This window comes from Tersicoccus solisilvae, from assembly GCF_014643255.1.
GTDB lineage: Bacteria > Actinomycetota > Actinomycetes > Actinomycetales > Micrococcaceae > Tersicoccus > Tersicoccus solisilvae.
On sequence record NZ_BMJI01000002.1, the window covers coordinates 1 to 55,841 of the forward strand.

Consider the following 55,841-nt stretch of genomic DNA (forward strand, 5'->3'; position numbering starts at 1 on the left):
CGGCAGCGACCCTGCTCGGTGGCGATGAGCCGGGCTGGCTCGGGGAGTTCGGTCCGATTCCGGCGGTCGACGCGCGTGAGCTGGCGTCGCGGGCGAGGTCGTTCCTGCTCGCCGTGGTTGCCGACCCCGGCGACCCGCCGCCCGACGGCACCGACCCGCCGCCCGGCGGCACGGATCGACCGCCCGGCGGTATGGCTCGCCCGCCTGAGGGCACCGATCGACCGCCCGGCGGTATGGCTCGCCCGCCTGAGGGCACCGATCGACCGCCCGGCGGCACGGCTCGCCCGCCGGATCGCGGGGCGTGGTCGCCGGGGTCGGGGGACCGCCTGCTCGGGGTCGCGACCGGGGAACGTGGGCCGGGTGAGGAGCCGGCGTGGGTGGTGCCGGTGGCGTTGACGACGGGGTTGTCGTACCGGTTGCCGGCGGCGTTGCGTCGGGCGTTGGTGGTGCGGGACGGGACCTGCCGGTTCCCGGGGTGCCGCCGGTCGGCGGTGGCGTGCGACGTGGACCATGTGAGCGCGTGGGCCGAGGGTGGCACCACCGTGCCGGGCAACCTGGCGCACCTGTGCCGGAAGCACCACGTGCTCAAGCACCATTCGGGGTGGTCGGTCACGACGGTGATCGACGAGGAGGCGGCGGACCGGGCGACACCGGACGGGCCGGCCGACGGGGGCATGCCGGACGGGCCGGCCGACGGGGGCGTACCGGACGGGCCGGCCGACCGGGGCATGCCGGACGGAATCGGTGGCGAGGGAGGGATCGGCAGCCAGCTGCGGTGGACCTCGCCCGCGGGCCGGGTCTACCTCACCGACCCCGAGCCCCCACCCTTCTGAGCTGGTCGAGCCCTTCTGAGCCGGTCGAGCCCCGGCGGCCCGCGTGGCCAAGGGCCGGTCGGCCGTGACGGACCTCCCCGACATGACGGCGGATGACCCGGCGTGACCTCGCGGGTCGCCGACCCGAGACGTGAGCCGGTCGGGGCCTCCAGCGTTCCCGGAGAGCCGTGTTCTCGGGGAGCCGCACAGCACCCTCATCGCCAGCGGTCAGGCGTCGTCGTCGGCACCCTGTTCGGCATCCTCGTCCCGGTGCTGCGCCGCCGCGGGATCCTGCGCCGCGAGTACGGCGACGTCGGTGTGGCGAGGAATCTGCGGGACTTCTGAGTCCCGGGACGAGGTCAACCCCCGATGCCCTCCAGCTCGACCAGGTCCTCCTCGGAGAGTCCCAGCTCGGCGGCGGCGACGTTGGCCCGCAGATGCTCGATGGACGACGTCCCCGGGATGAGCAGGATGTTCGGCGCGCGCTGCAGCAGCCACGCCAGCGCCACGGACATCGCCGGCGCCCCGAGCCGCTCCGCCACGGCGTCGAGCGTGCGGGACTGCAGCGGGGAGAACCCGCCCAGCGGGAAGAACGGCGTGTAGGCGATGCCCTCCTCGGTCAACCGGTCGATCAGGGCGTCGTCGTCCCGGTGGGCCAGGTTGTAGAAGTTCTGCACGCACACGACCGGCGCGATGGCACGGGCCTCGTCGACCTGGTCCGCGGTGACGTTGCTGACCCCGAGGTGGCGGATCAGCCCCTGCTGTCGCAGCTCCGCCAGCGTCTCGAACGGCTCGGCCAGCGAGCCCTCGCTCGGAGCGCTGACCCCGCCGACGCGCAGGTTGACGACGTCCATCGCCTCCAGCCCGAGGTGGTCGAGATTCTCGTGCACCGCCTGACGCAGCTCGTCCGGCGCCAGCGCGGAGGGCCACCCGCCCTTCTCGTCGCGGCGCGCGCCCACCTTGGTGACCAGGTGCAGGTCCTCAGGGTACGGGTGCAGCGCCTCCCGGATGAGCTCGTTCGTCACGTGAGGGCCGTAGTAGTCGCTCGTGTCGATGTGCCGGATGCCGAGCTCGACGGCGGTGCGCAGCACGTCGATCGCCGCATGCCGGTCCGCCGGGGGTCCGGACACCCCGGGGCCGGCCAGCTGCATCGCCCCGTAGCCCATCCGGGAGACGGTGAGGTCGCCGAGGGTGAACGCCCCGCCGGGCAGAGTCGCTGGCATGGCGTTCACCAGGCCGCGGTGACGTCGCGGTGGGTCGCCAGCAGGGGCGCGATGGCGTCCTCCGGGGCGCGGCCCATGCCGCACTCGGTGGCCACCCCGAACGCGGGCACGGATCGGAGCGCCGCCGCGATCCGGCGGGTGGCGCCCTCGACGCCGTCCTCCCGGTGCACGAGCCCGAGGTACAGCTCGGTGCCCGCCGGTAGCCGCAGGTCCGCCAGCGGAGCGGTGTACGCCTCGTCGTCCCGCTCGATCGGCACGGGCAGGTGCAGCCAGGTGACGGGCCGGGGCGCCCGGGCGAGGAGTTCGGTGGCGAAGCGGGCGAGGTGGGCCGTGTCGGTGGGCTCGACGAAGTGCTTCTCCCCGGCGTCCCCGTAGCAGAGGTGGTAGCCGAGCTCGACGTCCTCGGGAACCAGCGAGGCCTGCCGCACGGCCCGTTCGATCACCCCGGCCCACACCTCCCCGAACCAGGAGCGGAACGCGCCGCCGTAACGGTCCTCGTACCCGCCGCTCTCGATCAGGCCGAACTCCACGGCGGTGTCCCACTGGATCGCCAACGAATCGTGCGGGATCGCCGCGAGGATCTGCTCCAGCTCGCCGACCAGCGCCCGCTCGTACACCGGCTCGAACGCCGCGCGGTCCGCCGGCACGACGAACGCCCCGACGACGGCGGCCGGCGTCGGCAGCGAGACCTGGAAGCGCGTCCCGGCGGGGATCACGCCGTCGTCCCGCAGGCGCCGGAACACGCCCCACGAGTCGAGCGCGGCCTCGGCGTAGCCGAGCGGGGGCAGGAGCAGCGTGGCGGGGTCGACGCCGTCGGCGATGCGCAGCGGCCGGACGTCCAGGTGCTTGACGCGCACCGGTTCGTCGCCGACCCGTTCCAGACCCTCGGCGCTTCCCAGCCGATCGGGCTGGAAGGCGATCCAGTGGAACCGGTCGCCCACCTCGCCGTCGGGGATCCGCCGCAGCCGGTCGCCGAGATACTCGGCGGCCGCCCGGAAGGTGGACTCCGCGTCCGGCAGGGTGATGCTGCCGACCAGGTGGGCGCCCCGGGGCTGGGGAACCGGCGGCTGGGAATCGGTCATGCGTCAGTCTTCCCACCGCCGTGCCGCGCGATCAAGGGGAACCGGGCAGAATGACGTCGGACGACGGTCCACGGATCCGGAGGTCGGCATGCTCGTCATCGGTCTGGTGCTCGCGGTGCTCGCGGCGCTGCTCCACGTCTACATCTTCGTGCTCGAGTCGCTGGCCTGGACGGGGGAGCGGGCGCGGGCGACGTTCGGCATCGCCTCGGCCGAGGAGGCGGCCACGACGCGGCAGCTCGCCTTCAACCAGGGGTTCTACAACCTGTTCCTGGCCGTGGTGACGCTGCTCGGGGTGCTCGTCATCGCGCTCGGGTCGACGCCCGTGGGCACCACGCTGGTGCTCACGGGCGTCGGGTCGATGACGGCGGCCGCCCTCGTGCTGTTGCTGTCCTCGCCGCAGCACCGCGCGGCCGCGCTGAAGCAGGGGACGGTGCCGTTGCTCGCGGCGATCGCCGTCGTGGTCGGTCTGGCCGTCTGAACCGGGCAGATCAGAACCGCGGAGATCAGAACCGGACAGATCTCAGGCGGCGACCAGCAGGCCGTCCATCTGGCCGACGGCCTCCCGCAGACCCTCATCCATGCCCATCGCGATCAGCTGGTCCATCTGGGCGCGGTCCTCGAAGCGGGTGGTCAGCGTCATCCGGGTGCCGCCGCCGCGCTCGACGAGTTCCATCCGGGTGTCGCTGAGCGGCATGTCGTCGTTCGGGCGGCCGTTCTCGTCGGCGAACCCGTCGGTGAAGGCCAGGCTGGACGGCGCCCGCACCGCCCCCACCCGCCAGTAGCCGTGGTAGGTCGCCCCGTCCGGGCCGGTCATGTAGTAGGTGACCGTCCCGCCCTCCGTGAGGTCGTGCTGCTCGAACGTCGCCGGGTACGTCGGCGGCCCCCACCACCGCTCGAGCTGCCGTGGGTCTGCCCACAGCTGCCACACCCGGTCGACGGGCGAGTCGAAGTCGGCGATCAGGGTCAGGGTGAGGTGCTCGAGGTCCTTGTCGATGCTGGTGACGCTCATCGTTCCTGTCCTTCCGGTGTGCTGGGTGGTGGAGAAGCACTGCTGGCGGGGCCGTCGGGGCGGAGTTCGTCGTCGGGATCGGCGAGCAGATCGGCCATCCGGTCGATCCGGCCCCGCCAGGTGGCGGCGAGGTCGTCGAGGGCGTGGTGGGCTCGGGCCACGGCATCGGGATCCGATCGCACGAGCTGCTCCCGTCCCCGGCGCTCCTTGGCCACCAGGCCGGCCCGTTCCAGCACGGCGACGTGCTTCTGCACCGCGGCGAAGCTCATCGGGTACAGCCGCGCCAGCTGCGACACGGACAGCTCGCCTCGGCGGGAACGCCGGACGATGTCGCGACGCGTCGCGTCGGCCAGTGCGTGGAACAGTCGGTCCACGTCCTCGTCGGACCCCGTTGCTACAACCATTTGGTTGTAGATTAGGTCTCGCTCAGGACGGCGTCAAGCGGTCGACTCAGCGGGCGCCGACGGGCCGGGGGTCGGCCGGGGGCGTCGGCGCGGACGGGATCGCCGGCGGATCCTGGTCGAGGATGTCGGGCCGGTCGGCGGGGCAGCCCTCGCGAGCCAGCGGGACGTTCATCACGGTGGCGATCACGAGGGACGTGTCGTCCGGTCGGAACACCGCACCGTCCGCCTTCTTCGTCGGGGACGGCTTGGGCGCCGGCGAGGCCTTCTTCGACGGAGACGGAGACGGCGAGGGCGACGGCGACGGCTTCTTCGACGGCGACGGCGACGGCTTCGGTTGGGGCGCCTCGCATCGCTTCACCTCGGCCGCGTAGTCGGACGCGGCCTTCGCCTTGCGCGCGAGGAAGTCGGCCCGCGCGGCCACCGCGCCCTCGTAGGCGGCGAGGTCGGTGCGGTACCGCGCCCACTGCCCGTCGATCGCGGCCCAGGCGGCGTTGACCGAGTCCACCGCGTTCCGGTACGCGAGGTAGCCGGGAACCGCCTTCTCGTAGGCGGCGTAGTCCGTCCAGTACCGGGTGACCTCGGTCTGCCACGCACGGGAGGCGGCCTGCAGCCGGGCGCGGCCGGCGTTCTCCGCGCGGGTGCGGGCGGCCGCGAGGCCGGCGGCGTCCGCGGCCGGGGCCTTCATGCCGGTGAACGCCCAACCGCAACCCGGGCCGGTGGTGTCCGCGGCCGGGACTCGCACCTCCGCCGAGGTCGGCGGTGACGCGGAGGGCGCCTGGGGCGGGGCCGGCTCGGCCACCGGCGCGGGCATCGGGGGCCACACGGGGTAGTCGCGCGGGCCCGAGGGCGCCGCCGAACGGTCGATGAGGTTCGGCGCCGGCAGGGAGCGGCTCGTCCCGGTGCCCGGGCTCGGCGTGGCCACGGCGGGGATCCGCACGGTGCTGGCGACGGTGTACGGCAAATAGCCCGGTCGATAGGGCGACCGTGCGGCGTCCGCCGTCGTGGCGTCCTGGTCGGCGCAGACCGGCCCGAGACGCGGGCCGAGGACCCCGTCGAGGTCGCGGGCGTATCGCGGCAGGTCCTGGGTGGGGGTGCCGGCGAGGAACACCAGCACGTCCCCGCGACGCCACGAGAGGACGGCGCTGTCCACCCCGGAGCGGGAGGCCGTGGCCAGGCGGGGGCTCTCGCCGGGTCCGGTGTCCCCGAGTTCCTGCACGGCCGCGCCGCCGGCGCAGCTGCCGGCGGCGGCCGCCAGCGTGTCCTGGACCTTCGCGCCCTGTCCCGCGGTGAACGCCTGCGCCGTCACGCTCACGGGGGCGCCGTCGACGGTGTAGGCGGCGCTGAGCGAGACCGCCGGCGAGGTGCCCTCCGCGGGGCACGAGTAGGGTGCGGGAGCGCCGGCGCCGTGGCCGAGCTCACCGCTGCGGGCCCAGCCCCCGGACGGGGCGGAGAGCGTGGCCGTGAGTACCTGGTCGGCCGGGGTGTCCGTCCAGGTGGCCGTGCGCGCCGTCGGGGCGGGCGTCGTCGCGGCGACCGCCGGCGGTGCCGACGGCGGGGAGACGAGGAGGCCGGCCAGGGCCACCAGGGCGGAGCCGATCAGGCCGATGGCCACCAGGACGGCGGTGGCCACCAGCACGGTGCGGCGCGGGTCGTCCCTGACCCGCTGGGAGATCAGCATGCGGCTCACCGGTCCCGCTCCGGTGGCCGGAGGCTGGTGTCGCTGCCCGCCGAGAGGGTCAGCCGGATCTGCTGGCGATGGCCGGTGACGGCGCCCGCGGCGGGCGTCTGCGCCGTGACGATGCCGGGCCCGATCGGCGGCCGCGCCGGGGCGGTCTGCTTCTCGATCACCGGGTCCAGGTCGTTCGCCAGCAGCTGGCTCATGGCGGCCTCGACGGACAGTCCCCGCACGTCGGGCACGTACCGTGTGGTCGACGAGGAGGTGGCGGCGTCGTCCGCCCGCGGCATGGGCACCGGCTTGACGCCCTTGAGCAGGCCGGTCATCGTCTCCTTCCACACCGGGGCGGCGACCTCGGCGCCGGTGAGGTCGGTGAACTGGCGGCCATAGGCGGTCAGCTCGGTGAGCGGGTGCGCCGCCCCGCCGCGCGGGTCCCCGAGCCACACCGCCGTCGAGGCCTGAGGCGTCACTCCGACGATCCAGTTGGCCTGGTAGTCGTTCGTCGTGCCGGTCTTGGCGCCGGACTCCCGGCCGTCCAGCGCGCCATACGGCCCGATCGTCCCGCCCGGGCTGAAGGTCTGCTTGAGGGCGTCCCCGACCGTGTTCGCGACGGCGGGGGCGATGGCCTGGTGGCAGTCGGCGTCGGGCACCGGCAGCGTCGCACCGGTGTCCGAGCGGGTCGCGGCGACGATCGTGTGCGGGCGGCACTCGGTTCCCCCGGCCACGAAGGTCGCGTACGCGTTGGCCATCTGCACCGGGGAGACCTCGTATGCGCCCAGCGTCAGATAGGCCTCGTTGCCCGTCATCGCCCGCGGCCCGGTCCGGGGCAGGGAGGTGATGCCGAGCCGAGCCGCCATGTCGGCGACGGGCAGCACCCCGGTCTTCTCGATCAGCTGGATGAAGTAGGTGTTCGACGAGACCTTGATCGCGCCACGCGCGTCGACCCAGCCGAAGTCCTGCAGCCCGTAGTTGGAGTAGCCGCCCTCCGGCGCGGCGAGGGCCGCCGGCGTGTAGAACGGCATGGCGTGCAGCCGGGTGGTGGCCGGGATGCCCTGCTCGAGTGCGGTCGCCAGCGTGATCGGCTTCATCGTCGAGCCGGGCTGGAAGGTGCTGGTGGCGTAGGTGATCTCCGTCCGGCCCGGCCCGGAGCCCCAGCCGCGGTTCTGGGCGACGGCGGTGACCTTGCCGGTGCCGGGGGTGACGACGGCGAGGCCGAGGGCACCGCGGTTGGTGTCCTCCAGGGCGCGGTGCACCGCGGTGTTCGCCGACGTCATCGCCTTGCGGTCCAGGGCGGTGGTCAGGGTCATGCCGCCGCGGGAGAGCCGGTCCTCCCGTTCCTCGGCGGTCGCCCCGAAGGCCGGGTCGGTGAGGATCTCCTGCCGCACCAGCGAGCAGTACCACGGGTAGGTCGAGGTGCCGCACCCGTTGGGCAGCGACCCGCGGGCGACGGCGAGGGGAGCCGCGACGGCCGTCGCGAGCCGACCGGCGTCCAGCGCGCCGACCGCGTGCATCCGCCCGAGCACGACGTCGCGCCGGGCCCGGGCACTGTCGGGATGGGTGAACGGGTCGTACACCGTCGGCCCGCGCAGCAGCCCCACCAGGGTGGCCGCCTGCGGCACGGTCAGATTCTTCGCGCTCGTGCTGAAGTAGGTGCGGGCCGCCGCCTCGACCCCGTAGGCGCCGTTGCCGAAGTAGACGGTGTTCGCGTACCGGGTGAGGATCTCGTCCTTGGAGAGCTCCTTCTCCAGCGTGACCGCGTACTTGATCTCGCGGATCTTGTCGTTCGGCGTGGTGCCGTGGGCGACCCGCTGTTCGGTCTCGTCCCGCGCCGAGTTGATCAGCATGTTCTGCACGAGCTGCTGCGTGATGGTGGAGGCGCCCTGCCGGCCGCCGGACCCGGTGTTGTGCAGGGCGGCGCGCACGATGCCCAGGGGGTCGGCGCCGTGGTGCTCGTAGAAGCGGGCGTCCTCGGTGGCGATCAGCGCGTCGACGAAGTTCGCGGAGATGTCCTCGCGCTTCACGTCGACCCGGTTCTCGCTGTAGAAGCGAGCGAACTCCTTGCCGTCCGCATCGAGCAGGACGGTGTGCTGGGGCAGGGACTTCTCCAGCGGCAGCTGCGAGGGCAACGATTTCCAGTAGGCGGCGATGTCGTCGCCCGTCACCGCGGCCGCGACCCCGAGGGGGGCGGTCAGGGCGCCGACCCCGAGACCGACGGCGAGCACCGCGCCGAGCCAGGCGCCCACACGCGTCCGCCGTCGCTCGGCCGGAGCCTCGACCAGGGTCGCCTCGACGGCGTTGAGGTCCAGGCCCGCGCGATCGGTGTCGCGCCCGGGGGCGCGGAAGAACTTCTGCTTCATGGGACTCCTGCATCTTGCCATGCGGGAGGGGGCCGGTCGATACGGTGACGCGGCGCGGCCCAGGGCGAACGCGAACGAGCCGCCCCCGGGAATCCCGGGGGCGGCTCGCGAGTGCGGTGAGAGCTCAGAGAGCGCGGATGTTCTCGGCCTGGAGGCCCTTCGCGCCGCGCGTCGTCTCGAACTCGACCTTCTGGTTCTCCTCGAGGTTGCGGTAGCCGTCGCCCGCGATCGCGCTGAAGTGCGCGAAGACGTCGGCGGAGCCGTCGTCCGGAGCGATGAAGCCGAAGCCCTTTTCGGAGTTGAACCACTTGACGGTGCCAGTTGCCATGATGCTGTTTTCCTTTTTCCTTTGTTGCTGGCCACCACGAGGGCGACCTGACCTCGCCGGAGGCGAGGACATCGGGGGTGTGCTCAGGCTCGCCGCAGTTGGGCGATGACCGGGCACTCGAACGGGTCCCGGGCCGCCAGGCCCACCCGGTTCAGGTGGGCGATGACGATCCCGTAGGACCGGAACAGGGAGGTCTCCGTGTAGGGGACCTGGGCGGTGGTGCAGTAGGCGCGAACGATGCGCCGAGCCGCGGCCAGGTGGGGGCGCGGCATGTTCGGGAACAGGTGGTGCTCGACCTGGTAGTTCAGGCCGCCCATCAGCGCCGACGCCCACCAGCCGCCGGAGATGTTGCGGGACGTGCGCACCTGCTTGCTGAAGAAGTCCAGCTTGAGGTCGCGGGGCACGACGGGCATGCCCTTGTGGTTCGGGGCGAACGAGGCCCCCATGTAGACGCCGAACACGGCCAGCTGCACGCCGAGGAAGGCGAACGCCATGCCCAGCGGCAGGAGGGCGAAGAGCACCCCGAGATAGAGGGCGAAGCGGGCGATGATGGACCCGATCTCGATCCACCGGCCCTTGACGGCGTCCCGGGAGGCGAGCGCGGCGAACGAGCGGTAGTGCAGGTTCAGTCCCTCGAGCGTGAGCAGCGGGAAGAACAGGTACCCCTGCACCCGGGTCAACCGGCCCATCAATCCCCGGCGCTTGGCCGCGTCCTGCGGCAGGAAGGAGATCGTGTCCACCTCGATGTCGGGGTCCTTGCCGACGCGGTTCGGATTCGCGTGGTGCCGGGTGTGCTTGGTCATCCACCAGGCGTAGCTCATGCCGACGCCGACGGTCGCGAGCACCCGGCCGAGCCGGTCGTTCGCGGGACCGGAGCCGAGCACCTGCCGGTGAGAGGCTTCATGAGCGACGAAGGCGATCTGCGTGAAGATCAGGCCCAGCGCCGCCGCGATCAGCAGCTGGAACCAGCTCTCCCCCAGCAGGACGAAACCTGCGACCGCGCCGGCCAGGGCCACGCCGAGGACGACGGCGACGATGAGGTAGAAACCGCGGGTGCGTTCCAGGAGACCGCCCGACCGGACGGCAGCAGCCACCGCCGTGTAGTGCTGGGGGAGGGGTGCGGGACGTGTCGCGGTGCCGGCCGCTCGGGACGCGGCACCCGTCCGCCCGAGGGCGGGAAGCGTTGCTGAGGAGATGGAGTTCCGCTCGTCGGCAGCCGTGGTCTCGCGCGATGCGCGCCACCGGACTGCGCCGGGGCGACGGGAAGAACGCCCGTCACTGACCACGACGCTACCCGGTCGGGGCGCGAAAAGACAGCGCACGAGGCGAGGAACACATCGGCGGGCTTGCCCGGCACCGGACGCGCCGAGAAGATGAGGGCGTCGGCACGCCGTCGACGATCCACCCTCGACCAGCGCCAGGAGGCCGTCGTGCCCGCACGGGAAGAGATGCCCTCGACCATCGCCCGATCGCCGAAGCACGCGCAGGAGGTATGGTCCGCTGCCCACGACTCCGCGGTCGACAGCTACGGCGAGGGGGAGCGCGCGCATCGAACCGCCTTCGCGGCGCTCAAGCACCAGTACGAGAAGGTCGGGGATCACTGGGAGAAGAAGGCCGAGTCCGGTCCGTCGGATGAAAAGGCCGCGGGCACCGTCGGGTCGCCGGGAACGACGGCCGGCGGCGTCGACGCCAACGCGACCAAGGACCACCTGATGGACGTGGCGAAGCGCCTGGACGTCGCCGGTCGATCGTCGATGACGAAGGACGAACTCGTCGAGGCGATCGGCAAGGCCAACGACCGTGCGACGGCGAAGGCGCGGGAGAAGAGCTGACCGAGGGCCGGCGCGGTGTGACAGCATGACCGGATGAGCGGCCTGATCGCCGCGGCTCGGGCCGCGGAGGAAGAGATCCTCATCGACGTCGTGGACCTGGTGGGCGTCGAGAGTCACAGCTACGACCGGGCCGCGCTCGACGCATGCCGCCGGCACGTGCAGACCCTCGCGGTGCGACTGCTGGGACCGCCGGACCGCGAGGACATCCTCGACGGCGGGGAACGCGGCGACACCCTGCTGCTGACCTGGCGCGGGACGGGCGCGGGGCGCGTGCTCGTCGTCGGGCACTACGACACGGTGTGGCCGACCGGCACCCTCGCGGAGTGGCCGGTGCGGGCCGACGTGCGGGACGGCACCGAGGTGCTCACCGGTCCGGGGATCTTCGACATGAAGACCGGCCTGGTGCAGAGCCTGTGGGCGTTGACGTTGCTGCGCGAGAACCAGGACGGCGGCCGGCTGCCCACGGTCACCTTCCTGTTCAACGGCGACGAGGAGGTCGGCTCGCTCAGCTCCCGGCCCGCCATCGAGGACGCGGCCCGTGAGGTCGACGCCGCGCTCGTCTTCGAGCCGACGCTCGGCGGGGCGGTCAAGACCGGGCGGAAGGGCATCGGCCTGTTCGAGTTCCACGTCACCGGCGTGGAGGCGCACGCGGGGCTGGATCCGACCGCCGGGGCCAGCGCCATCCACGCCCTCGCGGAGGCGATCACCGCGGCCACGACGATCGCCGACCTCGCCGCCGGCACCTCCGTCAACGTCGGGCTGATCAGCGGCGGCACCGGCACCAACGTCGCCGCCGGGCGTGCGTGGGCGCGGATCGACATCCGGGTCAGCGACGAGGCCGAGAAGGCCCGCGTGGACGCCGCGTTCGACGCCATCACGCCGTCCGACCCGCGGGTGACCCTGCGCGTGGACCACCGCTGGAACCGGCCGGTGATGGCGCTGGACGACACGATGCGACCCCTGCTCGACGTCGTCGTCGCCGCCGGTGCCGACCTCGGGCTCGACCTGGACCACGTCAGCGTCGGCGGCGGTTCGGACGCCAACTTCATCGCCGGCATCGGGGTGCCCGTGATCTGCGGGCTCGGCGCCGTCGGCGCGGGCCCGCACTCCCGGGACGAGTACATCGTGCCCGGTCACATCCCCGTCTACACCGCGCTCGGCGCCCGGGTGCTGCAGCGCCTGGCCGACGGGCTGCCCCGGTGACGACCCCAACGCCGCTGCCCCCGCTGGTCGAGGCCGGGGAGCCGCTGACCGTCGAGGAGCGCGAGCGCTACGCCCGGCAGCTGATCCTGCCCGGCATCGGCGTCGAGGGGCAGCGGCGGCTGAAGAACGCCCGGGTGCTCGTCGTCGGCGCCGGTGGTCTCGGTTCCCCCGTGCTGCTGTACCTGGCCGCCGCCGGGGTCGGCACGATCGGGGTCGTGGACGACGACGTGGTCGACACGTCGAATCTGCAGCGGCAGGTGATCCACCGGGTGCCCGACGTGGGTCGGGCCAAGGTCGACTCGGCGGTCGACGCGATCACCGCGCTGAACCCGCTGGTCACCGTCGTGGCGCACCGCCGCCGGCTCACCGCCGACACCGCGGCCGCCCTGCTCGCCGGGTACGACCTGGTGGTCGACGGGGCGGACAACTTCGCCACCCGCTACCTGGTCAGCGACGCCGCTGAACTGGCGGGGCTGCCGGTCGTGTGGGGATCCCTGCTCCGGTTCGACGGGCAGGTCGCCGTGTTCTGGGGCCGGCACGGGCCGACCTACCGTGACCTGTTCCCGGTGCCGCCCGCGCCGGGCTCGGTGCCGGACTGCGCGACGGCCGGGGTGTTCGGCGCGCTGTGCGCGGCCATCGGGTCGATGATGGCGACCGAGGCGATCAAGCTCGTCACCGGGGCCGGCACCACGCTGCTCGGCCGGGTGCTGGTCCTGGACGCACTGGGTTCGGTCTGGCGGGAACTGCCGCTGGCGGCCGACCCGGGCCGGGCACCGGTCACCACGCTGACGGCCGGGTCAGCCGAGTCCGGCGACGGGCCGGCGGCGCCCGTCATCACCGCCACCGACCTCGCCGCGCTGCTGGCCGACCGGGCGGCCGGCCGCGCCGACGTCGACCTGATCGACGTCCGGGAGGCACACGAGGCCGCCGTCGTCGCCATCGACGGGGCGCGGCTGGTGCCGATGGAGGAGCTGCTCTCGGACCGGGTGCGCGTGGATCCGGGGCGGCCAGTGGTGCTGCACTGCCAGGGCGGGACCCGGTCCGCCGTGGTCGCCCGTCACCTCATCGCGGCCGGCCACCGGAACGTGCGCCACCTCGAGGGCGGCATCCTCGCCTGGGTCCGGGACGGTGCTGCGGACGGGAACACCGCGGCACCGTCGGTGGTTGCCCGAGGGAGCGCGAAGGCAGCACCCGACCAGCAGGAGGCACCGTGCACATCGATCTGACCGGGCGGACCGCCCTCGTCACCGGCTCCACCCAGGGCATCGGCTACGCCATCGCCCGCGGGCTCGCCGCCGCCGGCGCGACCGTCGCGATCAACGGCCGCAGCGAGGGCTCCGTCGACCGGGCCGTCGCCGCCCTCACCACCGATCTCGCCGCGGAGCTGGGACCGGACCGGGCGCCGGACCTGATCGGTGTCGCCGCCGACCTCGCGGACGAGCACGAGGCCGCGGGCCTGGTGGACACGCTGCCCGCCGTGGACATCCTGATCAACAATCTCGGCATCTTCGAGGCCGTGCCGGCCCTGCAGATCTCCGACGAGCAGTGGCGCCGCTACTTCGACGTCAACGTGCTCAGCGCGGTCCGGCTGATCCGCGCCTATCTGCCCGGCATGACCGAGCGGGGCTGGGGACGGGTGCAGAACGTCGCGAGCGACTCCGCCGTCGTCATTCCCGCCGAGATGATCCACTACGGCACGACCAAGACGGCGCTGCTCGCGGTCTCGCGGGGCTTCGCCAAGGAGGCCGCGGGCACCGGGGTCACCGTCAACTCCGTGATCGCCGGACCGACCCACACCGGCGGGGTGGAGGACTTCGTGCGCTCCCTCGTCGGCGACGAGGCGCCGTGGGACGAGGCGCAGCGCACCTTCATGCGCGAGCACCGGCCGCAGTCCCTGCTGCAGCGGCTGATCGAGCCCGAGGAGATCGCCAACCTCGTCGTCTACCTCGCCTCCCCGTTCGCCTCCGCGACGACGGGCGGCGCGGTGCGGGTCGACGGCGGGTACGTGGACGCGATCCTGCCCTGACGCGATCCTGCCCCCGCGGTCGGGTGACCGGGCTCAGACCCAGGCGCCCGCGCGCATCACCCGCGTGACGGTGAGGGCCGCGTCCAGCACGACGGCGTCGGCGCGGGCACCGGGCGCGAGCCGGCCGATGTCGGTGCGGCCGAGCACGTCCGCCGGCGTCGTCGAGGCAGCGCGGATCGCCGTGTCCACGGCCAGACCCGCCTCCCGGACCGCGAACGCCACCGCCCGGTCCAGGGTGAGGGTGCTGCCGGCGATCGTGTCCGTGCCCGCGACGCGGGCGACCCCGCCGGCCACCTCGACCTGGAGCGGGCCCAGCCGGTAGGCGCCGTCCGGGGCGCCAGCCGCCGCCATCGCGTCGGTGACCAGCGCGAAGCCACCGGCCGCCGAGGCCGCCGCGTGGCGCACCATCGCCGGGTGCACGTGCACCCCGTCGGCGATCAGCTCGACCACCACCTCGGGCGCCTCCAGCAGTGCGAGGATCACCCCCGGCTCCCGGTGGTGCAGCGGGCGCTCGGCGTTGAACAGATGGGTGCCGACCCGGGCGCCGGCGGCGACCGCGGCGCGGCCCTGATCCAGGGTGGCGTCCGTGTGCCCGACGGCGGCCAGCACGCCCGCAGCGGACAGGGCGGCGACGGCGTCGAGCGCCCCGTCCAGCTCCGGCGCGATCGTGGCCATCCGCACCGTCCCCGGCGCGGCGGCGAGCAGGCGCCGCACGTCGTCCGCCGTCGGGGCGATCAGCCGGGCCGGATCGTGGGCGCCGCGGTGAGCGGGGGAGAGCCATGGGCCCTCCAGGTGCACGCCGAGCAGGTCCCCGGTCTCGACCAGCGGGGCGAGGGCACGCACCTGGGCCTCGAGCCGGTCCACGGTGTCCGCGACGAGGCTGGCCACCATCGACGTGGTGCCGCACCGGCGGTGCGCGGCGATCGCCGTGCGGGCGGCGTCGGGCCCGTCGGTGTAGGCGGCCCCGCCGCCCCCGTGCTGGTGCAGGTCGACGAAGCCGGGGGCCAGGGTCGCGTCGCCGAGGTCGACGGCGTCCGCACCGGTCGCCGCGCGTGGTGCCGTGCCCTCGCCGACCCCGGCGATCAGCCCCTCCTCCACCCGCACCCACCCGGGCGCGAGGACGCCCGCGTCGGTGACGACGCGGGCGGCGGCGAGGACGACGGAATCGCCCGGGGGTGGCGTCGTCACTGCTGCCAGGCGGGACGACCGGCGCGGGTCTGCCGGTAGTACTCGGCCAGTTGCAGGCGCGAGGCGGAGGCGGCGTCGAGGACGACGGTCACGGCGGGGTGCATCTGCAGGATGGTAGCGGGCCACATGGCGGAGATCGAACCCTCGACCAGCTGGTGCACCGCCTCGGCCTTCGCCTGGCCCACCGCGACCAGCACGATCCGGCGGGCCTCCATGATGGTGGCGATGCCCTGGGTGAGGCAGTGCGCCGGCACGGCGTCGGCGTCGCCGTCGAAGAAGCGGGCGTTGTCCTGCCGGGTCTGCCGGGTCAGGGTCTTGATCCTGGTGCGCGAGCCCAGGGACGACCCGGGTTCGTTGAAGCCGATGTGCCCGTCCACACCGATGCCGAGGATCTGCAGGTCGACGCCGCCGGCGTCGCGGATGGCGTCCTCGTAGGCGGCGCACGCGGCGGGGATGTCCGCGGCCAGCCCGTCCGGGCCCTGCACGAGCGCCGGGTCCAGATCGGTGCGGGAGACGAGGTCGCGCTCGATGACGGTGCGGTACCGCTCGGGGTGGTCGGCCGGCAGGCCGACGTACTCGTCGAGCATGAAGCCGCGGACCCGGGCCAGGCTGAGCGTCCCGGCGGCGACCCGCTCGGCCAGCTCGGCGTAGATGCTCAGCGGGCTGGAGCCCGTGGCGAGCCCGAGGACGGCGTCGGGCCGCCGCTCCACGAGCCGGCCGATCGCGTCGGCCGCGATGCGCCCGGGATTCTCGTTCTCGGTGGTGATGATGACGTCCATGGCCTGCCTCGGGGTCGGTGGTGGGGGTCAGAGCGCGGCGGCGAACCAGCCGGTGATCGTCGTCGGGTGCGTGATGGCGGTGCCGACGACGACGGTGTCGGCCCCGGCCTCGCGCGCGGCGGCCGCCTGGGCCGGGGTGTGGATCCGGCCCTCCGCGACCAGGGGCACACCGGGCAGGCGGGCGGCGATGAGCGCGATCAGCTCGAGGTCCGGTCCGTCGGTGCCCGGCCGGTCGCCGGTGTAGCCGGCCAGCGTGGTGCCGATCAGGTCCGCCCCGGCGTCGGCGGCGGCGAGGGCGTCGTCGAGGCTGCCGCAGTCCGCCATCACGAGCACCGGCGGGGCATCGTCGCCGGTGGACTCGCCGTGCAGGGCGGCGACGGTGCGGGCCAGGGTCAGCCCGTCCGGCCGGGGGCGGCGGGTGCCGTCGACGGCGACGATGCCGGCGCCGGCGTCGCGCACGGCGCGGGCATGCCGCAGCGTGGGCGTGATGAAGACGCCCTCGGTGCCGACCTTCCACAACCCGATCAGCGGGGTGTCCGGCAGCCGCTCCGCGATCAGGGCGAGGTCGGCCAGGCCCTGGGCCCGGATGCCGGCGGCCCCGCCGGCGATCGCCGCCTTCGCGATCTGGGCCATGGTCTCCGGGTGGCGCATCGGCTCCCCGGGGTACGCCTGGCAGGAGACGATGAGACGCCCCCGGAGGGCGTCGACGACGGTGGGGGTGGCGGTGCTCATGATCTCCTCAGTCAACGGTTCGGGTGGACAGCAGGCTCGCGGCGCCGACCAGGGCGGCGCTCGCGCCGAGCGCGGCGGGCAGGATCGGGCAGCCGGTGGCTGCCGGGAGGGTCTCGGCGGCGGCGGCGCCGCGCAGGCGCTCCCACCAGCGTGCGCCCGCCTCGCTCAGCCCGCCGGTGACGATGACGACGTCGGGGTCCAGGGTGTTGATCCAGCCGCCGATGGCGCCGCCGAGGGCGACGGCGGACCGGTCCAGGCACGCCGCGGCCCACCGGTCGCCGGTGGCGGCCAGGCGGGCGACGTCGGCCCCGGACGCCGCCTCCGCGGGACCGTGTCCGGTGTCGCCGTCGCGGTAGCGCTCGAGCAGACCGGTGCCGGAGGCGACGGCCTCCAGGTGCCCGGTCCGGCCGCAGGAGCACGGCAGGCCGGCGGCCTCGGGGGAGGGGACGTGGCCGAGGTGGCCGGCGACGCCGTGGGCCCCGGTGACCACGCGGCCCTCCAGCACCAGGGCGCCGCCCAGGCCGGTGCCGGCGGCGACCAGCAGCACCGAGGAACGCCCGGCACCGGCGCCGTGGTGCGCCTCCCCGAGGGCGTGGGCGTGCACGTCGTTGACCACGCGGACCGGCAGGCCGGTGGCGGTCGCGAGCCGCTCCGCCACCGGCGTGCCGGCCCAGCCGCGCAGGTGATCGGTCGCCGCCGTCACGGCGCCGGTGGCCGGGTCGATCACGCCGGCCGCGCCGACGCCGAGGCCGACGGCGGGCGTGCCGTCGGCCTCGGCGCGGGCCGCGAGGGGCCGCACGAGATCGATCATCGCGGTGAGGATCGCCTCGGCACCGGCGGCGGCCGGCGTCGGGACCGTGGCCGCGTGCCGGACGATGCCGGTCGCGCCGGGCCCCACCAGACCGGCGGAGATCTTCGTCCCGCCCAGGTCCAGCCCGATCACCGCGCCGGATCGCGTCATGCCTGCGGGCCCACCTCGTCGAGGATCGCCCGCACCCGGGCCACGTCGGCGTCGCTGAACGCGTCCCACGGCTCGGGCATCTGGTGCGTCTCGATCACGCCGAGCAGCTTCAGGGCGGTCTTGAACGCCCCGACCCCGGCACCCCAGCCGCCGGTGTCGCGCGCGGCCAGGCAGATCTCCATCAGCCGGGCCAGCCGATCCTGCTCGGTGCGCGCCGTCTCCCAGTCGCCGGCCGTCGCCGCCCGGTGCAGCCGCACGTAGCCGGCCGGGTCGACGTTGCCCAGGCCCGGCACCACGCCGTCCGCGCCCGAGAGGTACGCGCCGTCGACCACGAACTCGTGCCCGGTGAACACGGCCAGCGGGGAGCCGGCGTCCCGGTTCATCAGCGTCAGGCGGCGGAAGCCGATGTCGTCGCCGGAGGAGTCCTTCACGCCGGCGATCGCGCCCGACGCCCCGAGCTCCACCATCATCGCCGGGTCCAGCCTGGTGTGCACGCAGACGGGGATGTCGTAGGCGAAGACCGGCACCTCGCTGCGCGCGCCGAGGATCTCGAAGTGGCGTTTCACCTGGGCCGGGGTGACCACGGCGTAGAACGGGGCGGTCGCCACGACGGCGTCCGCGCCCGCCGCCACGGCCGCGGACACGTGCTCGAGCACCCGCGGGGTCTGCGTGTCGATCACCCCGGCGATCACCGGTACCCGGCCGTCGACGACGCGCACCGCCTCGGCGAGGATCTGCGCGCGCATCGTGTCGGTGCAGAACGCCACCTCGCTGGTGGAACCGAGGGGGAAGACCCCGTCGACGCCGGCCGCGAGCATCCGCTCGATCAGCCGCTCGAACGAGGGCACGTCCAGGGTGCGGTCCTCGGTCAGCGGGGTGACGAGCGGCGGGACGACGCCGGAGAGACGGAAGGGGGAGTCGGTCACAGGGCATGCTCCTTGCGGGGGGATCGGGTGGTGGGTGCGGTGGTCACGACGCTACGCGTCACGACCGGGTGAGGGTGGCGCCGTCCGTGGTCACCACGACCTTGGGAACGACGTCCTGGCTGTCCGAGGGCCAGACGTGCTCGGGACGGAGCGCCCGCTGCGCCCGCAGCGGGGCGTTGATCGCGAGCAGGATGATGACGACGGCGGTCAGCCCGAAGGACAGGACGGCCAGGGCCGTGCCCAACGGCATGGTGCTGGCCAGCCCGGCGCCGAGCACCGGGGCGACCGCGCCGCCCAGGGCGCCGACGTTGTAGGTGAAGCCGAGCCCGGCGGCACGCTTGTCCACGGAGAAGTACCCGCCGATCCACTTCGGCAGCAGGCCGGCGATGCCCTGGCCGAACACCTGCTGGGCGAACAGCAGCGCCCCGAGCAGCCAGAGCTGGCCGCCACCGATGAGGAAGACCGGGAAGACGAGGACCTGCGAGACGATCAGGCTGACCCAGTAGGCGCGCCGGGTGCCGAACCGGTCCCCGGTGAAGCCGGCGACGATGCAGCCGACGGCCGCGCCGAACCCGGCGAAGAACAGCATGTCCGCCACGTGACCCGCGTCGAGCCCGAGATCGGTCTTCAGGTAGGTGGGCAGCAGCGCCTGGATGGGCCAGGAGTAGAGGAACGCGGCGAAGACGACGACCATCAGCGTCACGCCGGTCGGCCAGCGCGGTCCCTCGAACTGGACCATGAACCAGACGAACACGGCGGCGCACGCCAGGGCGCCGATGACGACGACGAGGGCGGGCGTGCCGGTGACGGAGAAGATCAGCAGCAGCGCGGCGAACGCGACGACGGTGAGCGCGATGTTCAGTGCCGCCCTCGGGCCCCGGTACAGGGTGCTGAACATGTTGGGGGTGCGGGCGCCGGACGCTTCGACGCGCCGCTGGGCCGCGGTCCAGTCCTCGGACTCGGGCAGGGACCGGCGCAGCCACAGGGCCACGGCGATGGGGATCAGGCCGACCGCGAAGAGGGACCGCCACCCGAACTCCGGCACGATCAGCCGGTAGACCTGCGCCGAGAGGACGGTGCCGACGGAGAAGCCGCTGATCAGGAAGCCGGACGCCTTGTTGCGCAGGTGCTCCGGCCAGGACTCGATCACGTACGTCGAACTCGAGCTGTACTCGCCGGCCATGCCGAGGCCGATCAGCAGCCGGGCGCCGAAGAGCACCCAGTACGCCGGGGCGATCGCGCACAGGACGGAGCCGATCGAGAACAGCACGATGCTGAACACCATGGCGTTCTTGCGGCCGAAGCGGTCGGCGAACGCGCCGAGCGCGAGCCCGCCGAACCAGCGCGAGATGAACGCGGCGGACACCAGGGTGGCGCCCTGGACGGTGGAGAGCTGGAACTCCTTGATCACCTCGGTCAGCACGAGGGTGATGATGACGAAGTCGAACCCGTCGAGCAGGTAGCCCAGCCAGGCGGCGACGAACGCCTTCCACTGCCGGGGGGAGATGGCGCGGTACCAGGCTCCCGAGGTCGCCGTTGAACTCATGAGGTCTCCCTGTGAGATGGATAGATATAGGACGTCAGACATCCGATGTCCGGTACACTAGCGGAAGCAACCGACCGAGGCAATGCCGGTCCCGGCGCCGTGGCGCCGCGAGCGGCACCCGGGAACCGTCCGCGCACGTCGCTAGGGTGAAAGGCCGTGATGGCTGAACAGAGTGAGCTCGAGAAGAGGGGGCCGCGGATGCCGGCACAGTGGCCGACGGCCGACGACGGCGCCGGGCGTGCCCCGCTGACCGTGGTGGACCGGATCAAGCAGTACATCCTCGTCAACCGGCTCTCGCCCGGCGACCCGATGCCCACCGAGCACGAGCTCAGCGACCAGCTCGCCGTCAGCCGGTCCCGCATCCGGGAGGCGATGAAGACCCTCTCCGCACTGGACATCGTCGAGGTCCGGCACGGATACGGCACCTTCGTCGGCACCCTGTCCCTGACCGGCCTGGCCGAGTCGCTCGCCTTCCGCGGCATGCTCACCTCCCACCGGGACAAGCACTTCCTCGCCGACCTCATCGATCTGCGCGAGCTGCTCGAGATCGACTGGGCCCCCCTCATCGTCGAGCGGCTCGACGCCGGCACCATCGCCGCGATGCGCGCGCTCGCCACCACCATGGTGGACCTCGCCGCGCAGGGCCGCGAGTTCCCGGTGGAGGATCGTCAGTTCCATCAGCTGCTCGTCTCCACCAGTGGCAACGCCCTGGTCGGACAGCTGCTCGACGTGTTCTGGCAGGTGCACTCGCTGGTCAGCGAGACCCTCGGCCCCGCCAGCCTGCTGCCGGAGACCGCGCAGGCGCACCATGCGATCCTCGACGCGATCGAGACGGGATCGGCGGCGGCCCTCGAGGCGGCCATCCGCGAGCACTACCAGCCGATCCGGGAACGGATGCTCCGGTCCACAGCCGGCACCGCCGACTGATCCCGCAGCAGCCGACCCGGTGGGATCGGACCCGTGTGACCGGCGGCACGGAACACCGGGCCACGCGGCCGTGTTGCCGCCGACATGACCGCCTCCACCCCGACCGGCCCCGCCGTGCCCGTCGCCCCGTCCGTCAGCACCCAGATCCACCTCGCGTCCCGCCCCACCGGCTGGCCGACGCCCGAGAACTTCCGCACCGTCCGGGTCGACCTGCCGGACCTGACGCCGGGGCAGGTGCGGGTGGCGAACACCTTCGTCTCCGTGGACCCCTACATGCGCGGCCGGATGAACGACGTCAAGAGCTACGTCCCGCCCTTCGCCGTCGGTGAGGCCATGACCGGCGGCGCCGTCGGCGAGGTCGTCGCCTCGACCGCCGAGTCACTCCCGGTCGGCACCACCGTGCTGCACCAGCAGGGCTGGCGCGACGTCGCACAGGGCGACGCCGCCGGCTTCACCGCCGTCACGCCCGTGCCCGGGGTGGCGGACTCCGCGTTCCTCGGCGTCCTCGGGATGACCGGACTGACCGCCTGGGTCGGCCTGACCACCATCGCGTCCCTCCGGCCCGGGGACACCGTCTTCGTCTCCGGCGCGGCCGGCGCCGTCGGCTCCGCCGTCGGACAGATCGCCCGTCTGCTCGGCGCGAAGCGCGTCATCGGCTCCGCCGGGTCCGCGGAGAAGGTTCGGCTGCTCACCGAACGGTACGGCTTCGACGCCGCCTTCAACTACCAGGACGCCCCCGTGCGCGAGCAGCTGCCCACCCACGCCCCGGACGGCATCGACGTCTACTTCGACAACGTCGGCGGTGACCACCTCGAGGCAGCCCTGGACGTCCTGAACCGCGACGGCCGGGTGGCCCTGTGCGGGGCGATCTCGCAGTACAACACCACCGAGAAGACGCCCGGCCCGGACAACATGGCCAACCTGGTCAAGCAGGGCCTCACCCTGCGCGGCTTCACGGTCGGCTTCCACCTGGACCAGGCCGGAGAGTACCGCGAGAAGATGGGTCCCTGGCTGCGCGACGGTGACGTGGTGACGGACGAGACCGTGATCGACGGCATCGATCGCGCCGTCGACGGCTTCCTGGCCATGATGCGCGGGGAGAACGTCGGCAAGATGGTCATCCGCACCCGTTAGCATCGGCCCATGGCACTGATCTACGACGCTGACCTGAAGCCCGGCAAACTCGACGTGGTGGCCCAGTGGCTACCGCTGCAGACGTGGTACGACGGGGACGAGGTGCCCGAGCTGACCAGGGTCGCCTCGTACCGGTTCGACGATCCCGACGGCGAGGTCGGCATCGAGACGCTGCTCGTCAGCACCGGTGACGGGCCCGTCCTGCAGGTGCCGCTGACCTACCGGGCCGAACCGCTGCCCGAACACGGGCCGGCGAGCCTCATCGCCACCATGGAGCACTCCGTCCTCGGCACCCGGTACGTCTACGACGCCACCGGCGACCCGGTGTACGTGCGGGCCCTGGCCGCGGCCATCCTGCACGGCACCGGGCAGGCGGAGCAGGTCATGGACGGCGAGACCACGCCCCTGGAGCCGACGATCGACGTGCGCAGCGAGGGCAGCCTGCCCGGCCACTCGGCGGCCGAGACCGACGCCGCCGCGGCGACGCTGGACGTCGAGTCCGCCGAGATCGCCGGCGAGACGACCGTCGTCGACGCCGGGGTGCTCACCCTCACCGTCCAGCACGTCCTCGACGAGATCGCGGACGCGGAGGTGACCGCGGGCCAGGCCCGGCTGCTCGGCTCGTGGCCGGGCCACGACGAGCCGGTCGTGCTCGCCGCCCTCGCGTGAGCGCGGCGGCCGGGTCACGCGCCGACCCCGATCCCGACGCGGCCGGGACCGGCTCACCGGGACTGGTCTGCCCCTGCGGCTCGGGCGCCGGGTACGCGCAGTGCTGCGGTCCGCTGCACGAGGGCGGCGCCGCGCCCACGGCGGAGGCCCTGATGCGCTCGCGGTACAGCGCGTACGCCCTCGGCCTGGGGGACTACCTGCGGCGGTCCTGGCACGCCGGCACCCGGCCCCTGGCCGTCGAGCTGGACGACGGCACCCAGTGGCGTCGCCTCCAGATCGTCGACCGGGACCGGGGCGCGGCGGGGGACGACGCCGGCGTCGTCGAGTACCGCGCCGCGTACCGCAGCCCGCACGGGGCGGGCGTGCTGCACGAACGCTCCCGCTTCCGGCGCGAGAACGGACGCTGGTATTACGTGGACGGCGACATCCTCGGTTGAGGACCGCCCCGGTCATTTTCTCGATCACTGCAGGAGGTTGCGCATGAGCCAGACCACCGGGACCACCGCGCTCGCTCCGGGGAGCAGCCGGGTCGCCGTGCTCGGCACCGGCACGATGGGCACGGCGATGGCCCGTCGGCTGCTCGGCGCCGGGTTCGCCGTCACCGCATGGAACCGCACCGCCGCTCGGGCCGAGGCGCTCGCCGACGACGGCGCCCGGGTCGCCACCGATCCCGCGGACGCCGTCCGTGACGCCGACGTCGTGCTGACCATGCTCTTCGACGCGGACGCCGTGCTCGAGACCGCGTCCGCGTTCCTGCCGGCACTGCCGGACGGCGCGGTGTGGATGCAGTCCAGCACCACCGGCGTCGAGGGCGCCCACCGCATCGCGCGGGCCGCGCGGGACGCCGGTGTCGCCCTCGTGGACGCCCCGGTGCTCGGCACGCTCGGTCCCGCCGAGCAGGGCACGCTCACCGTCCTGGCGGCCGGGCCCGGTGCACCGATCGACCGGCTGGCGCCCGTCTTCGGCGTGGTCGGCTCCCGCACCGTGCGGGTCGGCGACCGGCACGGCGACGCCAGCGCCCTCAAACTCGCCGTCAACGTGTGGTTGGGGACGCTGACCGCCGCCACCGCCCAGTCCCTCGCCATCACCCAGGCGTTCGACCTGGACCCCGACCTGTTCCTGACGGCGATCGACGGCACCCCCACGGACAGCCCGTACGCCCACGTCAAGGGCTCGGCCATGCTCGCCGACGAGCGCAGCCCCCAGTTCGCCCTCGACGGCCTGCGCAAGGACCTCGAGCTGGCCCGGACGGAGGCGTCCGAGGTGCGCGGGGACCTGCTGGCGGCGGTGCTCGCCGCGTTCGACGACGCCGCGGAGGCCGGCCGGGGCGGCGAGGACATCAACGCCGTCAGCACCGCCTTCGATGTGCCCGAGCGCTCGACCCCCGGGGTGAGTCAGCGGTTCCCGCCCGAAGGCGGTGCTCCTTGAGCAGGTCATTCGGGCGGAAACCGCTCAGTCACCGCTGATGACGCCGGCGCGCTCGACGTCGACCCACCCGGCTCACGCCCCGACATACTCCGCGAGGTGCTTGCCGGTCAGTGTGCTCCAGTCCGCGACCAGGTCGGCCGGGGTGCCCTCGAACACGACCCTGCCGCCGTCGTGCCCGGCGCCCGGACCGAGGTCGATGACCCAGTCCGCGTGGGCCATCACCGCCTGGTGGTGTTCGATCACGATCACCGACTTCCCGGCGTCGACCAGCCGGTCCAGCAGCGCCAGCAGCTGCTCGACGTCGGCCAGGTGCAGGCCCGTCGTCGGCTCGTCGAGCACGTAGACGCCGCCCTTCTCGCCCAGGTGCGTGGCGAGCTTGAGCCGCTGCCGCTCGCCGCCCGAGAGCGTGGTGAGCGGCTGCCCGAGCGTCAGGTAGCCGAGCCCGACGTCGGCCAGCCGGGCCAGGATCGTGTGCGCCGCCGGGGTCCGCGCGTCACCCGCACCGAAGAACGCCTCCGCCTCGTCGACCGACATCCCGAGCACCTCGCTGATGTCCCGGCCGCCGAACGTGTACTCCAGCACCGAGGCGTCGAACCGCTTGCCGCCGCACTGCTCGCACGTCGTCGCGACCCCCGCCATCGTCGGGAGGTCCGTGTAGATGACGCCCGCGCCGTTGCACGTGGGGCACGCGCCCTCGGAGTTCGGGCTGAACAGCGCGGGCTTGACGCCGTTGGCCTTCGCGAACGCCTTCCGGATCGGCTCCAGCAGGCCGGTGTAGGTGGCCGGGTTGGACCGCCGCGAACCGCGGATGCCGCCCTGGTCGATGGCGACGACGCCGGCCTCGGCCCCCGCCTTCGCCTGCGCGAGCGAGCCGTGGATGAGGGAACTCTTGCCCGAGCCGGCGACGCCGGTGACGGCCACGAGCACGCCGAGCGGGATGTCGACGTCGACGTCCTTCAGGTTGTTCGCCGTCGCGCCGCGGATCGGCAGGACGCCCGACGGCGTCCGGACCGACTCCTTCACCCTCGCCCGGTCGTCGAGATGCCGGCCGGTGAGGGTGCCGCTGGCCCGGAGCTCCTCGAGGCTGCCCTCGAAGACGATCTCCCCGCCGTTGCTGCCGGCGCCCGGACCGAGGTCGACCACGTGGTCGCCGATCGCGATGGTCTCGGGCTTGTGCTCGACGACGAGCACGGTGTTGCCCTTGTCGCGCAGTTGCAGCAGCAGGTCGTTCATGCGCTCGATGTCGTGCGGATGCAGGCCGATGGTCGGCTCGTCGAACACGTAGGTGACGTCGGTCAGGGAGGAGCCGAGGTGACGGATCATCCGGGTGCGCTGCGACTCGCCCCCGGACAGGCTGCCGGACGAGCGGTCCAGCGACAGGTAGCCGAGCCCGATCTGAACGAACGCGTCGAGGAGGTGTCGCAGATTCGCCAGCAGCGGGGCCACGGACGGCTCGTCGAGCCCCGCCACCCACGCCGCGAGGTCCGTGATCTGCATGGCGCAGGCGTCGGCGATGCTGATCCCGGCCACCTTCGACGAGCGGGCGGGGGCGGCCAGGCGGGTGCCGTCGCACTCGGGGCAGACGGCGAAGACGACGGCCCGCTCCACGAACGCGCGGATGTGCGGCTGCATCGCCTCGACATCCTTGGAGAGCATCGACTTCTGAATCCGGGGGATCACCCCCTCGAACGTGAGGTTGACGCCCTCGACCTTGATCTTCGTGGGCTCCGCGTACAGCAGCTTGTCGAGTTCCTTCGCGCTGTACCGGCCGATCGGCTTGTCCATGGCGAACCCGGCGCCGGCGAAGATGCGTCCGTACCAGCCGTCCATGCTGTAGCCGGGCACGGTCAGGGCGCCGTCGGACAGCGACTTCTCCGCGTCGTACAGGGCCGCCCGGTCGAAGTCGGAGACCTTGCCGGTGCCCTCGCACCGCGGGCACATGCCGCCGGTGATGCTGAAGCTGCGCCGTTCCTTGACGGTCCTGCCGTTCTTCTCGGTGGTGACGGCGCCGGCGCCGCTGATCGAGGCGACGTTGAACGAGTAGGCCTGCGGTGAGCCGATCTGGGGGTCGCCGAGCCGGCTGAAGAGGATCCGCAGCATGGCGTTGGCGTCGGTTGCGGTGCCGACGGTCGACCGCGGGTTCGCGCCCATCCGTTCCTGGTCGACGATGATCGCCGTTGTCAGGCCCTCGAGGACGTCGACGTCGGGCCGGGCCATCGACGGCATGAACCCCTGGATGAACGAGCTGTAGGTCTCGTTGATCATCCGTTGGGACTCCGCGGCGATGGTCGCGAACACGAGCGAACTCTTCCCGGAACCGGAGACGCCGGTGAAGACGGTCAGCCGGCGCTTGGGCAGGTCGAGGCTGACGTCCTTGAGGTTGTTCTCCCGGGCGCCGCGGACCCGGATCGTGTCGTGACTGTCGGCCACGTGCGGGCCGGTGTCCGTGCTCGTCGTCGTGGCGCTGGTCATCGTCTCTCCTCGATCGGGGAACACGGGGTCGGGTCCAGTATCGCCGCATCGGGCGGCGATGGACTCGACGGAGTTCGCGACGTGCTCAGCCGGCCTGCGCGATGCGGATCATGTTGCCGGCCGGGTCGCGGATCGCGCAGTCCCGGGCACCCCACGGCTGGTCCGTCGGTTCCTGGATGACGTCGGCCCCCTTCGCCTCGAGGTCGGCGAACGTGGCGTCGAGGTCGGTGCTGGTGAGATTGACGCCGAAGAAACTCCCCTTGGCCATGATGTCGAGGATCGTCTGCTTCTCCTCGTCGGTCAGGCCCGGCTGCACCGCGGGCGGGGTGAGCACGATGGCGGTGTCGGGCTGGCCGGCGGGGCCGACGGTCAGCCAGCGGTACTCGCCCTGACCGACGTCGAGCCGGATCTCGAAGCCGAGGACGTCCCGGTAGAAGGCGAGCGACGCCTCGGGCTCGGTGTGCGGCAGGAAACTGGAGCTGATGGTGATGGTCATGCGCCCACGCTACGGAGCGGCGACCGGGCCCGCTTCTCGATTCCTGATCGGTCGCGTCACCTGCTTCTCGACGCACGAGGGCAGGCCCGTCGTCGGGTGCTTCTCGAGGGTGCGGTAGACGCTGGGCGGCATCCCCACGAGCTCGGTGAACCGGGTGCTGAAGGTGCCCAGCGACTGGCAGCCGACGGCGAAGCACACCTCGGTGACACTCAGATCGCCGCGGCGCAGCAGCGCCATGGCCCGCTCGATGCGCCGGGTCATCAGGTAGGCGTAGGGCGACTCGCCGTAGGCGAGCTTGAACTGGCGGCTCAGATGGCCGGCGGACAGGCCGGCTCCGCGGGCGAGTGATTCGACGTCGAGCGGCTGGGCGTACTCGCGGTCGATCCGGTCGCGGACACGGCGCAGCCGCACCAGGTCGGCCCGGCGCTGAGCGGCGGTGGCGGGGGCGGTCATCGGCGTGATCCTGACACGCCGTCGGGGGCGTATCAAGGAGGTTGCTGTCGAGTGCGGACGGTGTCCTGAGGTCGTCTGGCGTGAGTCCGTCACTTCCGCCCGGCGGATCACGTGAGTCCGTCACTTCCGCCCGGCGCCCCCCGGTCGTCGACCCCCTCCCGAGGGCGGAGGTGACGGACTCGGCGGACGGTGGCCGCCGCCGGCCTCCGGTCTGAGACGATCGGCGGGTGGAACCGACCGATGACGACGCCGCCGAGGACGTCGTGCGCCGCGCCTACGACACCGTGGCGGATGCGTATGCCGATGCCTTCGCCTCGACCGAGCCCGAGCTGCCCGTGGACCTGGCGATGATCGAGCACTTCGTCTCGCTGCTGGCGCAGCCGCGGGACGTGCTCGACGCCGGCTGCGGCGCCGGCCGCATGATGCCGCTGCTGGCCGGCCTCGGGTGCCGCGTCCAGGGCGTCGACCTCTCGGCCGGGATGATCCGGCGAGCCCAGCGGGACCACGGGCAGTTCCCATCCCGGGTCGCGACCCTGTCCGGTCTCCCGTTCCCGGACGCCGCGGTCGACGGCGTCTTCTCCTGGTACTCGACCATCCACACGCCAGACGCCGAACTGCCCGGTGTGCTGGCGGAGCTGCGGCGCGTCGTGAGGCCGGGTGGTTTCGTCCTGCTCGCCTTCCAGTCGGGTGCAGGCGTGGTGGAGCTGTCCGGCGCCTACCGCGAGCACGGGCTCGACGTCATCCTGTACCGGCACGACCGCACGGCCGACGATGTCGCCGCCGCGCTGCTGGCCGCGGGCATGGACGAGGTCGCGCGACTGGAGCGAGCACCGGCCGCGCACGAACGGACGCCCCAGGCCGTCATCATCGCGCGCCGCCCGGATTGAGGTCGGCGGCGCGTCGGACAAGGCGCGGGCGCACCGGAGGCGTGAGCCACCCCGTCTCACTGCACTGGCCGGCTGAGTCAGCGGGTCCCGCCCGGAAGCGGTCGCCCAGAAGGCCGAGTCAGCGGATCCCGCCCGAAGGCAGTGCTCAAAGAGCCTGGTTGTCGGGCAGAAGTAGCTGACTCGGCAGACACGGCGTCACGGGTGGCGGGTGCCGACCCCGGCGAGGACCGCCCGGTAACCCTCCCGGTAGGACGGATACGCCGGTGACCAGCCCGTGGCACGGAGCAGGTCGTTGGGCAGCCGCTTCCCGGTCGGCGCGTCGTCGCCCACGTCGCGTGGCGAGGGAGAACCGCCCGCCAGGTCGGGCGCCATGCCGGACAACGAGGGGGACCCGCTCGCCGCGACAGACCCGGTCGGTGCGATACACCCACCCCCGGACGACAGTTCCCCGGCGAGGAACGCCAGCACGTCGGCCTCCCGCGCCGGCTCGTCGTCCACGCCGTGGTAGACCGGCGCCGGCTCGGGAACCGTGGCCAGGTGCACGAGGGCGGACGCGGCGTCGTCCCGGTGAATCCGGTTCGTCCAGTGGCCCACCCGACCGACGCCGCCCGATCGCGCCCGATCGATCAGCCGGGTGCGCCCGGGTCCGTACACCCCGGCCAGGCGCAGCACGACGCCGCCGGGCCGCGCCAGCACCAGCTCCTCGGCCTCCCCGAGCACCGCCGCCGTCGCGCTCGCGGGCGCACCGGACGCGACGTCCCAGGACTCGTCGACCACGCTCCCGTCGTCCACGCCCACCACCGACGTCGAGGACACGAACAGCACGCGCGGCCGGGCGCCGGCCGCGTCCACCGCGGCCAGCGCCGCCCGGGTCCCCGCCACGTACGTCGCGCGGTAGCCCGCGGCGTCCCGGGCGGCCGGCGTGAGACAGATGACGACGATGCCGGTGGCCGGATCGACGGGCGGGAGGGAGGACGGGTCGGTCACGTCGGCGGCGCGGCCGTGCAGCACGGGAGGCAGCACGGACGGGTTCCGCCGCCACCCGGTCACCCGGTGCCCGGCGGCGGTGAACCGCAGTCCGGCCTCGGTGCCGAGGTCACCACACCCGACGATCAGCACAGGAGTGTCCACGAGTGACGATCATGCCAGTGCGGGGAGGGCCGCAGGTGCCGGGAGGCGGGCCCGCCGTTGCTACGCTGGATGGCGGCGGGTTGCGGCGTCGTATGTCGTGAACCGTGACGCCGACAACCCAAGGAGACACCCCGTGGCCCAGCACACCCCGTCCGCCCTCGCGTCGCAGCACACCGAGGAGGTCGTGGTCACCACGGGCACCACCGGGACCGACCTGTTCGCCGATCGGCGCGACGTCGTCGTGATGCGCGTCAACGGCGAGCTGAAGGACCTCGCCGCCCCGGTGACGGACGGCGACGTCGTCATCCCCCTGACCATCGACTCTCCCGACGGGCTGAACGTGCTGCGCCACTCGACCGCGCACGTGATGGCGCAGGCGGTCCAGCAGCTGCGTCCGGACGCCAAGCTCGGCATCGGCCCCCACATCACCGACGGCTTCTACTTCGACTTCGACGTCGAGGAGCCGTTCACCCCCGAGGACCTCAAGGCCCTCGAGAAGATGATGCTCAAGATCGTCAACGCCTCCCAGTCGTTCGTCCGCCGTGAGGTGTCCGACGACGACGCCCGCGCCGAGATGGCGGACGAGCCGTACAAGCTCGAGCTGATCGGCCTGAAGTCCAACGCCGAGGGGGCCGCCGAGGGCGCCGCCCAGGAGGTCGGCGAGGGCGGACTGACCATCTACGACAACGTGGACCGCAAGTCCGGCGACACCGTCTGGAAGGACCTGTGCCGCGGGCCGCACCTGCCCACCACGAAGCTGATCGGCGCCGCCTACGCCCTGACCCGCAGCGCCGCGGCCTACTGGCGCGGCAACGAGAAGAACAAGCAGCTGCAGCGCATCTACGGCACCGCCTGGGCGTCCAAGGAGGACCTGAAGGCCTACCAGGAGCGGCTCGCCGAAGCGGAGCGCCGCGACCACCGCAAGCTCGGCCGGGAACTCGACCTGTTCTCCTTCCCCGACGAGCTCGGCTCCGGCCTGCCCGTCTTCCACCCCCGCGGCGGCATCATCAAACGGGAGATGGAGGACTACGTCCGCGCCCGCCACATCGCGGAGGGCTTCGAGTACGTCGGCACCCCGCACATCTCCAAGGACGGTCTGTTCCACACCTCCGGGCACCTGCCGTACTACGCGGACACCATGTTCCCGCCGCTCACGGTCGACGAGGAGCTCGACGAGGACGGCAACGTCGTCAAGCCGGGGCAGGAGTACCGGCTCAAGGCGATGAACTGCCCCATGCACAACCTCATCTACCGTTCCCGCGGCCGGTCCTACCGCGAGCTGCCGCTGCGCCTGTTCGAGTTCGGGCACGTCTACCGGTACGAGAAGTCCGGCGTCGTGCACGGCCTCACCCGGGTGCGCGGTTTCGCGCAGGACGACTCCCACTCGTACGTCACCGCGGACCAGGCGCCCGGGGAGATCCGCCACCTGCTCGACTTCATCCTCGGCCTGCTGCGGGACTTCGGCCTGGACGACTTCTACCTCGAGCTCTCGACGCGCGATCCCGAGTCGGACAAGTTCATCGGCTCGGACGAGCAGTGGGAACAGGCGACCCAGGTGCTCGCGGACGTGTGTGCGGGCACCGGGCTGGAACTGGTGCCGGATCCGGGCGGCGCCGCGTACTACGGGCCGAAGGTCTCCGTGCAGGCCCGGGACGCGATCGGGCGCACCTGGCAGATGTCGACCATTCAGTACGACTTCAACCAGCCCGAGCGGTTCGGCCTCGAGTACCAGGCGGCGGACGGCACCCGGCAGCGGCCGGTGATGATCCACGCCGCGAAGTTCGGCTCCATCGAGCGGTTCATGGGGGTCCTCACCGAGCACTACGCCGGCGCGTTCCCCGCCTGGCTCGCGCCCGTGCAGGTGATCGGCATCCCCGTCGCCGAGGCGTTCAACGACTACGTGGCCGACGTCGTGGCGCGGCTCAAGCAGCGGGGCATCCGCGCCCAGCTCGACGACGGCACGGACCGGTTCCCGAAGAAGATCCGCACCGCCGCCAAGGAGAAGGTGCCGTTCGTGCTCATCGCGGGCGGGGAGGACGCCGAGGCCGGCGCCGTCTCCTTCCGGTACCGGGACGGCAGCCAGGAGAACGGGGTGCCGATCGAGGAGGCGATCGAGAAGATCGTCGCCACCGTCCGGGACCGGGTCAACTCGTGAGTGGTCCCGACGACGGCGGTACCGCGGGGCGGGCCAGCACCGACGACTTCGAACTCGCCGGGGTGCCCGACGCGTTCCAGCGGCTCTGGACGCCGCATCGCCTCGCGTACATCACCGGCGAGGAGAAGCCGCGCGACACCGGCTGCCCGTTCTGCGCCGCCCCGGGCCGCAGCGACGAGGAGTCCCTCATCGTGCACCGCGGACAGACCTGCTACGTCGTGCTCAACCTGTACCCGTACAACCCGGGGCACGTGCTCGTGAACCCGTACCGCCACGTGGCGGACCTCTCGGAGTTGACGGACGCCGAGCTCGTCGAGCTGCAGACCCTCACGCGGGCCGCGGTCGAGGTGATCCGGCACGTCGCCCACCCGAGCGCGTTCAACGTCGGCCTCAACCTCGGCGAGGTGGCCGGTGGCAGTCTCGCCGCGCACCTGCACCAGCACGTGGTGCCGCGCTGGGCCGGCGACGGCAACTTCATGCCGATCATCGCCCAGACCAAGGCCATCACCCAGACCCTGGGTGAGCAGTGGCGGCAGCTGCACGAGGCGTGGAACGGCGTCGCCGCGGGGGTCACCGGCGCGACCGACACCGCGGCAGCGGACCACAGCCGGGGCTGACCGTGCTCAACAAGTACGCGCGAGCGTTCTTCGCGCGGCTGTTCACCCCGCTGGCGCAGTTCCTGCTGCGGCGGGGGGTGTCGCCGGACGCGGTCACCGTCGTCGGCACCGTCGGCGTCAGCGCCGCCGCCCTCGTCCTCTACCCGCTCGGCCAGCTGTTCTGGGGGACCGTCGTCGTCACCGTCTTCGTCTTCTCCGACATCGTCGACGGGCTGATGGCCCGCGCCCTGGACCGGCGCAGCGACTGGGGCGCCTTCCTCGACTCCACCCTGGACCGGGTAGCCGACGCCGCGGTGTTCGCCGGCGTCGTGATCTGGTTCTTCACCGGGGGAGCGAACCCCGCGATCGCCGTCGCTGCCCTGTTCTGCCTGGTCCTGGGCAGTCTCGTCCCGTATGCGCGTGCCCGCGCGGAGGCCATCGGAGCCACCGCCGACGTCGGCATCGCCGAACGCAGCGAGCGGCTCGTCGCCGTCCTCGTCTTCACGGGCTTCACCGGGCTCGGGCTGCCGCCGGTGTTCCTGCTCGTCGTGCTCGTGTTGCTGGCCGTCGCCTCGGCGGCGACGCTCGGCCAGCGCATCCTCACCGTCCGGCGGCAGACGACGGTCTGACGGCGGCGTCTGGCCCGCCGTTCCGCCGAGCCCGTCGCGTCGGCCCTGCGGGGACGGTCCACGATCGGCCCGCGGGCGGAACCGGCGGACTCGTGCCCCGCGGATGCGAGGATGACGTCATGGCTGAGAACACGAGCTCCGCACCCGGAGCGGACCCCGTCCGGACCGTCGCCGTCGCCGGGGCGGCCGGTGATCTCGGCGGCCGGATCGTCCGGGCGTTGCTGGACCGCGGCGCCACGGTGCGGATGCTCGTCGAGGACGGCTCCGACCCGGCCGGCACGGACCAGCTCGCCCGACGTGGCGCCACCCCGGTGCCGGTGGCCTGGACCGACACCGACCGCGTCGCCGCCGCCCTGACCGGGACCGACGTCGTCGTGAGCGCCTGGAACGGGCTCCGGGACGTGATCGTCGACCGGCAGTCCGTCCTGGTCGACGCCGCCGTCGCCGCCGGGGTCCGTCGCTTCGTCCCCTCGGACTACTGCCTGGACTGGACCCGCACCCGGCGGGGCGACAACCGCAACATCGATCTGCGGCGCGAGTTCGCCGGCCGGGTCGATCGGGCCTCCATCGCGCCGACCAGCGTGCTGGTCGGCGCCTTCACGGACCTGCTCGCCGGCCCCATGCCGATCCTCCAGCCGCGGCTGCGGCGGGTGCTCTACTGGGTCGACGCCGACCAGCCCCTGGACTTCACCAGCCGCGACGACACGGCCGCCGTCACCGCCGAGGTCGCGCTCGCCCCGTCCGAGCAGCCCCGCTTCGTCCGCTTCGTCGGCGACTCCGTGACCGCGCGCGACCTCGCCCGCATCAGCGGCGAGATCGCGGGGGTGCCGTACCGGCTCTTCCGCGCGGGCGGCCTGCGCACGCTGGACGCCGCGATCGGTGCGATGCGGCTCGCGGATCGCACCCACGACGCCGTGTTCCCCGCCTGGCAGGGCATGCAGTACCTGCGGGACATGTTCTCGGGCCGGGGCAGGCTGCAGTCCCTCGACAACGCCCGGTTCGACGTGACGCCCACCGGGGTCGACGCCTGGCTGCGGGCGTGGGAGGCGGACGGCCGCTGAGCGGGCCACCGGTGTGACCGTGGACCGGTCTCCGGCGCGCGCCGCGGCGGGCCGGTGTCCTACGCTCGATGCGGCCAGTAGTCGAGTCGAAGGAACGAACCGCCGTGACGAGTGAGACCACCTCCGCCCCCGTGACCGGATCGGACCGCGTCAAGCGCGGCATGGCCGAGATGCTCAAGGGCGGCGTCATCATGGACGTCGTCACCGCCGAGCAGGCCCGCATCGCCGAGGACGCCGGCGCCGTCGCCGTGATGGCCCTCGAGCGCGTGCCGGCGGACATCCGCGCCCAGGGTGGCGTGTCCCGGATGAGCGACCCGGACATGATCGACTCCATCATCGCGGCCGTCTCGATCCCGGTGATGGCCAAGGCCCGCATCGGCCACTTCGTCGAGGCGCAGGTGCTGCAGTCCCTCGGCGTGGACTACATCGACGAGTCCGAGGTGCTGACCCCGGCCGACTACGCCAACCACATCGACAAGTGGGCGTTCACCGTCCCCTTCGTCTGCGGGGCCACCAACCTCGGTGAGGCGCTGCGCCGGATCAACGAGGGTGCCGCCATGATCCGGTCCAAGGGCGAGGCCGGCACCGGCGACGTCTCCAACGCCACCACTCACATGCGCACCATCCGCGCCGAGATCAACCGGCTGCGCTCGATGGCGCCGGACGAGCTGTACGTCGCGGCCAAGGAGCTGCAGGCCCCGTACGAGCTGGTCAAGGAGATCGCCGAGACCGGCAAGCTGCCCGTCGTCATGTTCACCGCGGGCGGCATCGCGACCCCGGCCGACGCGGCCATGATGATGCAGCTCGGCGCCGACGGCGTGTTCGTCGGCTCCGGCATCTTCAAGTCCGGCAACCCGGAGCAGCGGGCGAAGGCCATCGTCAAGGCGACGACGTTCCACGACGACCCGACGGTCATCGCCGACGTCTCGCGCGGCCTCGGCGAGGCCATGGTCGGCATCAACGTCGCCGACATCCCGGTCCCGCACCGGCTGGCTGAGCGCGGCTGGTGACCGCCTCGCGCCGCACGGAGCGCTGAGCACGCCGCCGGCGGTGCCTCAGAACGTGTCGCCGCGGCGCCAGGCCATCTCCTGCAGCTCCAGCGTGTTGCCGTCCGGGTCGGCGAAGCCCGCGTAGCGCACCCCGCCGCCGACGTCGACGACCGGGCCGACGTCGACACCCCGTCCCACCAGCTCGGCCCGGGCGGCGTCGACGTCCGCGACGACCAGGTGCAGCGCGCGCACCGAGCCCGGCTCGCCGTCGTACGCCGGCAGTCCCGTGCCGAACCCGACCGAGCAGCCCGACCCCGGCGGCGTCAGCTGGACGACGCGCACCCCGGGCGCCACCTCGACGTCGACGTCCAGGTGGAACCCGAGGGCGTCGGCGTAGAACGCCCTGGCCCGGTCCACGTCGGTGACGGGCACGGGCACGAGTTCGAGCTTCATCTGCATCGGACGACTCCTTCGGCGTGGACGGTCACCGCGCAGCCTAGGGCACGATGTGAACGCTGTCCACATCTGCCGGTCGACCGTCGGCCGGGAGATGCCGGCACCCGCCGCCAGTTCGCCGATCGAGATGTCCCGCCGGTCGGCCGGCGACTCTCGACAGGGTGTTGATAGCGTGACCGGATGACGACGACGTCCCGCGCCGCGCCCGCGTCCACGACGACGCCCGGCCACGCCGGGAAGCCCGAGCACGTCGACACCCTGATCGTCGGAGCGGGCCTCTCCGGCATCGGCGCCGCCGTCACCCTCGGCGAGCGGTTCCCCGACCGGTCGATGGCCGTCCTCGAGGCCCGGGCGGCACTGGGTGGCACCTGGGACCTGTTCCGCTACCCGGGCGTGCGGTCGGACTCGGACATGCTCACCCTCGGGTACGCGTTCCGCCCGTGGACCGACGCGAGCGCCCTCGCGGCCGGGCCCGACATCCTCGACTACATCCGCGACACCGCCCGCGAGCGTGGCGTCGACCGGCTGGTCCGCTACGGTCACCGTGCCGTCGGCGCGGACTTCGACTCGGGGACCGGCCGCTGGACGGTCACCGTCGAGCGGGACGGTGAGACCACCACGTTGACCGCCGGATTCCTCTACGTGTGCGCCGGCTACTACCGGTACGACGCCGGCTACACGCCCGAGTTCCCCGGCGCCGCGGACTTCACCGGCCGCCTCGTGCACCCGCAGCACTGGCCCGACGACCTCGAGGTGGACGGGCGCCGCGTCGTCGTCATCGGCAGCGGCGCCACCGCGGTGACGCTCGTGCCGGCGCTGGCGAAGCTCGGCGCCCAGGTGACCATGCTGCAGCGCACGCCGACCTGGATCGTGAGCCTGCCCTCGACGGACCGGACGGCGGTGAAGCTGCGCGGTCGGCTGCCCGGGCCCGTCGTCGAACCGCTGCTGCGCTGGCGCAACGTCATGATCCAGACGGTCAGCTACCAGCTCAGCCGGCGTCGGCCCGAGGTGATGAAGAAGCAGCTGCTGACCGCGCTCACCCGCAAGCTGCCCCAGGGTTACGACGTGAACACCCACTTCCTGCCCCCGTACGACCCGTGGGACCAGCGGCTGTGCGCGGTGCCCGACGGCGACCTGTTCCGCGCCATCCGGGACGGCGGCGCCGAGGTCGTCACCGACACCATCGACCGGTTCACGGCCGACGGCGTCCGCCTGACCTCGGGCCGGACCCTGCCGGCCGACGTCCTCGTCACCGCCACCGGCCTGCGCCTGCAGCTGCTCGGCGGCATGACGCTGCGGGTGGACGGACAGACGGTCGACCCGGCGCAGCGGCTGACCTACCGGGGCGCGATGCTCGACGGCGTCCCGAATCTGGCCCTGGCGATCGGCTACACCAACGCCTCCTGGACGCTGAAGATCGACCTGGTCAACCGGTTCCTCGTGCGGGTGCTGGGCCGGATGGCACGCACGGGCGCCGACGTCGTCACCCCGGTCGCGCCGGACGTGCCGGCCGAGGACCGCCGACCGCTGCTGGACCTGAACTCCGGGTACATCACCCGCAGCCTGGACGTGCTGCCCCGGCAGGGTCCCCGCGCGCCGTGGCGGATCAACCAGAACTACCTGCTGGACCTCGCCTCGTTCCGCTGGGGCCGGACCAGCGGACGCGGCCTGTGCTTCAGCCGCGCCACCGGGAGGGCAACGGATCGAGGGGATGACGGCACGACGGTGGATCGGCCGGCGAGTGAGACAGTGGTCGCATGACGGCACGGATGACGGTCGACGGGATCGACCTGCGGTACCGGACGACGGGCGAGGGACCAGACGTCGTGCTGCTGCACGGGATCGCGCGCAGCCTGGAGGACTGGGACGAGCAGCACGCGCTGCTCTCCGCGCGGTTCCGGGTCACCAGCGTGGACCTGCCCGGCTTCGGTGAGTCCGGGCCGCCCGCGGCACCGAACACGATGGAGTCCATGGCCCGCGCCGTGCTCGGGGTGATGACGGCGCTCGGCGTCGAGCGGGCGCACGTGGTGGGCAACTCGCTCGGCGGTGCGGTGGCGATGCAGGTCGCCACGCTGGCACCGGAGCGGGTCCGCAGCCTGGTGCTGGCCGCCAGCGCGGGCTTCGGCCGGACGGTCGCCCCGGCGATCCGGCTGCTCGCGATCCGGCCGCTGGGGCGTTGGCTGCTCAGCCGGCCGACCACGAAGGCGATCTACAACGCCGAGCGCGGCCTCTACGTCAGCCGCGAGCTGGTGACGCCCGAGCGGCTGGACCGGGGCATGCGTTTCGCCCGGCGCGCGCACGGCGGCGACGTCATGCTCACGACCCTCGGCGGCCTCGGCAACCTGTGGGGCGTGCGGGCCCGCTGGCGTCGCGACCTGCTCGCCCGGATGGTCGAGCTGGACATCCCCACGTTCGTGCTCTGGGGGCAGAAGGACCTGATCCTGCCGGTGGCGCACGTGGAGGCGGTCGCCACGGCCCTGCCGAACGCCAGGCTGCACGTCTTCCCCGACACCGGGCACCTGCCGCAGGTGGAGCGGGCCGAGGAGTTCGCCCGGCTGGTGCAGCAGTTCTGGGCCGAGACCACCGACGACGCCGGCGGCGAGCATCCGGCGCTTCCCGCGGACGTTCCCGACGAGGAGAGGATGACCGACCGATGACCGAGACGCCGCACGGACCGGGCTCGGCCGCCCGCGAGTTCGACATCGTCCTGTTCGGCGCCACCGGCTTCGTCGGCCGGCTGACCGCCGAGCATCTGGCCTCCCGGGCCGCGCCGGACGTGCGCGTCGCCCTGGCGGGCCGCAACCGCCGGCGACTCGAGTCCGTCCGTGCCGGGCTCACCGGCGCGGCCGCCGACTGGCCCCTCATCGTCGTGGACGCCGGGGACGAGGCGGGCCTGCGGGCGATGGCCGCACGCACCCGCGTCGTCGTCACCACCGTCGGCCCGTACGCGACCCACGGACTGCCGCTCGTGCGCGCGTGCGCGGAGGCGGGCACCGACTACGCCGACCTGACCGGCGAGGTGCTCTTCGTCCGGCGCAGCATCGACGCCGCCGACGCGACGGCACGGCGGACCGGCGCCCGCATCGTCCACTCCTGCGGGTTCGACTCGATCCCCTCGGATCTGGCGGTGCTGCGGGCCGCCGTCCACGCCCACGAGCACGGGCTGGGCGAGCTGACCGACGTGACCTCGCACGTGCGGCGGATGCGCGGCGGTTTCAGCGGGGGCACGATCGCCTCGGCGCGCACCCAGCTGGCCGAGGCACGGGCGGATCGCGCCGTCGCGCGCACGATGCTGGACCCCCACGCCCTCGACCCTGCCGATTCCGCCCGCACCGACCGGCGCAGCAGCCGGTCCCGGTTCGGGGTGGACGACGACGGCGGGTGGTTCGGGCCGTTCGTCATGGCCGGTTACAACGAGCCGCTGGTGCGGCGCAGCAACGCCCTGACCGGCGGCGCCTACGGGGCCCGGTTCCGCTACCGGGAGGTGACCGACACCGGTCGCGGCCGTCGCGGTGCCCTGCGCGCCCGGGCACTCCGGCGGGCGACGCCGCTCGCGTTCGCGGCGCTGAGCGTGCCCGTGCTGGACCCGGTCTGGGACCGGCTGCTGCCCGCGGCCGGGGAGGGACCGAGCGAGAGCGCCCGGGCGGCCGGACGGTTCCTCCTCGAGGCGGTCGCCGGGACGACGAGCGGCGTCACGGTGCGCTCCCGCGTCGGGGCGGAACTCGACCCCGGGTACGACGGCACCGCCGTCATGCTCGGCCAGGCCGCCCTGGCGCTGGCCGCCGGCGAGGGCGACGCCGGCCGCGGCGGTGTGCTCACCCCGTCGATCGCGCTCGGTGAGTCGCTGGCCAGCCGACTGCAGGCGCAGGGCTTCGACCTCGGCGTCACGACCGGCTGAGCACGGTCACCCCCGGTCGGGCAGCTCCACCGGGTAGTAGTACAGGCCCTTGCTGTTCTCCTCGACGTCGACCGTGAGCACGTCGTCGACCCGCAGGTGGTCGTCCACGTCGATGCGCGTCTCGCTGCCGAGCAGTTCCTTGATCCGCAGGGCGGGGATGAGGCCCTGCCGGCCCTCGGGGTCCACCGCCAGCGCGAAGCGTGCCCCGGTGGTGCGCACGGTGACCGAGCGCCGGCCGCGGTGGGTCGCGGCCTCCCCGTCGATGACGACGGTCTCCCGGCGCTCCTCCTCACCCTCGGTGCGGGCATCCAGCTCGGTCGCGAGTTCGTCGGCCAGCAGGTCCACCTCGGCCAGCAGCCCCGCCATGGCACGGGCCACGGAGGTGTGGAAGCGGTCCGGTTTGAGCGCGCCGCCGGGCTTGTACATGTCCTCGTGGGTGAGCTCGCTCCACGCGTCCTGCAGCCGGGTCTTGACCTGCACCTCGACACTGACGGCGTCGGGTCCGACGGCGCCGTCGATCGGCACCCGCAGCAGCAAGTGGAAGGCGCGGTACCCCGAGTCCTTGGGGGCGCTGACGTAGTCGCGCACCTGGATCAGGGTGACGTCCGTGTCGGGGGAGCCGCAGTAGTCGCGGACGGCGTCCACGACGTCGGCGAGGTCCCGCGGCGTCTTGCACAGCACCTTGAGGCCGACGACGTCGGGCACCACGCGCTCGGGGTCCGTGGAGACGTAAGGGGCGAGCTCGGGCTCGTCCCGCAGCACGCGCCGCATCTTGTCCGCGGCACGCCGACGGTCCTTGATCCGGAACTGGGTGACGTCGAGCCGGCTCGTGTCACCGCCGGCCGTGGTGGCGCGGGCGACGGCGGCCAGCACCTCCTGGGCTCGTACGCGCGCTCGCTCCCAGTCCGGCATCCGCCGGGCGTAGAGCCCGTCGACGGCCCGGGCGATCTCCGCCTCGCCGGGGAGGTTCTCGGTCGGTCGGTCGGTCATCAGCCGAGCCCCCGGCGGGCCAGCAGCGGCTCGACCGCGGCGTCCCGGCCACGGAACGCCCGGAACGAGGCCAGCGGGTCACGGCTGTTGCCGCGCCCGAGCAGCTCCCGGCGGAACGTGTCACCGTTCGCGCGCGTCAGCCCGCCGTTCTCCCGGAACCACTCCACCGTGTCGGCGTCCAGCACCTCGGACCAGAGGTAGGAGTAGTACCCGGCCGCGTACTCGCTGGCGAAGATGTGCTTGAAGTAGCCGGTCCGGTAGCGCGGCGGCACGGCCTCGACCGCGAGCCCGGCCTCGGCGAGGGCCTGTCGCTCGAAGGCGAGCGGGTCCGCGACCGGCTCGGTGTCGGTCTGCTCGTGCCACGCGAGGTCGAGCAGCGCGGCGCCCAGGTACTCGGTGGTGGCGAAGCCCTCGCCCCACTGCTGCGCGGCCAGCAGCTTCTCGACCGTCTCGGCCGGCAGCGGCTCACCCGTGCGGTGGTGCCGCGCGTAGTTGGCCAGCACCTCGGGCCACAGCATCCACATCTCGTTGACCTGCGACGGGTACTCGACGAAGTCGCGGGGCACGTCGGTGCCACTGAGCCGTCGGTAGGTGACGTCGGAGAGCAACCCGTGCAGCGCGTGACCGAACTCGTGGAAGAGGGTGGTCACCTCGTCGAGGGTGAGCAGGGCGGGCTCGCCCGGTGCCGGCTTGACGAGGTTGAGGTTGTTCACGACGACAGGCCGGTCGCCGAGCAGGCGGGACTGCTCGACGATCGGGTTCATCCAGGCACCGCCGTTCTTGGTGGGCCGGGTCCAGTAGTCGCCGAGGAAGAGCCCGAGCCCGGAGCCGTCGGCGTCGTGCACCTCCCACACCCGGACGTCCGGGTGGTAGCCGGTCAGGTCGGCCCGCTCGGTGAAGGTCAGCCCGTACAGCTCGTGGGCGGCGAAGAACACGCCGTCGGTGAGGACCCGATCCAGCTCGAACCACGGACGCAGACCGGCCTCGTCGACGCCGTACCGCTGGCGGCGGACCGCGTCGGACCAGAACGACCAGTCCCAGGCCTCGACGCCGGTTCCGGCGGCCTCGGCCAGGGCCTCCCGCTCGGCGCCGGCGTTGCGCACGGCGGCGGGGGCGAGCCGCTCGAGCATCGCCCGCACGCTGGCGTAGTCCGGGGCGGTCTGGTCCTCCACCGCGTACTGCGCGTAGTTGGCGTGGCCGAACAGCTGGGCCTTCTCCGCCCGCAGGGCGGCGATCCGGGCGGCGATCGGGGTGACGTCCACGCGGGAGGTCGGGCTGTCGGTGCTGTTCTCCGCTCGTGCTCCGAGGCCCCGGTTCACGGACGCGGTGTGGATGCGGCGACGGGTCTCGCTGTTCGTCAGGGTGGCCAGGACCGGCTGGTTGGACGGCAGGATCAGGGTGATCAGGTACCGGCCCGGGTGGCCGGCCTCGTCGGCGGCCTGGGCCGCGGCCGCCAGGTCGTCGGGGGAGAGGCCGTCCAGTTCCTCGGCCGTGTCGACGAGGACGGCGGCGTCGTTGCCCTCCTGCTGGACGAGGGCGGAGAACTCGGTGGTCAACTCCGCGATCGTCGTGTTGATCTCGCGGACCCGCTGCTGCGCGGCGTCGTCCAGGTCGATGCCCCGGTGCACGGCATCCGTGAGGTACTCCTCGGCGAGGCGGCGGCTCTCGTCGTCGGCGTGGGTGAGGTCGATCGCGCGGATCCGCTCGTGGAGGCCGCGGTTCAGGGCCACGTCGTCGTCGTGCGCCTGCATGGCGGGTTTGAGCGCCGCGGCCAGGTCGGCGATGGCCGGGGTGGCGTCGGCCCACTGGACGGTGAAGAAGGCCAGCGCCGCGCGCCGCAGCAGCTGCCCGGAGGTCTCCAGCCGGACGAGCGTGTTCTCGACGGTGGCCGGTTCGGGGTTGGCGACGATCAGCTCGATCTCTCCCCGGTGTGCCTCGATGCCGGCCTCGATGGCCTCCCGGTAGTGCTCGGGCACGATGGCGCCGAAGTCGGGCAGGCCGTAGGGCAGCGGGGAGTCGGCCAGCAGCGGGTTGGGCTGCGCGACCGGGGTGGTGGCAGGCGAGGTCGTCGTCATGCTTTCCACTGTGCCACAGGCCACTGACGGAACCGGCTCGATGCGCCCGGCGACGCCTCGCTCCCAGCGTGCCGCTCGCGGCCGTCTCGGTCCACTAGATTCGGAAGGGTGCACCCCCGGCAACCCGAGCTGCCCCGCGCCCACCCCGGAGGTCGTGGTGCGCGCTGACCTCACGCCGACCAGCACCGCGGTGCCCGTCACCGTCTCCGTCGTCATCCCCGTCAAGGACGACGCCGTCGCGCTGGCCGCCTGCCTGGACGCCCTCGCCCACCAGACCCGGCGAGCCGACGAGATCGTCGTCGTCGACAACAACTCGACCGACGATTCCGCCGCCCTCGCCCGGGCCGCCGGCGCCCGCGTCGTGCCGTGCGCGACTCCGGGCATCCCCGCCGCCAGCGCCACGGGCTACGACGCCGCCGCCGGGGACCTCATCCTGCGCCTGGACGCCGACTGCGTCCCGGGCCCGACCTGGGTCGCGACCGTCGTCGCCGCCCTCGACCGGCACCCGGAGGTCGGCGCCGTCACCGGCCACGCCCGCTTCATCGACGGGCCACCCCGGCTGCGGGGGCCCCTGGCGGTGGCCTACCTCGGCGCCTACGCGCTGGCCACGGGGGCGGCCCTGGGGCACCCCCCGCTGTTCGGGTCCAACCTCGGCATGCGCCGGGCGGCCTGGGAGGATGTCAGGGCGTCGGTGCACCGGGACGACCCGCTGCTGCACGACGACCTCGACCTCTCCTTCCACCTGGGCGAACGCCACCGCATCCGCTACCTCCCGGGGGCGTCCATGGGCATGTCGATGCGCCCGTTCCGCAGCGGCCGGTCCTTCGCCCATCGGATGCGGCGCGGCATGCGCACGGTCACCGTCCACTGGCCGCACGACCTGCAGCCGGCGCGGTCGTGGCGGCTGGCGCGGCCGCTCGGCCGCTGACTTCTCGACAACCGAGAGACAGGCGGCGTCGCGGGTCGTACGGTGGTGGCATGGATGACGCGCTGATCGGGCCGCTCGGGCCCCCTGACCTGCACGTCATGACGTTCAACATCCGCCGCCGCCTGAGCATGACCCCGCGCCCGGCGGACCGGTGGGAACGCCGCCGGCGAGCGGTGCGCGTGCTGCTCGCGGCCGAACGGCCCACGCTGCTCGGCGTGCAGGAGGCGATGGCCGACCAGGCAGACGCCGTCATGGGCGCCCTGGGGGACGCGTACGGGCGGGTCGGGCACGGCCGGCGGGCGGACGGGCGGGGCGAGGGGTGTCCCCTGTACTACGACGCCGACCGGATCGACCTGATCGCGTGGGAGCAGACCGCCCTCTCCGACACACCCCAGGTGCCGGGGTCGACGTCGTGGGGCAACATGACCCCTCGGGTGATGGTGCTCGCGCAGCTGCGGGACCGGGCCACCGGCGTCCGGTTCCTCGCCGTCAACACCCACTTCGACCACCTGTCCCCACGGTCCCGGATCCGCTCGGCGGAGGCGGTCCGCAAGGTGGTGGCCGAGCACGGGCTGCCGGCGGTCGTGACCGGCGACCTGAACGCCGGTCAACGCTCGAGCGCGCTGCGGGCGCTGCTGGCCGACGGCGCCCTCGATGATGCCTGGCGTGCGGCGCACGTGCGGGTGTCGCCGCCCTGGGGCACCTTCGCCAACTACCGGCCGCCGCGGGCGGGTCGCCGCCGCATCGACTGGATCGTCACGACCTCGGACGTCGACGTGGTCCGGGCCGGGATGAACGCGCGACGGCCCGACGGCGTGTGGCCCTCGGACCACCTGGCCGTGCAGGCCGTCGTGCGCCTGCCGCAGCCGGAGATCCTGGATCCGTCGCCATGATCACGAACTTCCTCCGGCCGCCCCAGTCGCTGGGGGAGCTGATCGCCGACGCGCTGCGCCTGATCGGCGTCCTGAGCATCGTCGTGGCCGGCGTCGGGTGGAGCCTGACCGACGCCGGCATCCTCGCCTTCGTCCTGCCCGGCCTCGTCGTCCCGCGTTTCGTCGGCGTGCGTGCCGGCTTCGACGTCGCCGTGTCGGTCTCGTTGCTCGTGGCGGGGTGGAGCAACGTCGCGGACCTGTACACCTCCGTCGACTGGTGGGACGTGCCGATCCACCTCGTCTGCACCGGGGTGGTCAGCGCGCTGGCCTACCTGCTGCTGGCCGGACTCGGCATCGTGGCGTCGCCGCGCGCGGCGGGGGTGCGGGCGATCGCCCCTATCGTCCTGACCGCCGCGATCGGGCTGGCGATGAGCGCGGTGTGGGAGATGGTCGAGTGGTTCGGCCGCACCTTCATCACTGCGCAGATCTACGTCACCTACGACGACACGATCGGCGACATGGCGGTCGGCGGCCTCGGAGCGATCCTCGCCGGCGTCCTGCTCGCCCGCGTCCGGCTGCTGCGGGAACCGGCGCTCGACGGCGGCCGGATTCCCGCGTCGATGCACCGCTGACGGACATCGGCGGGTTGGCTCAGGGACGGCCCTGTCGCTCGGTCCGGTCGCGCACGGCGGTGATGACGGCGGCCATGTCCTCGTGGTCGTGACCGAGCGCCTCGGTCTGCGCGAAGAGGTCCGCGCACACGTCCATCAGCGGCGACGCGACGTGGTGGCGCCGCGCCTCGTCGACGATGAGGCGGCTGTTCTTCAGCACGTCCGGGACGGCCGCGTGCACGGACCAGTCCTGGTGCACGATCTTCGCAGCCTTGGCGCGGGACACCGCCGACGCCATCGGCCCAGCCGCGAGCGCCGCCTCCAGCTGGAGCGGGTCGAGGCGGTGCTGTTCCGCGAAGTGGAAGGCCTCGGCGAGCCCGGTCACCATGGTGATGAGGAAGGTGTTGACGGCGAGTTTCATCCGCAGGCCGTTCGGTACCCGGCCGCAGCGCAGCACCGAAGCGCACATCGAGTCCAGCAACGGGGCGATGCGGTTCAGGTCCTCGTCCTCACCCGCGACCATGGCCACCAGGGTGGCGTCGATGGCGGGCTGGCGGGATCCGGAGACGGGCGCCTCCACGTAGCGTCCGCCGGCCGCGCGGACGCGTTCGGCACTGCGCTGCGAGTACTCGGGGGACAGCGTGCTCATCTGCACCACGATCCGGTCGTGGAGCGCGCCCGGGTCGTCGAGCGGCAGGACGGCGTCGGTGGCCCGGTCGTCCGTGAGCATGAGGAAGACGACGGAGCAGCGCTCGAACACCTCCCTCGACGTGGCGGCGACAGAGGCTCCGGCGGTGGCGAGCCGGTCACGTGCCTCGGGAGACCGGTTCCAGACCAGCAGGGGCCCTGCCGCCAACAGGTTCGCGGCCATGGCCGAGCCCATGATGCCCAGGCCGATGAAGCCCACGACGGGTTCCGCGTCGCTCATCCGATCCTCCGCTCGTCGTCGGCCGGGTCGGCGGCCGGCACTGACGGGCTCAGACCATCGGACGGCCGTCGATCCGTCGCGGTCCAGTTGGCGTTCTCTGGACCGCTCGCGTGGCTACCGCGCGACCACGATCGACATCGGGGTCTGCTCGGTCGTCTGGCCCTGCGGGTTGTCCTTGAAGATCGCCTCGACGGTGGCCGTGTCCAGGTCGGTGCCGTTGCCCAGGCACACGACGCCGAGGTCGTTGGCGTCCATGATCGCGGTGCCCGCGAACGTCGCCGCGTACTGGGCCGGGACCGTCTGGCGGACCAGCTCGGACAGCCGGTCGGCGACCTTGTCCGGGTCCTTCGGGGCGAGCTTGACCGAGTGGGTGGAGGTGCCCACCTGGTACCCGGCGGCGCCGTCGATGGCGTTGATGTTGCCGCCGGCCACCTCGTAGAACACGCCGCTCTTGCCCTGCAGCTTGCCGACGACGGACCGAGCGGACGCGTAGAGGATCCGCGGCAGGCCCACCTCGTCGATCGCCAGCTGCATCGACCACGGACTGGCCAGGCCGATGCCGCCGGGGTTGCGCACGACGGCCTTCGAGAGCATCCGGGCGGCGGGGGAGACCTTGATGTCCCACACCGGGATGGAGCGGCCCTGCGTCATCGCCACGATCTTCTCGGAGACGAACAGGTACCACGGGGAGTTGTTCATCGCGGTGGCGTGGTCCTCGCCGGCCTCCCCGAGCCCGTCGACGAACCGGGACACGTAGCCCATCACCGCCGGCTCGAAGTCGGTGTCCCGGTAGAACACGTCGGTGCGCAGCGGGTAGCGGCGGAACGTGTGGCCGTCCGGCACGGTCAACTCCAGCTGCTTGCCCGGGTTCGGCTCGTAGTCCGTCTTGTCGGCCTTGCCGGCCTTCGGGGCGGGGGCGCCGTCGATGAACTCGCGCAGCCACAGCTCCACGTTCAGCAGGCGCCAGAACACCATGGTCGAGGCGCCGTTGCGGTCCTGCAGGTACTCCTCGAACGCGTACAGCACGGCGTCCTGGTCCCAGTACGGCCGGTCCTCGAAGGAGGAGGAGAGGAAGATCTCGTAGATGCGTTCCTTCATCAGCTTGAACCACTCCGCCTCGGGGGTGGTGAAGCCGATCTTGTTCCGCCGGTCGCTGATCATCGCGGGCAGAAGGCCGCGGGTGGCGTCGCGCAGGATTCGCTTGTTCCAGCCGTCCTTGATGATCGCCTCGTCGGAGAGCGAGAACAGGAACTTCACGACCTCCTTGTCGAGGAACGGCACGCGCCCCTCGAGGGACCAGCGCATCGTGTTCTTGTCCTCGTACCGCAGCACCGAGGGCAGCGACTTGCGGAACAGGTCGTCGATCAGGCGCAGCTTGAGGTTGTCCCCGATCACGCGGTAGGTCTCGCCGGCGAAGCGGCTCGTCCACTCCTTGCGCAGCAGGGAGCCGATCGTCAGGTCCTTCTTCAGCGTCAGCTTCGACTGGATCCGGAAGCGGCCGAGCCGGTAGAAGATGTCGGTGGCGCGGGCGACCTCGCCGGCCAGCTTGTCCCACTGCTTGTTCTTGCGCAGCTGCCCGAGATAGGCGAAGTAGTAGGGGATGTAACCGGCCATCATCTCGTCGGCGCCCTGCCCGTCGAGCAGCACGGTGACGGTCTCCGACGCCTTCTTCATCACCCGGTACTGGGCGTAGGGCCCGGAGGAGATGATCGGCTCCTCCTGCGTGCGGACGAAGTCGAGGAGGTCCTCGGCGAACTCGTGCGCCTTCGGTAGGATCTTGTGGCTCTCGACGTTGCCCTTGACGCTGGCCAGAACGGCGTCGGCGTACTTCTCCTCGTCGTTGATCGAGTTGGGGAAGACGGCGGAGAAGGTCTGCTGCTTGGCGCCGAGCGAGTCGGTGGCGGCGGCCTTCTCCTGCATCAGCTTGTTGATGGTGACGACAACGGCGGAGGAGTCCAGGCCGCCGGAGAGAGCGGTGCCGACGGGCACCTCGGACTGCAGGCGCAGCCGGACGCCCTCGGTGAACCGCTCGCGGTACTCGTCGATGACGCCCGCATCGTAGGGCCGCTCGACGGTGGCCAGCTCGGTGAGCTCCTCCTCCAGCCGGGTGAACTTCGCGACCTCGTGCTCGCCCGTCGTCGTGTCGAGCACCAGCTTCTCGCCCGGCAGCAGCTTCTCGATGCCCTCGAAGAAGGTGGCCGCCTCCTCGTCGTGGATGCGGAACTGCAGGTAGCGGTACAGGATCCGCTCGTTGACCTTGCGCTCCAGCTTCTCCGCGGCGAGGATCGGGCGGATCTCGGAGGCGAACAGCAGCTTCTTCTCGCCGTCCTCGGTGAAGGAGGCGAAGTACAGCGGCTTGATGCCGAAGTGGTCGCGGGCCAGCACGAGCCGGTGGTTCCGCTTGTCGTGGATGGCGAAGCCGAACATGCCGTTGAAGCGGTCGAACGCGTCGTCGCCCCACTCCTCGTAGGCCTGCAGCACGACCTCGGTGTCCGAGACGGTGCTGAACGTGCGGCCCAGCGCCTCCAGCTCGGCCCGCAGGTCCAGGTAGTTGTAGACCTCCCCGTTGTAGATCAGGGCGACCTGACCGTCGGCGCTGTACATCGGCTCCTGGCCGTGCGCGACGTCGATGATCGAGAGCCGGCGGTGGGCCAGGCCCACCTGCTCGTCGGTGTGGTAACCCTCGCCGTCCGGGCCGCGGTGCTGGATGCACTGGTTCATCGCGCCCAGCAGTTCCCGGTCCTCACCGAAGCCGTAGTAGCCGGCGATTCCACACATAGATTCAGACCTCATCCTCGGGTGACGGCGCTGCTCGACGCTGCCGGTGTCGAGAGCTCCTGGTTCAGCTGACCATGCTAGCGGGGCCTGCTGTTCCGGCGGTCCGTGACTCGCACAGGCGCCGCACAGGTCAGCGACATGCCCGTGCCAGCCCGGCGCCCGACAGTGAGACCATGACCGTCCAGCAGCCCGTCCGGCCTCCGCACCCCGGTGGATATCCCCGGATCGACGGGGTTCCCCGCCCCTCCGTTCCCCGGCCGCCGGTCTGGGCCACCGGCATCTCCCGACCGCCCACCTGGTGGCGGGACACCTCCGTGCTGGCGGCGTGGGCGGTGCTGCTGGCCGTCGTCGCCCTGTGGGTGGCCGGCGGGGGAGTCCAGTCCCTCGGCACGGTCGACGGTGCGCTGCTGTCCGTCGGCCGGCTGACCGGGTTGATCGCCTCCGCCCTGCTGCTGATCCAGGTGTTCCTGATGGCCCGCGTCCCCTGGGTCGAGCGGGCGTGGGGGCAGGACGCCCTGGCCCGGACCCACCGGCTGGTCGGCTTCACGTCCTTCTCCCTGATGCTCGCGCACCTCGCGATCATCACCCTCGGCTACGCGGCCGGCTCGGCCGCCGGGCTCTGGGGCACCATCGTCGACCTGACCCTGAACTACCCCGGCATGCTGCTGGCGATCGCGGGGACGGTCGCGCTGTGCCTGGTGGTGGTGACGTCCTACCGGGCCGCCCGCCGCCGGCTGCGGTACGAGTCGTGGCACCTGATCCACCTGTACGCCTACCTGGGCGTCGGGCTGGCGTTGCCGCACCAGCTGTGGACCGGGCAGGAGTTCCTGTCCTCCCCGGTGGCGACCGTGTTCTGGTGGGGCCTGTACCTCGCCTGCGCCGGCGCGGTGCTGGTCTACCGCATCGGTGTCCCGCTGTGGCGCTCGCTGCGGGCACCGCTGCGCGTCGTGCACGTCCGGCCCGAGTCGCCGACCACCACGACCGTCGTCGTCGGCGGCCCCGGCGTCGCCCGACTGCGCGCCCAGGCGGGGCAGTTCTTCCAGTGGCGCTTCCTCGACGGGCCCGGCTGGACCCGGGCGCACCCGTTCTCCCTCTCCGCCGCGCCCGACGGCGCGACCCTGCAGTTCACGGCCGGCCGCGCCGGGGACGGCACGGTGCGGCTGGCCGGCCTGCGACCCGGGACCCGGGTGCTGGTCGAGGGGCCCTACGGCCGGTTGCATCCGGGCGTGCGCACCCGGCGGAAGGTCACGCTGATCGGCGGGGGCATCGGCATCGCCCCCATGAAGTCGCTGCTCGAGGGGCTGCCGCAGGCGCCCGGCGACGTCACGGTGATCCACCGGGTCGGGTCCGAGCAGGATCCCACCCTCGCCGCCGCCCTCGACGCCACCGCCCGGCGCCGCGGCGCCCGCTACGTGCGCCTCGCCGGACCGCGCAACCGGGACCGCGCCAGCTGGCTGCCCGGCTGGGCGGACGCCTGGGACGACGCCGCTGCGCTCCTGCACCTCTGCCCCGACATCGCCGAGCAGGACGTCTTCGTCTGCGGTGCGCCGGAGTGGATGGACCGGGTGCGCACCGCCGCCCTGTCCGCCGGCGTCCCCGCCGACCGGATCCACCTCGAACGCTTCCAGTACTGAATCCTCGTCCTTCCTTCCAGGAGTCCTCATGCGCCGCATCGTCCTCTGGGCCGCCGTCACGGTCACCGTGCTGGTCCTGCTCTTCAGCTACCGCACCTCGACCAACGCCCTGCCGGCCGCGGCCGCGGTCGCCCCCGACACGCGGTCGACGGCGTCGGGCGGGATCACGTCCGGCGGCTCCGGCACGTCCTCCGGGACCAGCGGCTCGGGGACCTACACCGGCGACGCCGTCGACACCCGCTGGGGACCGGTGCAGGTGCGGATCACCGTCGCGGACGGCAAGGTCACCGCCGCCGAGGCCGTCGTCTACCCGCAGGAGAACCACCGCGACGTGGAGATCAACGCCGTCGCGATCCCGATGCTCAACCAGGAGGCCGTCGACGCGCAGAGCGCGGACATCGACATGGTCTCCGGAGCCACCGTCACCTCCGACGGCTACATCGGCAGCCTGCAGTCCGCGCTCGATCAGGCGCACCTGTCGTGAGCGCGGAGACGGCGACCAGCCGCGCGTTCGGCCTCCCCGCGGTGCTGCCCGGCAGCGTCCGCACCGCCCGGGCGTGGGTGCGCCAGGTGATGGGACTGCCCGTCTCGGTGCACGTGCGCGCGGCCGACCCCGCGCGTGCCGACATCGACGACGCGGTCGACGCCCTGTTCGATGACCTCCGACGGGCAGACGACGTGTTCTCCCTGTGGCGGCCCGACAGTGCACTGAGCCGGATCCGGCGCGGCGAGCTGGCGGTCGAGGCGGCGGACCCGTGGCTGGCGCAGGTGCAGGACGTGGCCCGGCGCGCCGTCGAGGCCACCGGCGGGCTGTACAGCACCGACCTGACCGGCCCCGACGGCACCCGCGGCTGGGACCCCACCGGGATCGTCAAGGGGTGGGCCGTCGAGCAGGCCGCCGCCCACCTGCGCGCCGTCCCGGGGATCGCGTTCAGCGTCAACGCCGGCGGCGACCTGGTCTGCGGGCGGGGACCGGCGGCCGCCCTGGTCGACTCCGCCTGGCGGATCGGCGTCGAGCGGCCGGGCACACCCGGCGGCATCGCGACCGTCATCACCGTCACCGAGGGAGCCCTCGCCACCTCGGGCACCGCCGCCCGCGGCCGGCACATCATCGACCCGCGCACCGACGCCGCGGCCGACGCGCGGCACACGTCCGTCACCGTCGCGGGGCCGGAGCTGACGTGGGCAGACGCATGGGCGACGGCGTGCTTCCTCGACCCGCACGCGCTCGCCGCCGCCGGACCGGCGTGGTCCGCCTACCGGGTGGTCAGTGTCACCGGCTGATCAGCCGACGGCCGCGGCGGCCTGCTGGGCGAAGCGGAACGCGCCGAGGCCGCCGTCCACCCGGATGTCGGTGCCGTTGATCCACGCGGCAGCGGGGGAGGCGAGGAACGCCACGACCTCGGCGATGACCTCCGGCGTCGCGGCCCCGCCGGTGAGGGTGATGGCCCCCTCGACCTTGGCGACCCCGTGATCCCGCTTGAAGTCGTCGAGGATGGGCGTGTTCACCGGCCCGGGGCTCACCGAGTTGACGCGGACGCGGCCGATCGTCTCGGCGGCGAGCGTCTGGGTGAGGACGCGCACGCACTCCTTGGAGAAGCGGTACGCATTGGTCGTGACCTCCGGGTCGGCCTCGACGGAGGCGAGCGCCTCGGGGTCGTCCGCGTGACGGAGGAAGGCCTGGATCTCGGCCACCCGCTCCGCCCAGCCGTCGCCGACCGCGGACGCCAGGTTGGTGACGAAGCCGCCCGCGGTGATGGAGGGCAGCACGGCCGTCGTCAGCGCGCGCAGGCCGTGGACGTTGACCGCGAGCACCGTGCGCCACGGCGCTGTCCCGGGAACACCCGCGATGTTGGCCAGCCCCTGGATCGACGGGGCGAGGGCGAGGACGTCCCGGGCGGCCTCGACGGCACCCTGGCTGGTGGAGAGATCGGCCTGCACGAACGAGGTGGCGCCGACCGGGACGTTGCGGTCGACCCCGATGACGTGGGCACCGGATCGCGCGAACCGGGCCGCCGTCGCGGCGCCGATGCCCGAGGCTGCCCCGGTGACGACGATGGTCTGCCCGGCGAGATCCGGCTCCATGGCTTCCCCTTGCTGACGATGTGCTGACGATCATCCGTGGTGGACGACCCCAGTCTTCGCGGACGGCCTCACGCCGACAACCACCGTTTCCCACTGGACGGAACGCGGTCGTTGTCTCCGGTGGTCCTCGCGGCGACGCTGGAGCCATGACGACCTACGACGTGTTCGACCCGGCCACACTGGAGCTGGTGGGCCAGGCCCCGCTGCACGGGGCGGACGACGTCGACGTCGCCGTCACTCGCGCCGTCGCCGCGGGCCCCGGCTGGGCCGCGGACCGAGGCGCCCGCCGCGCCGCGCTGCGCGGAGCCGCCGAAGCGCTGCGCGCGAAGGCCCCCGAGATCGGCCGCCGGCTGTCCCTGGAGCAGGGCAAGGTGCTGCGGGAGGCGGTCGGCGAGGTGCTCGTCGCCGCCGACGTGTTCGACTACTACGCGGCGCTGGACTGGGACGAGGAGGAGACGCTTCCCGATCGGCAGGGACGGTCGCTCCTCGTCCAGCGCCGGCCGGTCGGCGTCGTCGCCGCCATCACGCCCTGGAACTTCCCGATCTCGCTGCTGAGCGTCAAGCTCGCCCCCGCGCTCGTGGCCGGCTGCACCGTCATCGCCAAGCCCTCCCCGACGACGCCGTTGTCGACGATCGCCCTGATCGAGACCGTCGCCGCGTTCACTCCCACCGGCGTGGTGCAGTGGCTCACGGGTCGTCGCGCCGTCAACAAGGCGCTGAGCGAGCACCCCCGCGTCCGCAAGATCTCGTTCACGGGTTCCACCGAGGTCGGTGCGGCGATCGCGGCGCAAGCCGCACCGACGGTCAAACGGGTCACGCTCGAGCTCGGCGGGAACGACCCCGCGATCGTCCTGCCCGACGCCGATGCCGCCTTCACGGCCGCGGGCGTGGTCGGGTCGGCCTTCCGCAACGCCGGTCAGGTGTGCATGGCCGTCAAACGGGTCTTCGTGCCCGCGGACCGCGCGAGGGAGATGGTCGACGCGATCGCCGCGGAAGCGGCGCGGCTCACGGTCGGACACGGTGTCGACGAGGGCACCACCATGGGCCCGATGCACTCCCGGTCCCAGCTCGAGCTGGTCGAGGGACTCGTGCGAGACGCCGTCGACGCCGGGGGCCGGCTCGCCACCGGCGGTGGCCGCGGCACGTCCCTTCCCGGCTACTTCCTGGAACCCACGGTCGTCGCCGATGCCGCCTTCGACAGTCCGCTGGTCGCCAGGGAACAGTTCGGTGCCGCCCTGCCCGTCGTCGCCTACACCGACCTCGACGACCTGCTCGCCCGGCTCAACGCCCAGGAATTCGGCCTCGGTGCGTCCGTGTGGAGCCCGGATCTGGATCGAGCGGAGCTGCTCGCCACGCGCATCGAGGCAGGCACGGTGTGGATCAACCAGCACACCCAGGTGGAGCTCGACGCGCCGTTCGGCGGGTGGAAGGCCTCCGGTATCGGGCGTGAGCGCGGGCCCTTCGGCCTCGAACCGTACCTCGAGCTGCGCACCATCAACGCCCGCGCCCACGCCCCCGCCGTGAGCCCGACGGCCGCCGTCAGCACGGCCCGGTGACCGGAGGACTGCCATGACCACCGCGAACTCACCGGGCTCGACCGGACTCCAGGTCATCACGCTGGGTACCGCCGCAGGGCCGGCCATCCGCAGCGGCGCTCCCGGCATCGCGACCGCGATCGTCGTCGACGGCGGGCACTACCTCGTGGACTTCGGCCTCGGCTGTACCCGGCAGGCCCACGCGGCGGGCCTGCGCGGCCGGGACCTGCGGGCCGCCTTCATCACCCACCTGCACTCCGACCACGTCGGTGAGCTGCCCGCCTACCTGCTGTGGAACTGGGGCGCACCGGTGGAGGGATTCGTCGACGATGTCCCCGTCCACGGTCCGGGGCCGCAGACCAGCGCGATGGTGGGGCACATCCTTGCCGCCTTCGACGACGACATCAGCATCCGCATCGTCGACGAGGCCCGCCCGGACCTGCGGCAGATCGTCCGGCCCGTGGACCTCGTGCTGCCCCCGGACGCCTCCGGTGCCGGACCCGACGCCACTCCGGTGATGCGCCCGTTCGAGATCTACCGGGACGAGCACGTGACGGTGACGGCGATCCTGGTGCAGCACCCGCCGGTGTTCCCGTCTTTCGCCTTCCGCTTCGACACCCGGTACGGCTCGGTCGTGATCTCGGGGGACACGGCCGAGTGCGAGAACGTGGCGACCCTGGCGACCGGTGCGGACCTGCTCGTGCACGAGGCCGTCAATCTCGCCTACTTCGCGTCGGGCGACTTCTCCGCCGAGTTCCTCAATCACCAGCAGATCGCGCACACGACGCCCGACGGCGTGGGCAGGATCGCGACGGCTGCCGGGGTGGGACACGTGGTCCTGTCGCACCTGGCCGGGATCGCCACGGACGCCGAGTGGGCGGCCGGCGTGGCCTCCGGGTTCTCCGGCCCCATCACCGTGGCCCAGCCGGGACAGATCTTCGTCCCCGGACGGGTGCCGGCGACGCGCTGACCGGGCGCCGGCCGGGCGCGGCGATCCCCCGGCGGGGCTACCGTGGGAAGGCGTCCGGCAACGCGCCGGGCGCGTCGTCGATGGGGTGGAGCACGTGGCAGGGCACGCGAAGGATGCCGGGAGGTCGGTGACGTCCCGAGCCTTGAACGTGCTCGCCGCCTTCGACCAGGATCATCCCGTGCTCGGGTTGTCCGAGATCGCCCGTCGCTCGGGAACGCCCGTGGCCACCTGCCACCGTCTGCTGGGCGAGCTGACGGAGTGGGGGGCGCTGGCGCGGACCTCCGACGGGCGCTATCAGGTCGGTCATCGGCTGTGGACGCTCGGCATGTTGGCGCCCGTGCAGAAGGGTCTTCGCGAGGTCGCCGGCCCCTACATGCACGACGTCCTCTTCGCCACTCGGCACGTCGTCAATCTCTTCGTCCTCGACGATCGCCGCGCGCTCCTGCTCGAGCGGATCGCCGGCACGGCCGTCGGGCAACCCGTGGCCCGGGTGGGGGAGCGTCTGCCGCTCCACACCAGTGCGGCCGGCAAGGTGCTGCTCGCCTTCGCACCGCCCTCCGTCGTCGAAGGGGTCTTCGCCGAACTCACCCGGGAGACGCGGCACAGCATCATCGACCCCGCACGGTTGCGCCGCGAGCTCGCCCGGGTGCACGAGCGGGGGTACGCGACGACCGTGGAGGAGCACGCGCTCGGCACCTCGGGCCTCGCCGTGCCGGTGCAGGGGAACGGGGGCCGGATCCTCGCCGCTCTCGGTGTGGTGGGGATCGGAGCGACGCCCCCGCCGGTGCAGCGCACGATCCCGGCGCTCCAGGTGGCCGCCAAGGCCATCGGCAGAGCCCTCGGCGGACCCTCCTGAACGCGACCCTGAACCGCGACCCTGAACCGCGACGCGGCTCCGTAGCGACCAATTCGGCGCAGCGTTCCATCCAGCGGTAAGCAGGGCGTGATCCACGGCACCTGCCGGACCTATC

Annotated in this window: 54 protein-coding genes; 30 read left to right on the forward strand and 24 right to left on the reverse strand. The window is 72.8% G+C overall.

The features are described from left to right. Window positions 1-233 precede the first annotated feature (233 nt). Window positions 234-833, forward strand: a complete 600-nt coding sequence (locus IEX22_RS15990) for an HNH endonuclease signature motif containing protein (protein ID WP_268236853.1) — start codon at window positions 234-236, stop codon at window positions 831-833. Between the two features lie 102 nt (window positions 834-935). Further along, a complete protein-coding gene (locus IEX22_RS02935; protein ID WP_188666619.1) occupies window positions 936-1,157 on the forward strand; it encodes a hypothetical protein in 222 nt (73 codons plus the stop codon). 14 nt (window positions 1,158-1,171) lie between these two features. On the opposite strand, the gene IEX22_RS02940 is transcribed toward IEX22_RS02935, so the two are convergent. Continuing rightward, window positions 1,172-2,035: an aldo/keto reductase family oxidoreductase gene (locus IEX22_RS02940; RefSeq protein WP_188666133.1), complete on the reverse strand. Its 864-nt coding sequence runs from the start codon at window positions 2,033-2,035 to the stop codon at window positions 1,172-1,174. A 5-nt stretch (window positions 2,036-2,040) separates the two neighbouring features. Next, window positions 2,041-3,117 (reverse strand): uroporphyrinogen decarboxylase/cobalamine-independent methonine synthase family protein, encoded by a 1,077-nt coding sequence (locus tag IEX22_RS02945; RefSeq protein ID WP_188666135.1) that lies wholly within the window; start codon window positions 3,115-3,117, stop codon window positions 2,041-2,043. Window positions 3,118-3,205: 88 nt separating this feature from the next. On the opposite strand from IEX22_RS02945, the gene IEX22_RS02950 reads away from it, so the two are divergent. Next, window positions 3,206-3,595, forward strand: coding sequence for a DUF1304 domain-containing protein (locus IEX22_RS02950; RefSeq protein WP_188666138.1), 390 nt, complete (start codon window positions 3,206-3,208; stop codon window positions 3,593-3,595). Window positions 3,596-3,637: 42 nt separating this feature from the next. On the opposite strand, the gene IEX22_RS02955 is transcribed toward IEX22_RS02950, so the two are convergent. The 6 genes from IEX22_RS02955 to IEX22_RS02980 form a co-directional block, all read right to left on the reverse strand. Next, window positions 3,638-4,126 (reverse strand): SRPBCC family protein, encoded by a 489-nt coding sequence (locus tag IEX22_RS02955; RefSeq protein ID WP_188666140.1) that lies wholly within the window; start codon window positions 4,124-4,126, stop codon window positions 3,638-3,640. Further along, window positions 4,123-4,530, reverse strand: coding sequence for an ArsR/SmtB family transcription factor (locus IEX22_RS02960; protein WP_188666141.1), 408 nt, complete (start codon window positions 4,528-4,530; stop codon window positions 4,123-4,125). Before IEX22_RS02960 ends, IEX22_RS02955 begins: the two co-directional genes overlap by 4 nt. Before the next feature lie 46 nt (window positions 4,531-4,576). Beyond that, a complete protein-coding gene (locus IEX22_RS02965; protein WP_188666143.1) occupies window positions 4,577-6,217 on the reverse strand; it encodes a hypothetical protein in 1,641 nt (546 codons plus the stop codon). Beyond that, window positions 6,214-8,562 (reverse strand): transglycosylase domain-containing protein, encoded by a 2,349-nt coding sequence (locus IEX22_RS02970; RefSeq protein ID WP_229659732.1) that lies wholly within the window; start codon window positions 8,560-8,562, stop codon window positions 6,214-6,216. Before IEX22_RS02970 ends, IEX22_RS02965 begins: the two co-directional genes overlap by 4 nt. 124 nt (window positions 8,563-8,686) lie before the next feature. After that, complete coding sequence (locus IEX22_RS02975; protein ID WP_188666146.1) at window positions 8,687-8,890, reverse strand: cold-shock protein; 204 nt, start codon at window positions 8,888-8,890, stop codon at window positions 8,687-8,689. 83 nt (window positions 8,891-8,973) lie between these two features. Further along, on the reverse strand, window positions 8,974-10,086 hold the full coding sequence (locus tag IEX22_RS02980; protein ID WP_229659756.1) for a fatty acid desaturase family protein: 1,113 nt from the start codon (window positions 10,084-10,086) through the stop codon (window positions 8,974-8,976). Window positions 10,087-10,320: 234 nt separating this feature from the next. Between IEX22_RS02980 and IEX22_RS02985 the strand changes: the two genes are divergently transcribed. From IEX22_RS02985 to IEX22_RS03000, 4 genes are read left to right on the forward strand one after another with little or no spacing between them, the layout of a single operon-like run. Then, the gene (locus IEX22_RS02985) at window positions 10,321-10,722 is read left to right on the forward strand and encodes a ChaB family protein (RefSeq protein ID WP_188666150.1); all 402 of its coding nucleotides are present in this window, start codon (window positions 10,321-10,323) and stop codon (window positions 10,720-10,722) included. 33 nt (window positions 10,723-10,755) lie between these two features. Beyond that, the gene (locus IEX22_RS02990) at window positions 10,756-11,925 is read left to right on the forward strand and encodes a M20 family metallopeptidase (protein ID WP_188666152.1); all 1,170 of its coding nucleotides are present in this window, start codon (window positions 10,756-10,758) and stop codon (window positions 11,923-11,925) included. After that, a complete protein-coding gene (gene moeB / locus IEX22_RS02995) occupies window positions 11,922-13,151 on the forward strand; it encodes a molybdopterin-synthase adenylyltransferase MoeB (protein ID WP_188666154.1) in 1,230 nt (409 codons plus the stop codon). The genes IEX22_RS02990 and moeB overlap by 4 nt, the downstream gene beginning before the upstream one ends. Continuing rightward, window positions 13,136-13,951: an SDR family NAD(P)-dependent oxidoreductase gene (locus IEX22_RS03000; protein ID WP_188666156.1), complete on the forward strand. Its 816-nt coding sequence runs from the start codon at window positions 13,136-13,138 to the stop codon at window positions 13,949-13,951. The genes moeB and IEX22_RS03000 overlap by 16 nt, the downstream gene beginning before the upstream one ends. A gap of 33 nt (window positions 13,952-13,984) precedes the next feature. Here the strand turns inward: IEX22_RS03000 and nagA are convergent, their stop codons facing one another. Genes nagA through IEX22_RS03030 form a run of 6 tightly spaced genes read right to left on the reverse strand, consistent with a single transcriptional unit; the run spans window position 13,985 to window position 20,083 of the window. Further along, window positions 13,985-15,139 carry an N-acetylglucosamine-6-phosphate deacetylase gene (gene nagA, locus IEX22_RS03005; protein ID WP_188666158.1) on the reverse strand — a complete coding sequence of 385 codons (1,155 nt, stop codon included), beginning with the start codon at window positions 15,137-15,139 and terminating at the stop codon, window positions 13,985-13,987. Beyond that, complete coding sequence (gene nagB / locus IEX22_RS03010; RefSeq protein WP_188666160.1) at window positions 15,136-15,918, reverse strand: glucosamine-6-phosphate deaminase; 783 nt, start codon at window positions 15,916-15,918, stop codon at window positions 15,136-15,138. The genes nagA and nagB overlap by 4 nt, the downstream gene beginning before the upstream one ends. A gap of 27 nt (window positions 15,919-15,945) precedes the next feature. After that, window positions 15,946-16,650: an N-acetylmannosamine-6-phosphate 2-epimerase gene (locus IEX22_RS03015; RefSeq protein WP_188666162.1), complete on the reverse strand. Its 705-nt coding sequence runs from the start codon at window positions 16,648-16,650 to the stop codon at window positions 15,946-15,948. Between the two features lie 7 nt (window positions 16,651-16,657). Beyond that, entirely contained in the window at window positions 16,658-17,611 is a 954-nt protein-coding gene (locus tag IEX22_RS03020) for an ROK family protein (protein ID WP_188666164.1), read from the reverse strand. Continuing rightward, complete coding sequence (locus tag IEX22_RS03025; RefSeq protein ID WP_188666166.1) at window positions 17,608-18,537, reverse strand: dihydrodipicolinate synthase family protein; 930 nt, start codon at window positions 18,535-18,537, stop codon at window positions 17,608-17,610. The genes IEX22_RS03020 and IEX22_RS03025 overlap by 4 nt, the downstream gene beginning before the upstream one ends. A 58-nt stretch (window positions 18,538-18,595) precedes the next feature. Continuing rightward, window positions 18,596-20,083, reverse strand: a complete 1,488-nt coding sequence (locus IEX22_RS03030) for an MFS transporter (RefSeq protein WP_188666169.1) — start codon at window positions 20,081-20,083, stop codon at window positions 18,596-18,598. Window positions 20,084-20,281: 198 nt separating this feature from the next. Here IEX22_RS03030 and IEX22_RS03035 point away from each other — a divergent pair, with 198 nt between their 5' ends. From IEX22_RS03035 to IEX22_RS03055, 5 genes are all read left to right on the forward strand, one after another. After that, window positions 20,282-21,010, forward strand: a complete 729-nt coding sequence (locus IEX22_RS03035; RefSeq protein ID WP_188666171.1) for a FadR/GntR family transcriptional regulator — start codon at window positions 20,282-20,284, stop codon at window positions 21,008-21,010. Window positions 21,011-21,094: 84 nt separating this feature from the next. Beyond that, window positions 21,095-22,144: an NADP-dependent oxidoreductase gene (locus IEX22_RS03040; protein WP_188666173.1), complete on the forward strand. Its 1,050-nt coding sequence runs from the start codon at window positions 21,095-21,097 to the stop codon at window positions 22,142-22,144. Between the two features lie 9 nt (window positions 22,145-22,153). Next, complete coding sequence (locus tag IEX22_RS03045; RefSeq protein WP_188666175.1) at window positions 22,154-22,813, forward strand: CG0192-related protein; 660 nt, start codon at window positions 22,154-22,156, stop codon at window positions 22,811-22,813. Further along, a complete protein-coding gene (locus IEX22_RS03050; RefSeq protein WP_229659733.1) occupies window positions 22,810-23,250 on the forward strand; it encodes a YchJ family protein in 441 nt (146 codons plus the stop codon). The genes IEX22_RS03045 and IEX22_RS03050 overlap by 4 nt, the downstream gene beginning before the upstream one ends. 43 nt (window positions 23,251-23,293) lie before the next feature. Next, window positions 23,294-24,241: an NAD(P)-dependent oxidoreductase gene (locus IEX22_RS03055; protein ID WP_188666179.1), complete on the forward strand. Its 948-nt coding sequence runs from the start codon at window positions 23,294-23,296 to the stop codon at window positions 24,239-24,241. Window positions 24,242-24,313: 72 nt separating this feature from the next. Here the strand turns inward: IEX22_RS03055 and IEX22_RS03060 are convergent, their stop codons facing one another. The 3 genes from IEX22_RS03060 to IEX22_RS03070 form a co-directional block, all read right to left on the reverse strand. Continuing rightward, on the reverse strand, window positions 24,314-26,713 hold the full coding sequence (locus IEX22_RS03060) for an ATP-binding cassette domain-containing protein (protein WP_188666181.1): 2,400 nt from the start codon (window positions 26,711-26,713) through the stop codon (window positions 24,314-24,316). A gap of 85 nt (window positions 26,714-26,798) precedes the next feature. After that, window positions 26,799-27,209: a VOC family protein gene (locus IEX22_RS03065; protein ID WP_188666183.1), complete on the reverse strand. Its 411-nt coding sequence runs from the start codon at window positions 27,207-27,209 to the stop codon at window positions 26,799-26,801. 9 nt (window positions 27,210-27,218) lie between these two features. Continuing rightward, complete coding sequence (locus IEX22_RS03070; RefSeq protein ID WP_188666185.1) at window positions 27,219-27,662, reverse strand: helix-turn-helix transcriptional regulator; 444 nt, start codon at window positions 27,660-27,662, stop codon at window positions 27,219-27,221. Window positions 27,663-27,889: 227 nt separating this feature from the next. Between IEX22_RS03070 and IEX22_RS03075 the strand changes: the two genes are divergently transcribed. Beyond that, window positions 27,890-28,549 (forward strand): class I SAM-dependent methyltransferase, encoded by a 660-nt coding sequence (locus IEX22_RS03075; RefSeq protein ID WP_188666187.1) that lies wholly within the window; start codon window positions 27,890-27,892, stop codon window positions 28,547-28,549. Window positions 28,550-28,744: 195 nt separating this feature from the next. On the opposite strand, the gene IEX22_RS03080 is transcribed toward IEX22_RS03075, so the two are convergent. Next, window positions 28,745-29,680 (reverse strand): Rossmann-fold NAD(P)-binding domain-containing protein, encoded by a 936-nt coding sequence (locus IEX22_RS03080; protein ID WP_229659734.1) that lies wholly within the window; start codon window positions 29,678-29,680, stop codon window positions 28,745-28,747. Window positions 29,681-29,813: 133 nt separating this feature from the next. On the opposite strand from IEX22_RS03080, the gene thrS reads away from it, so the two are divergent. The 5 genes from thrS (at window position 29,814) to pdxS (ending at window position 35,131) form a co-directional block, all read left to right on the forward strand. Then, a complete protein-coding gene (gene thrS / locus IEX22_RS03085; RefSeq protein ID WP_188666189.1) occupies window positions 29,814-31,835 on the forward strand; it encodes a threonine--tRNA ligase in 2,022 nt (673 codons plus the stop codon). Further along, a complete protein-coding gene (locus IEX22_RS03090) occupies window positions 31,832-32,452 on the forward strand; it encodes an HIT family protein (RefSeq protein WP_188666192.1) in 621 nt (206 codons plus the stop codon). Before thrS ends, IEX22_RS03090 begins: the two co-directional genes overlap by 4 nt. A 2-nt stretch (window positions 32,453-32,454) precedes the next feature. Further along, window positions 32,455-33,060: a phosphatidylinositol phosphate synthase gene (pgsA, locus tag IEX22_RS03095; RefSeq protein WP_188666194.1), complete on the forward strand. Its 606-nt coding sequence runs from the start codon at window positions 32,455-32,457 to the stop codon at window positions 33,058-33,060. A gap of 119 nt (window positions 33,061-33,179) precedes the next feature. Beyond that, window positions 33,180-34,121, forward strand: coding sequence for an NmrA family NAD(P)-binding protein (locus tag IEX22_RS03100; RefSeq protein WP_188666196.1), 942 nt, complete (start codon window positions 33,180-33,182; stop codon window positions 34,119-34,121). 68 nt (window positions 34,122-34,189) lie between these two features. After that, complete coding sequence (gene pdxS / locus IEX22_RS03105; protein WP_188666199.1) at window positions 34,190-35,131, forward strand: pyridoxal 5'-phosphate synthase lyase subunit PdxS; 942 nt, start codon at window positions 34,190-34,192, stop codon at window positions 35,129-35,131. A 45-nt stretch (window positions 35,132-35,176) separates the two neighbouring features. Here pdxS and IEX22_RS03110 read toward each other — a convergent pair whose 3' ends face one another. Further along, entirely contained in the window at window positions 35,177-35,569 is a 393-nt protein-coding gene (locus IEX22_RS03110; protein ID WP_188666207.1) for a VOC family protein, read from the reverse strand. Window positions 35,570-35,746: 177 nt separating this feature from the next. On the opposite strand from IEX22_RS03110, the gene IEX22_RS03115 reads away from it, so the two are divergent. The 3 genes from IEX22_RS03115 to IEX22_RS03125 are packed head-to-tail and all read left to right on the forward strand — an operon-like array spanning window position 35,747 to window position 39,464. Continuing rightward, on the forward strand, window positions 35,747-37,327 hold the full coding sequence (locus IEX22_RS03115) for a flavin-containing monooxygenase (RefSeq protein ID WP_188666209.1): 1,581 nt from the start codon (window positions 35,747-35,749) through the stop codon (window positions 37,325-37,327). Further along, a complete protein-coding gene (locus IEX22_RS03120) occupies window positions 37,324-38,223 on the forward strand; it encodes an alpha/beta fold hydrolase (protein WP_229659735.1) in 900 nt (299 codons plus the stop codon). The genes IEX22_RS03115 and IEX22_RS03120 overlap by 4 nt, the downstream gene beginning before the upstream one ends. Further along, a complete protein-coding gene (locus IEX22_RS03125) occupies window positions 38,220-39,464 on the forward strand; it encodes a saccharopine dehydrogenase family protein (protein ID WP_188666210.1) in 1,245 nt (414 codons plus the stop codon). The genes IEX22_RS03120 and IEX22_RS03125 overlap by 4 nt, the downstream gene beginning before the upstream one ends. A gap of 6 nt (window positions 39,465-39,470) precedes the next feature. Here the strand turns inward: IEX22_RS03125 and IEX22_RS03130 are convergent, their stop codons facing one another. Next, window positions 39,471-40,454, reverse strand: a complete 984-nt coding sequence (locus IEX22_RS03130; protein ID WP_188666212.1) for a GTP pyrophosphokinase — start codon at window positions 40,452-40,454, stop codon at window positions 39,471-39,473. Continuing rightward, the gene (locus IEX22_RS03135) at window positions 40,454-42,529 is read right to left on the reverse strand and encodes a M3 family metallopeptidase (protein WP_188666214.1); all 2,076 of its coding nucleotides are present in this window, start codon (window positions 42,527-42,529) and stop codon (window positions 40,454-40,456) included. Before IEX22_RS03135 ends, IEX22_RS03130 begins: the two co-directional genes overlap by 1 nt. Before the next feature lie 157 nt (window positions 42,530-42,686). Here IEX22_RS03135 and IEX22_RS03140 point away from each other — a divergent pair, with 157 nt between their 5' ends. The 3 genes from IEX22_RS03140 to IEX22_RS03150 are packed head-to-tail and all read left to right on the forward strand — an operon-like array spanning window position 42,687 to window position 44,961. Next, window positions 42,687-43,457, forward strand: coding sequence for a glycosyltransferase family A protein (locus IEX22_RS03140; protein ID WP_229659736.1), 771 nt, complete (start codon window positions 42,687-42,689; stop codon window positions 43,455-43,457). A gap of 50 nt (window positions 43,458-43,507) precedes the next feature. Next, window positions 43,508-44,350, forward strand: coding sequence for an endonuclease/exonuclease/phosphatase family protein (locus tag IEX22_RS03145; protein WP_188666216.1), 843 nt, complete (start codon window positions 43,508-43,510; stop codon window positions 44,348-44,350). Then, entirely contained in the window at window positions 44,347-44,961 is a 615-nt protein-coding gene (locus IEX22_RS03150; protein ID WP_188666218.1) for a DUF2238 domain-containing protein, read from the forward strand. Before IEX22_RS03145 ends, IEX22_RS03150 begins: the two co-directional genes overlap by 4 nt. Window positions 44,962-44,980: 19 nt before the next feature. Here the strand turns inward: IEX22_RS03150 and IEX22_RS03155 are convergent, their stop codons facing one another. Both IEX22_RS03155 and asnB read right to left on the reverse strand, forming a co-directional pair. After that, window positions 44,981-45,868, reverse strand: coding sequence for an NAD(P)-dependent oxidoreductase (locus tag IEX22_RS03155; RefSeq protein WP_188666220.1), 888 nt, complete (start codon window positions 45,866-45,868; stop codon window positions 44,981-44,983). 114 nt (window positions 45,869-45,982) lie between these two features. After that, window positions 45,983-48,646 carry an asparagine synthase (glutamine-hydrolyzing) gene (asnB, locus tag IEX22_RS03160; RefSeq protein WP_188666222.1) on the reverse strand — a complete coding sequence of 888 codons (2,664 nt, stop codon included), beginning with the start codon at window positions 48,644-48,646 and terminating at the stop codon, window positions 45,983-45,985. 173 nt (window positions 48,647-48,819) lie between these two features. Between asnB and IEX22_RS03165 the strand changes: the two genes are divergently transcribed. Genes IEX22_RS03165 through IEX22_RS03175 form a run of 3 tightly spaced genes read left to right on the forward strand, consistent with a single transcriptional unit; the run spans window position 48,820 to window position 51,564 of the window. Next, complete coding sequence (locus tag IEX22_RS03165; RefSeq protein ID WP_188666228.1) at window positions 48,820-50,280, forward strand: ferredoxin reductase family protein; 1,461 nt, start codon at window positions 48,820-48,822, stop codon at window positions 50,278-50,280. Window positions 50,281-50,308: 28 nt separating this feature from the next. Continuing rightward, entirely contained in the window at window positions 50,309-50,764 is a 456-nt protein-coding gene (locus tag IEX22_RS03170; RefSeq protein WP_188666230.1) for an FMN-binding protein, read from the forward strand. Next, complete coding sequence (locus tag IEX22_RS03175) at window positions 50,761-51,564, forward strand: FAD:protein FMN transferase (RefSeq protein WP_229659737.1); 804 nt, start codon at window positions 50,761-50,763, stop codon at window positions 51,562-51,564. Before IEX22_RS03170 ends, IEX22_RS03175 begins: the two co-directional genes overlap by 4 nt. On the opposite strand, the gene IEX22_RS03180 is transcribed toward IEX22_RS03175, so the two are convergent. Beyond that, the gene (locus IEX22_RS03180) at window positions 51,565-52,365 is read right to left on the reverse strand and encodes an SDR family oxidoreductase (protein ID WP_188666232.1); all 801 of its coding nucleotides are present in this window, start codon (window positions 52,363-52,365) and stop codon (window positions 51,565-51,567) included. Window positions 52,366-52,511: 146 nt separating this feature from the next. On the opposite strand from IEX22_RS03180, the gene IEX22_RS03185 reads away from it, so the two are divergent. The 3 genes from IEX22_RS03185 to IEX22_RS03195 all read left to right on the forward strand — a co-directional run bounded on the left by IEX22_RS03185 (window position 52,512) and on the right by IEX22_RS03195 (window position 55,726). Continuing rightward, entirely contained in the window at window positions 52,512-53,921 is a 1,410-nt protein-coding gene (locus IEX22_RS03185) for an aldehyde dehydrogenase family protein (protein WP_188666234.1), read from the forward strand. A 13-nt stretch (window positions 53,922-53,934) separates the two neighbouring features. Then, on the forward strand, window positions 53,935-54,870 hold the full coding sequence (locus IEX22_RS03190) for an MBL fold metallo-hydrolase (protein ID WP_188666236.1): 936 nt from the start codon (window positions 53,935-53,937) through the stop codon (window positions 54,868-54,870). Window positions 54,871-54,997: 127 nt separating this feature from the next. Further along, the gene (locus IEX22_RS03195) at window positions 54,998-55,726 is read left to right on the forward strand and encodes an IclR family transcriptional regulator (protein ID WP_229659738.1); all 729 of its coding nucleotides are present in this window, start codon (window positions 54,998-55,000) and stop codon (window positions 55,724-55,726) included. Window positions 55,727-55,841: the final 115 nt, after the last annotated feature.

What these genes read in the sequence shown, in the direction of transcription:
- IEX22_RS02945 (WP_188666135.1), bottom strand. Translation starts at nt 3,117, where the DNA reads ATGACCGATTCCCAGCCGCCGGTTCCCCAGCCCCGGGGCGCCCACCTG.
- IEX22_RS03065 (WP_188666183.1), bottom strand. Translation starts at nt 27,209, where the DNA reads ATGACCATCACCATCAGCTCCAGTTTCCTGCCGCACACCGAGCCCGAG.
- IEX22_RS02940 (WP_188666133.1), bottom strand. Translation starts at nt 2,035, where the DNA reads ATGCCAGCGACTCTGCCCGGCGGGGCGTTCACCCTCGGCGACCTCACC.
- IEX22_RS03180 (WP_188666232.1), bottom strand. Translation starts at nt 52,365, where the DNA reads ATGGAGCCGGATCTCGCCGGGCAGACCATCGTCGTCACCGGGGCAGCC.
- IEX22_RS03125 (WP_188666210.1), top strand. Translation starts at nt 38,220, where the DNA reads ATGACCGAGACGCCGCACGGACCGGGCTCGGCCGCCCGCGAGTTCGAC.
- IEX22_RS03055 (WP_188666179.1), top strand. Translation starts at nt 23,294, where the DNA reads ATGAGCCAGACCACCGGGACCACCGCGCTCGCTCCGGGGAGCAGCCGG.
- IEX22_RS03100 (WP_188666196.1), top strand. Translation starts at nt 33,180, where the DNA reads ATGGCTGAGAACACGAGCTCCGCACCCGGAGCGGACCCCGTCCGGACC.
- IEX22_RS02975 (WP_188666146.1), bottom strand. Translation starts at nt 8,890, where the DNA reads ATGGCAACTGGCACCGTCAAGTGGTTCAACTCCGAAAAGGGCTTCGGC.
- IEX22_RS03035 (WP_188666171.1), top strand. Translation starts at nt 20,282, where the DNA reads ATGCCGGCACAGTGGCCGACGGCCGACGACGGCGCCGGGCGTGCCCCG.
- asnB (WP_188666222.1), bottom strand. Translation starts at nt 48,646, where the DNA reads ATGTGTGGAATCGCCGGCTACTACGGCTTCGGTGAGGACCGGGAACTG.
- IEX22_RS03030 (WP_188666169.1), bottom strand. Translation starts at nt 20,083, where the DNA reads ATGAGTTCAACGGCGACCTCGGGAGCCTGGTACCGCGCCATCTCCCCC.
- IEX22_RS03190 (WP_188666236.1), top strand. Translation starts at nt 53,935, where the DNA reads ATGACCACCGCGAACTCACCGGGCTCGACCGGACTCCAGGTCATCACG.
- IEX22_RS03120 (WP_229659735.1), top strand. Translation starts at nt 37,324, where the DNA reads ATGACGGCACGGATGACGGTCGACGGGATCGACCTGCGGTACCGGACG.
- IEX22_RS03130 (WP_188666212.1), bottom strand. Translation starts at nt 40,454, where the DNA reads ATGACCGACCGACCGACCGAGAACCTCCCCGGCGAGGCGGAGATCGCC.
- nagB (WP_188666160.1), bottom strand. Translation starts at nt 15,918, where the DNA reads ATGGACGTCATCATCACCACCGAGAACGAGAATCCCGGGCGCATCGCG.
- IEX22_RS03060 (WP_188666181.1), bottom strand. Translation starts at nt 26,713, where the DNA reads ATGACCAGCGCCACGACGACGAGCACGGACACCGGCCCGCACGTGGCC.
- IEX22_RS03110 (WP_188666207.1), bottom strand. Translation starts at nt 35,569, where the DNA reads ATGCAGATGAAGCTCGAACTCGTGCCCGTGCCCGTCACCGACGTGGAC.
- IEX22_RS03165 (WP_188666228.1), top strand. Translation starts at nt 48,820, where the DNA reads ATGACCGTCCAGCAGCCCGTCCGGCCTCCGCACCCCGGTGGATATCCC.
- IEX22_RS03170 (WP_188666230.1), top strand. Translation starts at nt 50,309, where the DNA reads ATGCGCCGCATCGTCCTCTGGGCCGCCGTCACGGTCACCGTGCTGGTC.
- IEX22_RS03045 (WP_188666175.1), top strand. Translation starts at nt 22,154, where the DNA reads ATGGCACTGATCTACGACGCTGACCTGAAGCCCGGCAAACTCGACGTG.
- IEX22_RS15990 (WP_268236853.1), top strand. Translation starts at nt 234, where the DNA reads ATGGCTCGCCCGCCTGAGGGCACCGATCGACCGCCCGGCGGCACGGCT.
- IEX22_RS03155 (WP_188666220.1), bottom strand. Translation starts at nt 45,868, where the DNA reads ATGAGCGACGCGGAACCCGTCGTGGGCTTCATCGGCCTGGGCATCATG.
- IEX22_RS03070 (WP_188666185.1), bottom strand. Translation starts at nt 27,662, where the DNA reads ATGACCGCCCCCGCCACCGCCGCTCAGCGCCGGGCCGACCTGGTGCGG.
- IEX22_RS03150 (WP_188666218.1), top strand. Translation starts at nt 44,347, where the DNA reads ATGATCACGAACTTCCTCCGGCCGCCCCAGTCGCTGGGGGAGCTGATC.
- IEX22_RS03185 (WP_188666234.1), top strand. Translation starts at nt 52,512, where the DNA reads ATGACGACCTACGACGTGTTCGACCCGGCCACACTGGAGCTGGTGGGC.
- IEX22_RS02950 (WP_188666138.1), top strand. Translation starts at nt 3,206, where the DNA reads ATGCTCGTCATCGGTCTGGTGCTCGCGGTGCTCGCGGCGCTGCTCCAC.
- IEX22_RS02970 (WP_229659732.1), bottom strand. Translation starts at nt 8,562, where the DNA reads ATGAAGCAGAAGTTCTTCCGCGCCCCCGGGCGCGACACCGATCGCGCG.
- IEX22_RS03040 (WP_188666173.1), top strand. Translation starts at nt 21,095, where the DNA reads ATGACCGCCTCCACCCCGACCGGCCCCGCCGTGCCCGTCGCCCCGTCC.
- pdxS (WP_188666199.1), top strand. Translation starts at nt 34,190, where the DNA reads ATGCGGCCAGTAGTCGAGTCGAAGGAACGAACCGCCGTGACGAGTGAG.
- IEX22_RS03115 (WP_188666209.1), top strand. Translation starts at nt 35,747, where the DNA reads ATGACGACGACGTCCCGCGCCGCGCCCGCGTCCACGACGACGCCCGGC.
- IEX22_RS03020 (WP_188666164.1), bottom strand. Translation starts at nt 17,611, where the DNA reads ATGACGCGATCCGGCGCGGTGATCGGGCTGGACCTGGGCGGGACGAAG.
- IEX22_RS03145 (WP_188666216.1), top strand. Translation starts at nt 43,508, where the DNA reads ATGGATGACGCGCTGATCGGGCCGCTCGGGCCCCCTGACCTGCACGTC.
- IEX22_RS03135 (WP_188666214.1), bottom strand. Translation starts at nt 42,529, where the DNA reads ATGACGACGACCTCGCCTGCCACCACCCCGGTCGCGCAGCCCAACCCG.
- IEX22_RS02955 (WP_188666140.1), bottom strand. Translation starts at nt 4,126, where the DNA reads ATGAGCGTCACCAGCATCGACAAGGACCTCGAGCACCTCACCCTGACC.
- IEX22_RS02960 (WP_188666141.1), bottom strand. Translation starts at nt 4,530, where the DNA reads ATGGTTGTAGCAACGGGGTCCGACGAGGACGTGGACCGACTGTTCCAC.
- IEX22_RS03015 (WP_188666162.1), bottom strand. Translation starts at nt 16,650, where the DNA reads ATGAGCACCGCCACCCCCACCGTCGTCGACGCCCTCCGGGGGCGTCTC.
- IEX22_RS02990 (WP_188666152.1), top strand. Translation starts at nt 10,756, where the DNA reads ATGAGCGGCCTGATCGCCGCGGCTCGGGCCGCGGAGGAAGAGATCCTC.